The 46,983-nt window shown below is 61.1% G+C and carries 36 protein-coding genes; 17 read left to right on the top strand and 19 right to left on the bottom strand.

Annotated features, from left to right (window positions below; all coding sequences use genetic code 11):
• Window positions 1–136: 136 nt before the first annotated feature.
• From DVJ77_RS21040 to pilG, 9 genes are all read right to left on the bottom strand, one after another.
• Window positions 137–643 (bottom strand): hypothetical protein, encoded by a 507-nt coding sequence (locus DVJ77_RS21040; RefSeq protein WP_162791378.1) that lies wholly within the window; start codon window positions 641–643, stop codon window positions 137–139.
• 64 nt (window positions 644–707) lie between these two features.
• Complete coding sequence (locus tag DVJ77_RS05690; RefSeq protein WP_162791377.1) at window positions 708–5,399, bottom strand: RHS repeat-associated core domain-containing protein; 4,692 nt, start codon at window positions 5,397–5,399, stop codon at window positions 708–710.
• A gap of 674 nt (window positions 5,400–6,073) precedes the next feature.
• Window positions 6,074–6,550: a chemotaxis protein CheW gene (locus DVJ77_RS05685; RefSeq protein WP_114844500.1), complete on the bottom strand. Its 477-nt coding sequence runs from the start codon at window positions 6,548–6,550 to the stop codon at window positions 6,074–6,076.
• Complete coding sequence (locus tag DVJ77_RS05680) at window positions 6,547–8,364, bottom strand: chemotaxis protein CheB (protein WP_114844499.1); 1,818 nt, start codon at window positions 8,362–8,364, stop codon at window positions 6,547–6,549. The genes DVJ77_RS05685 and DVJ77_RS05680 overlap by 4 nt, the downstream gene beginning before the upstream one ends.
• On the bottom strand, window positions 8,361–14,717 hold the full coding sequence (locus DVJ77_RS05675; RefSeq protein ID WP_114844498.1) for an Hpt domain-containing protein: 6,357 nt from the start codon (window positions 14,715–14,717) through the stop codon (window positions 8,361–8,363). The genes DVJ77_RS05680 and DVJ77_RS05675 overlap by 4 nt, the downstream gene beginning before the upstream one ends.
• 73 nt (window positions 14,718–14,790) lie before the next feature.
• Entirely contained in the window at window positions 14,791–16,821 is a 2,031-nt protein-coding gene (locus tag DVJ77_RS05670) for a methyl-accepting chemotaxis protein (protein WP_114844497.1), read from the bottom strand.
• A gap of 176 nt (window positions 16,822–16,997) precedes the next feature.
• Complete coding sequence (locus DVJ77_RS05665; RefSeq protein WP_114844496.1) at window positions 16,998–17,537, bottom strand: chemotaxis protein CheW; 540 nt, start codon at window positions 17,535–17,537, stop codon at window positions 16,998–17,000.
• 7 nt (window positions 17,538–17,544) lie between these two features.
• The gene (locus DVJ77_RS05660) at window positions 17,545–17,916 is read right to left on the bottom strand and encodes a response regulator (protein ID WP_114844495.1); all 372 of its coding nucleotides are present in this window, start codon (window positions 17,914–17,916) and stop codon (window positions 17,545–17,547) included.
• A gap of 31 nt (window positions 17,917–17,947) precedes the next feature.
• Complete coding sequence (pilG, locus tag DVJ77_RS05655) at window positions 17,948–18,304, bottom strand: twitching motility response regulator PilG (protein ID WP_191983671.1); 357 nt, start codon at window positions 18,302–18,304, stop codon at window positions 17,948–17,950.
• 398 nt (window positions 18,305–18,702) lie between these two features.
• On the opposite strand from pilG, the gene gshB reads away from it, so the two are divergent.
• The 5 genes from gshB to DVJ77_RS05630 all read left to right on the top strand — a co-directional run bounded on the left by gshB (window position 18,703) and on the right by DVJ77_RS05630 (window position 22,690).
• A complete protein-coding gene (gene gshB, locus DVJ77_RS05650) occupies window positions 18,703–19,680 on the top strand; it encodes a glutathione synthase (protein WP_114844494.1) in 978 nt (325 codons plus the stop codon).
• Window positions 19,677–20,543, top strand: coding sequence for a TonB family protein (locus DVJ77_RS05645; RefSeq protein ID WP_114844493.1), 867 nt, complete (start codon window positions 19,677–19,679; stop codon window positions 20,541–20,543). Before gshB ends, DVJ77_RS05645 begins: the two co-directional genes overlap by 4 nt.
• Before the next feature lie 162 nt (window positions 20,544–20,705).
• Window positions 20,706–21,275, top strand: coding sequence for a YqgE/AlgH family protein (locus tag DVJ77_RS05640; RefSeq protein ID WP_114844492.1), 570 nt, complete (start codon window positions 20,706–20,708; stop codon window positions 21,273–21,275).
• Window positions 21,272–21,718, top strand: coding sequence for a Holliday junction resolvase RuvX (gene ruvX, locus DVJ77_RS05635; protein WP_114844491.1), 447 nt, complete (start codon window positions 21,272–21,274; stop codon window positions 21,716–21,718). Before DVJ77_RS05640 ends, ruvX begins: the two co-directional genes overlap by 4 nt.
• A gap of 45 nt (window positions 21,719–21,763) precedes the next feature.
• Window positions 21,764–22,690, top strand: a complete 927-nt coding sequence (locus DVJ77_RS05630; RefSeq protein WP_114844490.1) for an aspartate carbamoyltransferase catalytic subunit — start codon at window positions 21,764–21,766, stop codon at window positions 22,688–22,690.
• A 361-nt stretch (window positions 22,691–23,051) separates the two neighbouring features.
• On the opposite strand, the gene DVJ77_RS05625 is transcribed toward DVJ77_RS05630, so the two are convergent.
• A complete protein-coding gene (locus tag DVJ77_RS05625) occupies window positions 23,052–24,239 on the bottom strand; it encodes an acetyl-CoA C-acyltransferase (protein WP_114844489.1) in 1,188 nt (395 codons plus the stop codon).
• Between the two features lie 125 nt (window positions 24,240–24,364).
• On the opposite strand from DVJ77_RS05625, the gene DVJ77_RS05620 reads away from it, so the two are divergent.
• From DVJ77_RS05620 to DVJ77_RS05610, 3 genes are all read left to right on the top strand, one after another.
• On the top strand, window positions 24,365–24,943 hold the full coding sequence (locus tag DVJ77_RS05620) for a TetR/AcrR family transcriptional regulator (RefSeq protein ID WP_114844488.1): 579 nt from the start codon (window positions 24,365–24,367) through the stop codon (window positions 24,941–24,943).
• Window positions 24,944–25,033: 90 nt separating this feature from the next.
• Window positions 25,034–26,827 carry a hypothetical protein gene (locus DVJ77_RS05615; protein WP_114844487.1) on the top strand — a complete coding sequence of 598 codons (1,794 nt, stop codon included), beginning with the start codon at window positions 25,034–25,036 and terminating at the stop codon, window positions 26,825–26,827.
• Between the two features lie 153 nt (window positions 26,828–26,980).
• Window positions 26,981–27,310: a DHCW motif cupin fold protein gene (locus DVJ77_RS05610; RefSeq protein WP_114844486.1), complete on the top strand. Its 330-nt coding sequence runs from the start codon at window positions 26,981–26,983 to the stop codon at window positions 27,308–27,310.
• A 119-nt stretch (window positions 27,311–27,429) separates the two neighbouring features.
• Here the strand turns inward: DVJ77_RS05610 and DVJ77_RS05605 are convergent, their stop codons facing one another.
• The 3 genes from DVJ77_RS05605 to DVJ77_RS05595 all read right to left on the bottom strand — a co-directional run bounded on the left by DVJ77_RS05605 (window position 27,430) and on the right by DVJ77_RS05595 (window position 33,345).
• The gene (locus DVJ77_RS05605) at window positions 27,430–30,567 is read right to left on the bottom strand and encodes a TonB-dependent receptor (protein ID WP_225427835.1); all 3,138 of its coding nucleotides are present in this window, start codon (window positions 30,565–30,567) and stop codon (window positions 27,430–27,432) included.
• A 360-nt stretch (window positions 30,568–30,927) separates the two neighbouring features.
• On the bottom strand, window positions 30,928–32,094 hold the full coding sequence (locus DVJ77_RS05600) for a PilT/PilU family type 4a pilus ATPase (protein WP_114844484.1): 1,167 nt from the start codon (window positions 32,092–32,094) through the stop codon (window positions 30,928–30,930).
• A gap of 213 nt (window positions 32,095–32,307) precedes the next feature.
• A complete protein-coding gene (locus tag DVJ77_RS05595; RefSeq protein WP_114844483.1) occupies window positions 32,308–33,345 on the bottom strand; it encodes a type IV pilus twitching motility protein PilT in 1,038 nt (345 codons plus the stop codon).
• A gap of 373 nt (window positions 33,346–33,718) precedes the next feature.
• Between DVJ77_RS05595 and proC the strand changes: the two genes are divergently transcribed.
• Both proC and DVJ77_RS05585 read left to right on the top strand, forming a co-directional pair.
• A complete protein-coding gene (gene proC, locus DVJ77_RS05590) occupies window positions 33,719–34,540 on the top strand; it encodes a pyrroline-5-carboxylate reductase (protein ID WP_114844482.1) in 822 nt (273 codons plus the stop codon).
• Window positions 34,537–35,112, top strand: a complete 576-nt coding sequence (locus tag DVJ77_RS05585) for a YggT family protein (protein ID WP_114844481.1) — start codon at window positions 34,537–34,539, stop codon at window positions 35,110–35,112. The genes proC and DVJ77_RS05585 overlap by 4 nt, the downstream gene beginning before the upstream one ends.
• Before the next feature lie 82 nt (window positions 35,113–35,194).
• Here DVJ77_RS05585 and DVJ77_RS05580 read toward each other — a convergent pair whose 3' ends face one another.
• Both DVJ77_RS05580 and pdxH read right to left on the bottom strand, forming a co-directional pair.
• Entirely contained in the window at window positions 35,195–35,998 is an 804-nt protein-coding gene (locus tag DVJ77_RS05580; RefSeq protein ID WP_114844480.1) for a cobalamin-binding protein, read from the bottom strand.
• A gap of 19 nt (window positions 35,999–36,017) precedes the next feature.
• On the bottom strand, window positions 36,018–36,605 hold the full coding sequence (pdxH, locus tag DVJ77_RS05575) for a pyridoxamine 5'-phosphate oxidase (RefSeq protein WP_114844479.1): 588 nt from the start codon (window positions 36,603–36,605) through the stop codon (window positions 36,018–36,020).
• A 41-nt stretch (window positions 36,606–36,646) separates the two neighbouring features.
• Here pdxH and DVJ77_RS05570 point away from each other — a divergent pair, with 41 nt between their 5' ends.
• Entirely contained in the window at window positions 36,647–37,477 is an 831-nt protein-coding gene (locus tag DVJ77_RS05570; protein WP_114844742.1) for a kinase, read from the top strand.
• Window positions 37,478–37,528: 51 nt separating this feature from the next.
• Here the strand turns inward: DVJ77_RS05570 and DVJ77_RS05565 are convergent, their stop codons facing one another.
• The 4 genes from DVJ77_RS05565 to DVJ77_RS05550 all read right to left on the bottom strand — a co-directional run bounded on the left by DVJ77_RS05565 (window position 37,529) and on the right by DVJ77_RS05550 (window position 39,701).
• Window positions 37,529–37,732 carry a dodecin family protein gene (locus DVJ77_RS05565; protein ID WP_114844478.1) on the bottom strand — a complete coding sequence of 68 codons (204 nt, stop codon included), beginning with the start codon at window positions 37,730–37,732 and terminating at the stop codon, window positions 37,529–37,531.
• Between the two features lie 149 nt (window positions 37,733–37,881).
• Window positions 37,882–38,226 (bottom strand): YbjQ family protein, encoded by a 345-nt coding sequence (locus DVJ77_RS05560; RefSeq protein ID WP_114844477.1) that lies wholly within the window; start codon window positions 38,224–38,226, stop codon window positions 37,882–37,884.
• Between the two features lie 120 nt (window positions 38,227–38,346).
• Window positions 38,347–38,706, bottom strand: a complete 360-nt coding sequence (locus DVJ77_RS05555) for a putative signal transducing protein (protein WP_225427834.1) — start codon at window positions 38,704–38,706, stop codon at window positions 38,347–38,349.
• Window positions 38,707–38,873: 167 nt separating this feature from the next.
• Complete coding sequence (locus DVJ77_RS05550; RefSeq protein ID WP_225427868.1) at window positions 38,874–39,701, bottom strand: SDR family oxidoreductase; 828 nt, start codon at window positions 39,699–39,701, stop codon at window positions 38,874–38,876.
• A gap of 98 nt (window positions 39,702–39,799) precedes the next feature.
• Between DVJ77_RS05550 and DVJ77_RS05545 the strand changes: the two genes are divergently transcribed.
• The 6 genes from DVJ77_RS05545 to DVJ77_RS05520 all read left to right on the top strand — a co-directional run bounded on the left by DVJ77_RS05545 (window position 39,800) and on the right by DVJ77_RS05520 (window position 46,846).
• On the top strand, window positions 39,800–40,369 hold the full coding sequence (locus DVJ77_RS05545) for a shikimate kinase (RefSeq protein ID WP_114844475.1): 570 nt from the start codon (window positions 39,800–39,802) through the stop codon (window positions 40,367–40,369).
• On the top strand, window positions 40,353–41,450 hold the full coding sequence (aroB, locus tag DVJ77_RS05540; RefSeq protein ID WP_114844474.1) for a 3-dehydroquinate synthase: 1,098 nt from the start codon (window positions 40,353–40,355) through the stop codon (window positions 41,448–41,450). Before DVJ77_RS05545 ends, aroB begins: the two co-directional genes overlap by 17 nt.
• 118 nt (window positions 41,451–41,568) lie before the next feature.
• The gene (locus DVJ77_RS05535; protein ID WP_114844473.1) at window positions 41,569–41,829 is read left to right on the top strand and encodes a WGR domain-containing protein; all 261 of its coding nucleotides are present in this window, start codon (window positions 41,569–41,571) and stop codon (window positions 41,827–41,829) included.
• A gap of 1 nt (window position 41,830) precedes the next feature.
• On the top strand, window positions 41,831–42,922 hold the full coding sequence (gene hemE, locus DVJ77_RS05530; RefSeq protein WP_114844472.1) for a uroporphyrinogen decarboxylase: 1,092 nt from the start codon (window positions 41,831–41,833) through the stop codon (window positions 42,920–42,922).
• 141 nt (window positions 42,923–43,063) lie between these two features.
• Complete coding sequence (locus tag DVJ77_RS05525; protein WP_114844471.1) at window positions 43,064–43,834, top strand: DUF4328 domain-containing protein; 771 nt, start codon at window positions 43,064–43,066, stop codon at window positions 43,832–43,834.
• 180 nt (window positions 43,835–44,014) lie between these two features.
• Window positions 44,015–46,846 carry a valine--tRNA ligase gene (locus DVJ77_RS05520; RefSeq protein ID WP_114844470.1) on the top strand — a complete coding sequence of 944 codons (2,832 nt, stop codon included), beginning with the start codon at window positions 44,015–44,017 and terminating at the stop codon, window positions 46,844–46,846.
• The last annotated feature ends 137 nt before the right edge of the window (window positions 46,847–46,983 follow it).

Below are 46,983 nucleotides of genomic sequence, written 5' to 3'. Positions count from 1 at the left end.
TGCGCAGGCGAGGAGGGGGGATGACCGCGCGCGCCGGGGACTGACCGAAAAAAGCCCCGGATCTCTCCAGGGCGGCAATGAATTGGCGCACGACTCGCCACCACACAGGGAGCGCTCAGGTCATAGGCTCTGTCATCTACAACCCGCCTCGCTCACTGAACACGCTTACAGTGTGACGCGCATCCTCAAGAGAATCTGCGCTAATGTAGAATTTATCCCCATGGAACGGAGAATATAGCCTACTAGACAAAATCGCTCTGTCGCCTCCATAAATAATCATTTTTTGATTCGTCACAGATGCAGTGAGCTGCGCAATAGCTGCCGCATCTTGTGCATTCATCCGAATGATGACCATATACAAATCGGCGGCCTTATTATGCACCCATGAAACTGCTACCGGCCTTACATTGGAGGCTAGCTTTCTTTTATCTACACACTCCGTAGGATGAACATCCCCTAACGCCTGCGCAGAACGCGCAACCTCATAACGATCTACAGCAGAGGTTTTATCATTGCAAACAAACGCAAATGTCAAAGGAAAGAACCTCTCTTCCCCAGCATCAGAAGCATCAGCTAATGAGCTATGACTAAAAATGCATGAACACACAAATATAAGTACTGTAGTTAAGCGCAGTATAATCATGAAAAATCTCCAAATTTAAATAAGCTTTGAGCTTGAACTATAAATGATTTAAGTCGTAAAACCCTCATAATACAGGCTCAGCCTCAGCAGCCCTCGCCCTGTTCTCCCACATTCTAGCGGCCAGCTCCGCAGCATCCAACGGGCTCGCGTCAGGCCCCGCATCTGAATCAGACGTTACGAATGCCATGATTTGCGCGTCAGTTTTCCATTGATTGCATTTGCAAAATGGATTATCTCGCTTGAAATTAGCTGCAGTCGGAAACATCCCAGGAGGAAGCCCAATAAATTTTAGTTTTACCATCGTAAGCTGATTTTCACGACATGCCATTGGATCAGTTAAGCACATCGCCTTCACGCATCGAACAGTATCTAAACTTGGACGAACGAGGTTTGGCCAAGCGCCCGGCGTTTGCTCTGGACCCACAGGAACTTCAGGCAACGGCAAGCTCGGAACACCACGTCCGTAATTTCCACCTGGCCCAGGGGGTGGGCTATGTGCCGATGGCACTCTGGCGCCACCTATTGGCCATAACCCTGACGGATCGATATTCCCCAGCGGATTTGCATAGCCATAGGTATAAGTATTTAACCCACCACCGAGACCGACAGGATCAGATTGCGAGTATCCGCCTCTTGCCGATTCAAAGTATCGATAGCGATTGTTTTTTAGCCCTGACTCGGCATCGTGATACTGACCGGGAAAGCGCAAATTAAAGACGTAGCCACTGACAGAGGTCGGCTGCTGCTCACCAAACGGGTTGCCTGCATACGACCACTGCCACAGCGTGGTGCCGGCGCTATCAGTCACCGCACGTGGCGTACCCATATCATCAGCATGCACGTAATTTATCGCGCTCGTGGTGCCAGCCATATCGACTACCGCTACCGGCAAATCATTTAGCCAGATGTAGTCACGATTGGTGTTGCCGTATTCGCCAATCAAATGGCTATTTTCGTCGTAGACGTACCGCTGTACGACGGCTTGCGGCAAGGTAGCGATCTTACTGATGCGTTGACCAAAAGCGTTGTAAGCATAGGTACCAACGGTTTGACCGTTGCGCTGAACCACACTCATGCGATTACGACCGTTATAGCCGAAACCAAAGGTTTCGCCACCGATGGCGCTACCTGTGGTATTGCCGTTGGCATCATAGGCGCGTGCTGCACTGCCCGTACTCGAAAGCCGATGAGTACCGCTCACATAGCTATACACGCCGGTAGCCTGGCCGCTACCGATCTTACTCAAGCGATCGCCCGTCTTACTGTAGGTATAAGCCTCAATGGCCGCGCCGCTCGGGCCATTTACTGCAGTGACTCGATACAGAGGATCGTACTGGTAGGTCTCGGTGGAGGGGTTCGCACCCGCAACATTACCTAGGGCGGTGATATTGCCCATCGCATCACGGGCAAAATGCAGACTAAGCACCGGACTGGTGAGGTCGGTGAGTTGGTAATTGGCGTCGTAATTGCGGGTAATCGCTTGACCGTTGCCCAGGGTGTAACCAGCGATGGGACCGAATGGCAGGTAGCTGATAGCGCTCACCGCACTACCGACTTGCGCACCGGTGACACCAGGTGGCAGCACGGTCACGGCGTTGATGCGCCCGACGGCATCGCGGGTGTACTGCGTCGCCGTGTGGCTGGGGCTAGTAACGCTGCTCAGGCGATTTCCTAAAGTGTAGGTATAAAGCGTGGCATCCGTTTGCCCGGACTGGATTTGGCTCTTTTGAGTGAGGTTGCCGCGAGCGTCGTAACAAAACACGGTGCTGACAGCGCCCTCTACAACACGGGTCAAATGACCGACCGAACGAGAACCGCTGCAGCCGGTGGCGGTGTCTGGCTCGTCATAGCTATAGCTAATGTTAAGCGTAGTATCTGCGTAACTAACCGCGATGAGACGACTGAGCGCATCGTAGGCGAAGGCTCCTGTAACCCCTTTGGCATCAGTTTGGCTGATACGGTTACCGGCTGCATCGTAGGTGTAACTGGTGTTGCCGGTGTCAGGACTTTGCAGTGCTGTTGCATTGCTTAGACCGTCATAGTTATACGTCGTATTGAGACCATCCGGGTCGCTGATACCTTGGAGGTTGTCACGCGCGTCGTACGCGAACACGCTGGAGGTATTCTGCGTCGCCGTATCGGTGCCATTGTAGTTGTCGAGGGTGCTGACCAGACGACTCAGCCCGTCATAGCCTTGCTTGCGCTGCACACCTAAAGCATCAGCGGTATGGACAAGGTTACCGTTGGCGTCGTAGCTATCGCTGTAGCCCGCATTGAAGACGGTGCGATTGAGCGCATCGACGACGGCGGTGAGTTGACCCAAGGTGTTATAGCTACGCGACAGCGTGTGGCGCACGGTGCCGGTGCTGTCGTAGGTGTCTTCTTTGGTTTTATTGCCGGCGGCATCCAGGGTGTAATGGATGCGGTTGCCCAAGGCGTCGGTGATGTCGGTGAGGCGATGGGCGGGGTCGTAGGTGTAGCTGGTGAAAACGCCATCGGGGTCGGTGACCTTGGTGACGTTGCCCACCCCGTCGTAGGCCATCTGCGTCATCGCGTCCTGCGCCGAAGCGGAACCGTCAGCATTAGCACGCACCGTGCGGGTGAGCAGCCAGCCACGCGGGTGATATGTGAGGTCGGTGATGACACCGTTGGTATCGCGCTGACGAAGTATGCGACCGTTCTTGTCGTAAGCCACCGTGGTGGTGACTTGACCGAGGGCTTCGGTAACTTGGTAGAGGTCGCCAGCGCGATGGCAGGCACCGCCAGCCGTGCCGCAGCCGGATTCGTCGGTGCTGAGGTAATAGCGGTAGTTCGTGACGTCGCTGACGTCGGTGCGCGGACCCGCCGTACTTAGTACCAAACCAACGATGGGGCATTGGGTGCTGTCGATGGTGTCGCAATAGGTGGTCGTCCAGCGGCGCACGCCGGTGGGTGGGGTGCCGCTGGTGGCGCAGGTGTATGCCCCCGCCATGGCCGGATCGACCTCGCAGCGCGCCAGGACCTGACCCCGCGCGTTGTAAACCCAATCCATCTTAGTGATAAGCGTATTGCTGGCATTAAAGGTGCGGCGCTCGCTTGGCAGGCGGAATTGCGGATGCCAAGCGGTTTGAATCGTGCGCTTCGCCGACGGGGTGGCGGTATCGTTTGAGGCTTCAACGCGCTGCGTTTCCAAGCCGCGCGTATCGTCGTAGGTATAGAGGGTGGTGCTGCCGTTGAAGTCCGTCGCATTGGCCGGATAGCCCGCGCTGTCGTAGTTCTTGGACTGCATCGTGGCACCGCAGCTAACGCACGGTGCGGACACCGCAGTGAGATTTTGAACCCCATTGATGGTCGAGAACGAGAATGTTCGAGTCTTTCCGAGCGGATCAGTGACATCCATCGACCAATCGTAGTAATAGCCGAAACGGTTTAACTCGATCGTTCCATTGGCGATATCAGGTGCCAGAAAAGAGCTGGTGGCATGCCCCGCCCCATCGTAGGTCACCGTTTCATAACGGGAGCCATTCTCATCAAACACGCCAGTGATCGCGTTAATGAGATTTGCATTCTCGTAAACGTAACGCCGCGTCTTGCCGCCGGGATAATCCACACTCAGCAGATTGCTGAGTCGATCCAGCGTATAGACATATGACTCCCCGGCTGGGGTAGTCATCAGTACGACCTGAGTCAGGTCGTCGGCGATCTGGTATGTAAAGTTCAGGGATCGCCCGCGTGCATCAGTCACGCTCTGTAGCCGGTTGTTACTGTCGTAGCTCAACGTACGTAGCGCACCCGCCTTATCCCACAATGAGGTTAGACGCCCTTGAGCGTCATAAGTCTCGACCAGATCGGTGCCCGAGGTGAAGGTCCAGGAACCGTCCGCCTGAGGGACAAGGGTCTCGACGGGCGTGCCGGCAAAATGCGGAAATTCGCTACCGTCGGGGCGGAAATATTTGGTGCTGCCGTCGGCCCTCACCATGCTATGCGTCACATAGGTCGAGCCCGCGATGGCATACAGGTGGCTATCGTACGGTGTGCGCCATAGCCGCCCCAGGATGCCGTTTGTCGCAGCGATACTTACCGCGCCCACGGGCGCTTCATAACCGTGACTGTTGTAGTTGCGCGAGAAGGTCAGCGGCCCGATACCCGGCGTGTAGTCGGTTTCCACAAAGAGTTTGGCGCCACCGCCGGGTTGAATGGGGTGGCCCACGGTCAGGCAAGGGCACGGCTGCGGCGCGTCTTTTTTACAGACGCCAGTAGCACCATCGACCCGAGAGTAGCCTACGGGACAAACAATGGGCTCCTCTTTACCCATGCGGTAATCAACCGTGTTGACTTGTGATTGGCAAACGCCCGAGGTGTCGGTGTAGTGCTGCACATAGGCATAGCCATTGCACTCGAAATTGCTCAGCCCCCCTGATCCTCGACACGCATATTGAGGGTTGTACCCTGGTATGGCGCTATAAGTGGTCGGAATGAACGGCTTCATCGGATAGACCGAACCCGGTGCGCAAGGGCTCGATGCGCACTCTAACGAGTGCAGCATGAATTGGGCCGCAGCGGCCTCGCTGGTGAACGTGTAGGACGTGTCGTAAGGAGCGGGGGCGGCGTCACGATTCCCCTGGCAAGACGATAGGGTACCCGGCGTCGTATATCGAGGCGGCAACTGCTTGGCCATCGTACAAACCGCCGTGCCACCGTCTTGCACGCAAGCCTGTGCTTCAGCTCGTGTAGACCAGACATTGAGGCATAAGAAGATCAGCAGCAGTGCGGCCATAGGGCGCCACAGGGGGCGATAGTCCCTCGGGCTTTGCCATGAATGCTCGTGCATCGTTCGCGCAGCTGAAACGGACCTAAGTGGCGTGAAAGCCGCCACCATCGAATGCATCAAGCTCAAGCCCTACTCCCCTGTCGTGTAGCTACGTACACATGCCTTGCAACGCGATAAGCCGTGCCATGCAAGACATGGCACGGCTTATCAAAAAGTGGTTTTAAAACGAATCGTCCGTTGAGTCGATGCCAATAAGAGATATCGCGATATCGGCAGCACACGTCGGTGTGATCGATAGAGGTCATCCCTGTTCCTGGCACGCATCATAGGTCAACCGGGAGCCCGATCAAGGGCTGCATCACAGGTTGCACAGCATGGCTCACGCTCATTGGTTACTACCGGCGCAAATCCTGCCGAAGATGAATTCGCGAAGATGATCGTAGGTTGAGGTGAGCGCATGCGAACCCCAACAATTCGCAAGCCATGTTGTTGGGCATCACTTCGTTCAGCCCAACCTACCGCAAACAGTTGCCGAAGAATGAAGTGGGTTTTTTGATTGCAGTGCGCGTAGCTATGCTCCCTCCCCTGCGGGGTTGGGGAGGGTGAATGCTTACTACAAGATTGCCCCCCTCCCAACCTCCGCCTGCTAGCAGAATGAGGAATAAAAGAGCAAAAGCGAGTTAGCTCGCCAACTCCAACATCTCGGTCAACTGCTCTTCAATACCTTCCAGATCCGGAATCACCGCAACGTCATCACGCACCAACACTTCGGCGCGTACACCAGCCGGCATCGGCGTACCGTCATGCGTCGGGATGATGAGCTCGGCATTGAGCGTGGTCAGGCGTGGAAAGCCCTGTGTGATAACCGCGATAAACGGCAGCTTGGGATTGCCGCCGAGTGCTTTGAGTACGGCCACGCGCATGCTCAACCCAGTGTCGTCTTCAGTCGCACCCGCAAGCTTGGTGAATGAGAGCAGCGGCACACGCCAGCCGCGCCACGCAATGCGGCCTAGCAGCCACTCGGGTGCGCCCTCTACCGGCTCGGGAGTGGGCAGGGTGATGACTTCGGCAACGGTGGCATTGGGTAGCAGTAGACGCAGGTTGCCGACGGGTACCAATACGCAACGGATTTCACGCGGCAGCGGTTGCTCGCTCATCGGCGGCTCTCCAGATCAATGAGGCGTGCGGCCAGCTCGTGGGGTGTGCCGCTGAAATGAACCAGACGCTCGGCTTGCACGCCGTGCACCATATCGGCGAAATGTTCGTCGGGGGTGGATTCAACCCATACCTGGCCACCGCGATCGTGGATGGCCTGGGCGCCGGCGACGGCGTCGTTGGCGTTACCGGCGAAGACGATGGCGATGGCATCGCGGCCAAAGACGTTGGCGGCCATAGTGAAGCTGGCATCGATGGAGGGTGCTTGTGCCGAGCTCGGCTCGATTGTTTGCGATTCGATGCGGCCGTCGCGCAGCAGGCGGATCTGCTGATTGGCAGGTACCACCAGTACTTCGCCGACTTTGGCGCGCTGGCCTTTCGAGGCGACCCGGATGGGCAGCGAAGAGTGCGGGGTCAGTTTCGCGGTTAGCGCTTCGGGCGTCTGGCCGCCTAAATGCTGGGTATGCAGAATGGTCAGGCGCAGGTTTGCCGGCAAGGCCGCCAGAAAGGTACGCACGGAATCCACACTATCTACCGCAGCACCCATGACCAATACGCGGCCGAGGGCTGCGTCGAGTACGTTGAGCACCATTTCGTGATCGTAGTGCTGGGGGGCGATGGCATCTTCCAGCGAGACCAGCTCCAGGCTCAGACCAGGTTTGATGTCCATGCCATCGGCATCGCCGCCTTCAGGCGCGAGATAATCGGCGGCACTGAGTTTCTCGATGCCGAATTCGGTGGCGTGCGGTTTACCTGGGGCGGGTTTGCTCGGGGCATAGTCGCTCAGCGGCGCATCGTCATCGAGCAATGACCAACTGGCGGTTTGCTCCATCTCGATATCCGTAATGTCGATATCGGTCATGTCGAGATCGATCAGTCCATGGACAGACTCATGCTTGGCCATGGGGATCGAAGTAGCGGCGATCGGAAATACGTCGTCCAGCGGCGCCAGGCTGAGGTGATCGAGCTGGAAGGCCGGGCGCGCCGCCACGGTAGCGGCGGGTGCGGCGCGAGCCACGTCGGCATGCGCAGCTTCCATCGAGCCTGGCTTGATGTCTTCAGGCTCGGCCGCATGGGTTACGCCGAAATGACCATCGTGCAGTAGCTGATCGTCACCGGCGTTGTAGTTGAGGCCGCTGCCGAAATCGTCCTCATGCCCTTCGCCGGCGTGCTGCTGGTCGGCGGCGAGCAGGGCTTCGAGCTCGGCGGCAAGGCTTTCAGATTCATCCGTGCTGTGCTGAACCTCTGGCGCCGCGTGAACAGATAGCGGCTCGTCGGCGACATGTACATGCGCGACCGGCTCGGCTGGAGCGGGCTCATTGGCAGCGGGCTCGGCTACGAAGAGCTCGGCTACAGCAGCGACTTGCACTGCACCACTTGGCATAAGCGGCGCTTGCGCCGGCTCGGCCACAGGCACGCTGGACGGAGATACGAAGCCGGGCGCATCGTGCGGGCGTGGCGGGTCGAGGTCGCCGCCTTGCTTGAGCACCTTGGCCGCCAAGTGACGCGCCCAGCGGGCGCGATCCCAACCTTTCAGGCTACGGGTGGCTTGCGCGTCGTTGAAAACCACGCGCGGGTGGTCGCCGTCGATAAGGTCGTAGAGATGATTGAGTTCGTCGGCGGCATCGTCATCCAAATTGACCACGACGACTTCGACGCTGCGCAACATGTCTCGGCTCAATGCGGATAACGCACCTTCGTGGACAATATGCGCACCGCGCTCGCGCAAGGCCTCGCGCAGGTGGCCGCCTAGTTCGACGTCGTCAAACAGCAAGGCGACGGTGGTGGCTTGCTGGCTCGATACCCCATCGCTCATTCAGCACCCCCGTCGAGCTTGCTTTCATCAAACGCAGGCTCCATCGCGCGCTGCTCCAGCACTTCGGTAATCTGCATGAGCAACTCGGCCTCTTGGTAGGGCTTGCCGAGGTAGCGATCGACGCCGATATCGAAGGCGCGCTGGCGATGTTTGTCGCCACTGCGCGAGGTAATCATGATGATCGGCACGTTGCGCAGACGCTGATCGGCCTTCATATGGGTGGCTAACTCGTAGCCGTCCATACGCGGCATCTCGATATCGAGCAGCATGAGGTCGGGGACGCGGTCGTGCAGTTTCTCAACCGCATCGACGCCGTCTTTGGCGGTGCTGACCTCGTACTCGTGACGCTCCAGGATGCGGCCGGTGACTTTGCGCATGGTGATGGAATCGTCGACCACCATGATGAGCGGGCGCACGCGTACTTCGTCGACCACCGGCGTCTGCACCGCGCTGAGGCCTTCGCCCAGGCGCTGCTGACGACGCACGATGCCGTGACGCACCAGCGGGGCCAAATCGAGAATGACCAGCACCGAGCCGTCACCCATGATGGTGGCGCCGAGAATGCCGGGCACCGAGCTGATCTGCGGGCCGACGGACTTCACCACGATTTCGCGTGAGCCGATCACCGCGTCGATGCGAATCGCAGCGCGCAGATCGCCGGCACGGGTCAGCAGCAAGGGCAATTGAGTTTCTTCGCCCGGATGGCCGGGGACGACGCCCAACAATTCGGCCAGGTCGTGAATACCGTAGTGCTCGCCGCCATAGGGGAACGTGGGTTCGGCATCGGTCAAACGGGCGGCGAGCTCGTCCGGGCTGATGCGTGCCACACCTTGCACCGAGGTCATCGGAATGGCGAACGTCGCATCACCGATGCGTACCAGGATGGCCTGGGTCACCGCGAGGGTGAACGGCAAGCGCAGTACGAAACTGGTGCCCTGCCCTGCCTGTGATTCGATAGCCAGCGAGCCGCCGAGTTGCTTGATCTCGTTGGCGACCACGTCCATGCCGACGCCGCGGCCGGCTAGCTGGGTGACTTCGCTGGCGGTAGAGAAGCCGGGCTGGGTAATCAGCGCGAGCAACTGGTCGTCGCTGGGCTTGGCATCGGCACGCAGCAGGCCGCGAGCGATACCGCGCTTGCGCACAGCGTCGCGATCGAGGCCGCGGCCGTCGTCGGTGACGCGCACGACCACCTCGGTGGCTTCGCGCGCTACGCGGATGCGTACTGCGCCTTCAGCGGGTTTGCCGGCTTTGCGGCGTTCGGCCGGCGACTCGATACCGTGGGCAACGGCGTTGCGCAGCATGTGCTCGAACGGCGCCTTGATACGGTCGAGCAGGTTGCGATCCATTTCGCCGTGAGCACCTTCGACGAAGAGCTGGGCGCTTTTGCCCTGCTCTTGCGCGGCCTGGCGCAGGGTACGGCGCAGGTTGGGCACCATGGTGTCGAACGGCAGCATGCGCGTACGCAGCAAACCATCTTGCAGCTCGGAACTCACACGCGACTGCTGAATCAGCAGGGTTTCGGCCTGACGGGTCAGTTCGTCGAGCATGTTCTGGATTGACACCAAGTCGGAGACCGACTCGGCCAGCGCACGCGAGTACTGCTGCAACTGTGAGTAACGATCCAGCTCAAGCGGATCGAACACGGACAAGCCCGCTTCGCGATGCTCGCGCTGGAAGCGCGCGATGATCTGCGCTTCGGTTTCGATTTCCAGCATGCGTAGCTGACTGCGCAGACGGGCGACGGTTTGCTCCAGCTCGACCAGGTTGAAGCGGTAGCCGGCCACTTGCTGCTCTAGGCGCGAACGGTAGATCGCGACTTCACCGGCGTGGTTGACCAGGGTGTCGAGCAGGTCGGCGCGAACACGGATCTGTTCTTGCGAGGTACGCGCTTCGTCGTGCGTGTCAGGCAACAGCTCGGGCAGATCGAGCAAGGCCATGTGACGTGTGGGCTCGGCAACCACCACAGGTGCCGCGACAGGCTCGATCGTATCGGCGGCAACGGTGGTTTCGCCGGACATCGCCAGGAAGCGATCGATCATCGCCTGCGGGTAGTCCAGGCTGCGTCCTTGCGATACGCGCTGCACCAATTGATGAAGCTGATCGAAACCTGCTTCAAGCGCCGGAATCAAGTCGCCGATGTAGATCGAGCCAAGCTGAGCCGCATCGTGGCTGATCGGTTTTTCCAGCAGGGTTTCGATGGCATGGGTGAGATCGCCCATGGCGACCATGCCGGCAATGCGTGCGCCGCCCTTGAGGGTATGCAGATCGCGCTGCAAGCCACCGGCATGCTCCATCTGCGTCGGTTCGGCGCGCCATTGCGCGAGGACACCGTCGGCGTGATCGAGAATTTCACGGGCTTCCTCGATGAAAATTTCGAGCAAGTCGTGGTCGATCAACTCGTGCGGCTGCAACTCGTGCGGCTGCGAGCTGGCAACTTCGGCCAGCGGCTGGTGCGGCGCTTCTTCGACGGCGGCATGCGCCGGCTCAACAAAGGCGCTCTCGTCGTGCACGTTGTAATCGATTGCCGCGAAGGTGACGGCTTCGTGCAACACCGGCTCTTCAACATGCTCTATGGCAGCAGCCTCGACCACCGGGACCTCCACCGGCTCGATCGCATGATCGATGTGCGGGGTCGCCTCGATGATGCTTAAAGGATCGAGGCTGATGTGATCGAGATGGGTGTGGTCGAGATCGATGTGGTCGAGATCGATGCGATCTGGGCTGATGTGGTCTGGGCTGATGTGATCGACGCTGCCCTGCACGGCCACCGGCTCGTCGGCATGCACATGCTCGACAAGATGCATCGGCTCGACATGCTCCGGCGCTACATGCTCGATCACGGCAGGTTCGACCACAGCAGGTTCAATCACCGTGGGTTCGACAAATGCAGGCTCGATGAGCGCAGATTCGATAGCTTCCGGTTCGATAGCTTTCGGCGCCTCAACTGCGGGCGCCTCAACCTGGGCGACCGGCTCGTCGAGCAGGTCGGCGAAGATCTTCTCGAAGTCGTCGGCGTCGGTGGTATGCGTGTCGGTGGACGTTGGCTCGAAGGCCATCGCGTCGCGCACTCCATCGTGGCTCGCCAGCGGCGTAACCGACTCTTGTTCGAACGCATCGAGTGCCGCCAACAGCTCGGCCGTGTATTTATCGGCGGTGTGGTCGGCTGCATGGTCGTCGTGACCGCTCTCAACATGCAGTGCGGGCGTGACTTCGGCGTGTGGCTCCGCATCGTGTACCTGCGCGGGCGCCTCTACAGGCGCTACCGCCGCCGCGACATGCGCTTCGTGCAGCTCATGCTCGTGCGGCTCGAACACGACGTGGGCGATTTTCGGCTCGGGCTGGCCATCGCGCAGTTCGGTGATACGCGCGACCAAGCCGTCAATATTCGGCAGGTGCGGCACGGCGACATCGAACTGGCTCATCACATGTTCGGTGGCATCCGCGCTCTGATTGAGCAGGCTCACACCTTCGGCAGTCAGTGGCTCGCCGACGGCGCGCAGGCGTTTGAGCAGGCTTTCCAGCGGCGACAGCAATTGGGTTAGCTGCGGAATTTCGACCATGGCGATGGCACCGTGCAAGGTATGCACGGCACGCAGCAAACCGTCGTCTACAGGCAGCGCACCATCGGCGCGATGGATGGAGTCGCGGCTGGTCGATGTGCGAATGGTTTGCAGATATTGCGCCACTTCACTGCGCAAGATTTCCAGCAGCACCGGGTCGACCGGCGGCAGCTCGGGCACCGGCAAGGCGTCCGGATTGGCTGCAAAAGCATCCGCTTCGTGCGCAGCGACCGGTGTGTTCTCGATAGCGGCAAGGCTGGCCGATGGAACCGCATCGGCGGCGGCATCGAACCGCGGCACACGGCGACGGATGGTACGGCGCACGGTTTCCATCGCCACCGGGGCGATGTCTTCCAAACGGGCGCCTTCCTGACCGGCGGCAATCCGATCGGCGGTTTCCATGATCGCGCTCAGCGGCACGCTCGGCGTGGGGCCGCCCTTCAATGCGGTCAATAGCTGCGGCAACGCTTCGATGGCGTGATGTACCAGGGCTTGCACCCCCTCGTGCGGCTGGATCGACGCATCCAGCACACGGTTAAGCACATTCTCGATTTTCCACGCGTACTCGCCGAGCAAGCCGGCACCGACCAGGCGGCCAGAACCTTTCAGCGTATGGAAAGAGCGGCGGATCGACAGCAGCGAATCCTGCCGGGTGGGATCGACCAGCCAGGTTTGTTCGGCACTGCGCAGGCTGTCGATCTCTTCCTGCATTTCTTCGAGGAAAATCTCGCGGATGTCGTCGTCGATGCCTTCGGCCGTCAGCTCGAAGCTGGCGTTGTTGCTGCCCGCTACGTGGCCCACGGGCACTTGCTCGACGATCTCTTCCTCGATCTCGATCCACTCGTTCTCCCCGCCTTGCGCCATGGCGCTATGCGGAATGCCGTGCTCGGTATCGACCAGGCGCAGCCCGGTAAGCTCATGCGCCTCAGCCGTCGGCGCCTCGTGCTCGCCGAGAAACAGGTGCGTTGGATCTTGCCCGTCGACCAGGCTGACCGACTCGGACAGCTCGGGATGGGTGGCCATATCGGTGGCCATGCCCGAAGCGGGAGCCCCCGCGATGTCAGCGAAGGTCAACGCGCGCGCGGCCGGTGGCGGCCAGTAGCCGAGTCGGCCCAGGCTGTGTTCGGCGACGTCGAGAATGTGCTCCAGCCCGCCGCGATGTTCGCGCGCGGCTTCGAGGTAGTACTCCAACGCGGCCAGCGCGTCGGCCAGGTGATCCATTTGCGTGCTGGTGGGCACGCGGCGATCGCCGAGCAATTCGTTGCCGACAAAGCGGCCGATGCCATCGGCGAGTTCGGCCGGCCGCGGCGCGGATAGCATGCGCATGGCGCCGGCGACTTCGTCCATCAGCACGCCGACGTCGCGCAGTTGCTCGTGATGCCAGCCCGACTCGATATAGGCGACGATGGCCTCTTTCACCTTGCCGGTGTTGGCCGTGGCCTCGTGCATCAGGGTGGCGAGAATGTGCCGCGCTTCGCTGCGCGGCAAAGCTGCCGGGCCGGCATCGCCGGAACTGGTGTCGTCGGCGCCAAGGCTTTCGATGTGATCGTCGAGCGAGGCTTCGACGTAAAGCAGCGCGCCAGCCACGTCGAGCAATACTTCTTCGTCGGCGGCGCGCAGGCGCTGGGCGATTTCTTCCAGCACGCGGCGTTGTTCGTTGACCACGCGACGCGGCACGCCCAAGGCCAGCATGCCCAGGGTGTCGCCGACGCGTTCGAGAATTTCGCCCTGGCTGGACAGCTGGGCGGGATCAGCATCGGTTTGGCGCAAGAACAGGTCGAGCGCTTCTTTGACGCGCAGCAAATCGTCTTTCAGTGCACGCGATACCGAGTCGAGCAAGGCACGGTTGTGACCGGACATCGAGCCGCGCGCGTGTTCTACCTCGTTGGCATCGGGCAGCAATGCGTCGAGATTGTAGGTTTTTGCCAGCACAGCCATATGCGGCGTGCGCTGCTTGGCCTGGGCCACCGCGTAGAGCAGCTTGCGCGCCAACTCGTCGGAGTCGCCGCGAACCAGGCTGTCTTCACCGTGTTCGATCAATTGGCGGATATTGCGATCGACCTTGCCGATTAGCTGACGCACTTCGGCAGCATGGTTTTTCAGCGCCCCCTGCTGCAGGCCTTCGAGCACGCCGGCGGCGATCCACCACAAACGACGACCCGGCACGCTGTAGCAGCGCGCGGCAATGCCGTTGAGGGTATTGCGCATACCGGCCAATTGTTGCTCGGCGCCCTGGCCGCGGAACCAGGCCAACAACTGTTGCTGGAAACGCAGGCGCAGTTCGGCGATTTCGCCGCGCATGCGCTCGGCCTCGCCTTCGTTCATGGCGGCCGGAGCATCGTCGGGCAACGGCATGTCGAGATTCGGACTGAACAGCGCCGACTCGTGCAGCGGCTCTTGGCCACGGCTGGCGCGCAGCTCGTTCAACAACGGCAGCAGCACCACCGGCACGTCGCGATGGCCGCTGGACAGGCGTTCGAGATAGTCGGGTAGCTGCATCAAGCCGCGCATCAAGGCGGCATAGGCATCTTCACGCTGGGTAACGTGGCCCTCGAACAAGGCGATAGCCAGCGTCTCCATCTCTTCGGCAACCATGGCGGTGCCGTAGAGCTCGACCATGCGCAAGGTGCCACGCACCTGGTGCAGGCTTTCCGCGCACGAGCGCATGACATCGCGGTTGCCCGGATTGTCGACGTAGGATTCCAGCGCCTCGCGGGCTATCGCCAGAGTCTCGTCGAGCTCTGGCTTGACCCATTGCAGGGTGGTGAAATCGATGTGGTCTTGAAGTCTCATGCGTCCATCTCAACGGCCGCGTTACTGCGTGACGCAACCATCGAGGTTGCCCCCTGAAAAGTACGTTTAATCGTCAACCCGGCAACTTAAAGTGCGCCACCGAACGCCGCAGATCGCTTGCCAACTGCGCTAGATAACCGATGGAGTCGGCGGTCTGGCTGGCACCTTGCGAGGTCTGCGAGGTAATTTCTTGAATCGCGTTCATCGACTGTGAAATGTCGGTGGCCGCTGCGGACTGCTCACGCGCCGCGGTAGAGATGTTCTGAATCAGTGCGGACAAATCGTGCGACACGCGCTCGATGTCACCCAGCGCACTGCCGGCGTCTTCGGCCAGACGTGCACCGGCGACCACCTCGGCGGTGGTCTGCTCCATCGAGTTCACTGCCTCGTTGGTGTCCGACTGAATGGTTTGCACCAGGGTTTCGATACGTTTCGTGGCGCTGGCGGAGCGTTCGGCCAGTCGCTGCACTTCGTCCGCCACCACCGCGAAACCACGGCCCGCCTCACCGGCCGAGGCCGCCTGGATGGCCGCATTGAGCGCGAGGATGTTGGTCTGCTCGGCAATGTCGTTAATCAGTTCCACGATGGAGCCGATTTCCTGCGAGGACTCGCCCAGCCGCTTAATGCGCTTGGAGGTCTCTTGGATCTGGTCGCGGATCGAGTCCATGCCGGAAATCGTTTCGCGCACCACTTCGGCGCCGTGCGAAGCGATTTTCACCGAGCGCTCGGCCACGTCGGCGGATTCGGCCGAGTTTTTCGACACGTTATCCATCGAGCTGGCGATCTGGTTGATCGCCGTGGTCGCGGTGCTGATGCGCTGCGCCTGATGCTCGGCCGATTCGGCCAGATGACGCGCGGTGGTCTGCGTTTCCTGCGCCGACGACGACACCTGCTCTGAGGTCTCGTTGATGGTGGTTACCAGGGTGCGCAGCTCGTCGATGGCGTAGTTCACCGAGTCGGCGATAGCGCCGGTGATGTCCTCGGTGACTGTCGTTTTTACGGTGAGGTCACCTTCGGCCAGCGAGCCCATTTCGTCCAGCAGGCGCATGATCGCCTCCTGGTTACGTTGGTTGAGCTCGGTACTGTCGCGGAAGCGGCGGCGCTGATCGCCGACCTGCTGCACGACCAGCAACAGTGCGAAAGCCACCGCGCCGAGCGCGCCCAGCACGCCCCACCACACATTGGGGAACAGCCGGCGCAAGGGCAATTTGCCGATCTGGTCGGCCAGCTCGTTGGCGCGCAGCAGCACGTTTTGCGAGTTCAACGAACCCTGGTTGCCGGCGCGTTTGACGTCGTTGAGGGTACCGGCCGCACCGATCAGTTTGTTGACCGGATCTTGCACGCCCTCCCACTTGCCCTGCATGTCAGTGAGAATCTTGCGCGAGTTGGCGTCGCCCATGGCCTTGACGCCGACTTCGGCGTTACCGGCCAGCAGGCCTTTGAGCACGCTGCCGTAGAGCTGGCCGTCACGGGCCAGGCCATCGGCGGCGGGCTGCGAGGCGTCGCCGCCCTGCAACACCTCTTGCACGCGGCGGATCATACGGTCGGCCAGCAACATCTGACGTGCGGAGGTGTAGGTCTGCTCGGCGCTGCCGCCGTGCTGCTGCAGAATGTTCACCACCTGCTCCATGCTCGAATTGAGCAAGGGCAGTTCGCGCGAAAGGGTCGAGGCGCGTTGGGCGGAGTCGAGCACCAGTGCCTTATTGGAGAGGATCTTGCCGATGTCGCCATCGAGCTGCCCCCAGGCATTGGTCAAGGCCGATACCGCACGGCCGGCCGGCGAAGCATTGCTGTCCGCGTAGGCCTGCATACCGCCTTTGGTATCGCCCTTGTTGAGCCGCTGCACCGCCGAATCGATGGCGTTGCGGTTGCTCTCCAATTCTTTGAACGAATCGACGTTGCCGTCGGCCGCTTCGAGGGCGTATTTCGCCGTCTGCTGCGACAACACCTGGATTTGCGTGGTTAGCGCAATCGCCTGGCGGTCCTCGCCGTTCTTGAAAGTGAGTAGAACAAAATCCAATACCGCAAAGCCGATTGCGACCAGCAGCAAGACGATGAGGCCAGATTGGCCTCTTTCCTTGCCGACGCCCCCTGTAGTGCTCATGTGCTTTACCTCGCCCGTCTACACCTCGCCAGCGAAGCCGCTGACGATGACTGGGACATTGCCCCTGTAACCCACTATTCCCGGCCTCGATCCGGCGCCGGCCCTACCAAGCAGCTTGCAGCTCAACCACTCACTCAAATGCAGCATTTCAATTCGTAACTCGTGACATTTCAACGTCAGGCCGCGGCCTGACGAAAATCCGGTGCGCGTACCAGCCGGTTCATACTGAACAAGGCCAGCCGCTGCTCTCCCACACGATCTTCGACAAAACGCGAAAGCCGTGCGTCGTCTTCAGGCTCGGCGTCGCGACGTTGCTCCGCGTCCACCGTGCGCTGACCAAATACCTCGTCGACCAGCAGCGCCACGCTGCCGCCGCCCTGGCGTACCACCAGCAGGCGGCTGCGCTCGGTTTGCAGGGTGCGTTCGCCAAACAGAAAGCGCGCCAGGTCGATCACCGGCACCAAGTTACCGCGCACGTTCGCGATGCCCAGCAGCCAGGGCTGGGTGCCCGGTACCGAGGTCAATGGCGGCGGCGCCAGCAATTCGTTGATTTCTTCGATGCCGCTGACAAACAAGCGGCTACCGGCGCGATAGCCAATACCGCGCCACAAGCCGGGCGCCTCAAGCTTTTCAGGCGTTTCCGAAGCATGCACCAGCGAAAGCCGCTCGTAGCGAGCGAGTATTTCGAAGGGGGTGAGCGTGGTCGCTTGACTCATCGTTACCTCACACCTTGCTCGGCAGGAGTTCGTTGATACAGGCCAGCAGTTCTTTTTCGTTGACCGGCTTGGTGATGAAGGCTTTGGCGCCCTGACGCATGCCCCACACCCGGTCGGTTTCCATCGACTTGGTAGTAATCATCACGATCGGCACGTGTTTGGTTGCCTCATCGCGAGTGAGCGTGCGGGTCGCCTGAAAGCCGTTCATGCCCGGCATGACCACGTCCATGATGACTAAATCGGGCTGATCGGCGCGCACACGCTCGATGCCTTCCTCGGCATTGCTGACAGAACCGACTTCATGCCCCGCGCGCTCGAGCAAAGTGACAAGCACATGCACGTCCGTCGGCGAATCGTCGATGATGAAAATATGGGCCACAGCTCCCCCTTAAGATGCTGCAGTCGCAGGTTTAAACCGTGCTGACATGTCGATGAATGGCGCCAAGCAGTTCGTCTCGCGTGAACGGCTTGGTTAAGTACTGCTCCGCGCCGACGATGCGGCCGCGAGCTTTGTCAAACAGACCATCCTTCGAGCTGAGCATGATTACCGGCGTGGCGCGGAACTGTGGATTGTTTTTAATTAACGCACACGTCTGATAACCATCCAGGCGCGGCATCATGATGTCGACGAAGATGATCGCAGGTCGCTGATCGGAGATCTTGGCCAAGGCCTCGAACCCGTCGACGGCGGTAAGCACGTCGCAACCTTCCTTGCTCAGCAATGTCTCCGCCGTACGGCGGATGGTCTTTGAGTCGTCGATTACCATGACCTTGAGACCAACAAGGTCACTGCCATTCACGTTCAAGTTCACTCAACCCCCCTGTGGCCCGCCCCGGCTCAGGTAAAACACAAAGCCGTCAGCCTATGGCCGCCGGCTCAAGATGGACGAAAAAGAATTCTGCAAGAATTTTTACGACCGGACCACTCTTCATGAGACGGGCCGCTTGTGCGTTGCTGTTTACCGCCTGGCTGGCAGGACGTCAAGCTGAATTCGTTAATGACTAGATACATACGGTGGATTCTGCAAGTTTCTGATGACAGATGTCGTGCGCCAAGTTGGCGATTTGCGCCTTGCCCCATACAGACCGCCTCGGCGAACATCACGGTTCTGTGAAGCACAGTAACCACCCCTTCCCCCTTTCCATACCCCCAGGAGTAATGACCATGGCCCTCTCGGTCGCCGTGCTGATGGACCCCATCGGCGCCATCAAGGTCGCCAAGGACACCAGTTTCGCCATGTTGCTGGAGGCCCAGCGGCGCGGCCATCGGCTGTATTACTTCGAGCAAGGCGACCTGGCGGTACGCGACGGCACCCCCTGGGCGCGGCTGGCGCCGCTGCGGGTCAAGGACGACCCGTCGGGCTGGTTCACCCTGGGCGAGGCACAATGGCGCGATCTGCGCGAGCTGGACGTGGTCTTGATGCGCAAAGACCCACCGGTCGACCCGCAATTCGTCTACGACACCATGGTGCTGGAGCTGGCCCAGCGCAGTGGAGTGAAGGTCATTAACGACCCGCAGGCGCTACGCGATTGCAACGAAAAACTTTATGCCCTGAATTTCCCCCAGTGCATCGTACCGACCCTGGTCTCGCGCGACGCCGGCGAGCTGCGCCGCTTTGCCGCCGAACATGGCGAGGTAGTGCTGAAGCCGCTCGACGGCATGGGCGGACGCGGCATTTTTCGAGTCAAGGCGGGCGACAGCAACTTGAATTCGATGCTGGAAACGCTGCTTGCCGGGGGGCCGCACGGCGAGGGCCGGCAGTTCACGATTGCGCAGAAGTACATTCCCGAGATCACGTCGGGCGACAAGCGCATTCTGCTGATCGACGGCGAACCGGTGCCGTATGCGCTGGCGCGCATTCCGCAGGGCAACGAGTTTCGCGGCAATCTCGCCGCCGGCGGCCGTGGCGTGGGGGTACCGCTGTCTGAACGCGATCGCTGGATCGCGGCCCAGATTGCCCCGGAGCTGCGGCGGCGCGGGCTGTTATTCGTCGGATTGGACGTCATCGGCGACTACCTCACCGAGATCAACGTCACATCGCCGACATGTGTCCGCGAACTGGATGCACAGTTCGGGCTTAATATCGCCGGCCAGCTGTTCGACGTCATCGAAAGCGTCACCACCGGAACCTGCACTGCGTGAATGCTCCATCCCGCACCACCAGCGCCGACCTGATCGGCGCCACCTTGCTGTTTTCACTGCTATTGCACGGCGTGCTGGTGCTGGGCATCACCTTCGACTACATCAAGGCCAAACCCAGCCTGCCGACGCTGGACGTCACCCTGGTCGATGTAGCGAACCGCGAAGTGCCGGCCAAGGCCGATTTTCTGGCCCAGGCGAATAACCAGGGCGGCGGCGAAAGCGATCACGCGGCGCGGCCGTCGCAGCAGTTCTCCGGCCTGCTGCCCACACCCAGCACCGGAGTAGCGCCACAGCCGACCGAGGCCAGCGCGCCACGGCCCGAGCAAGCCACCGACGCCAAATTGCTGACCACCACGGGTAACAGCCACTACAGCGTCGACACCGACACTGCCAAGCACGAGCAGTTGCCGCAAAACCTGCCCGAGGCCAGCGAAGATGTGCAGCGGCAGCAGGAAATGGCCCAGCTCGCCGCCGAACTGCGCGACCGCAACGAGGCCTATGCCAAGCGCCCGAAGAAAAAATTCATCTCCGCCAACACCAAAGAGTTCGCCTACGCGGCCTATATGCGTAGCTGGGTCGACCGGGTGGAGCGCACCGGCAACCTGAATTACCCCGACGAGGCACGCCGCCGCGAGCTGTATGGCGAGCTGGTACTGACCGTGGGGCTTAACCACGACGGCAGCATCAAGAGCATCGACGTCATCAAGAGCTCAGGCCACGACCTGCTGGACGCTGCGGCGCAGCGTATCGTGCGACTGGCTGCCCCCTTCCCCGTCCTGCCCTCGGACAAGGAGCGGGTCGACGAGCTGTATATCACCCGTACCTGGCAGTTTTTGCCGGGTAATGTGCTGCGCAATCGCTGACAGAGTCCTCCTCCCCCTGCGCGTAGGGGGAGGCCGGGAGGGGGGCAACCTTGCCACCGAGCTTAACCCCTCCCCTACCCTCCCCTACTAGCAGGGGAGGAAGCCTATCTGAGGCGCGTTGCAAACCAGCCGCAAGGGCGGTCAAGCGCATACAATGCGGGCATGACAGCCCCGCAACTGCAAACCCTCGCCGGTTACTTTCTGATCGCCATGCCGAGCTTGGCCGAGCCGCCTTTTTCGCGAGGGGTGGCTTTTGTTTGTCAGCACGACGAAGACGGCGCGATGGGGCTCTTGGTCACGCAGCTATCCGAGTATCGGTTTGGCGATGTGCTGGCGCAGATGAAACTTAGCTGCCACGACCCCGAACTGGCCGACGCGCCGGTATTGATCGGCGGCCCGGTGCAACAGGAACGAGGCTTTGTGCTGCATCGCGAACACGGTCATTGGGAGTCGAGTTACCGCATCAATGAGCATTGGACGGTAACCACCTCGCGCGACATTCTGGTTGCGATGGCCGCCGGCGAAGGTCCACGGCAAGCCATGATGGCGCTGGGCTATGCCGGCTGGAGCGCCGGACAATTAGAGCAAGAGTTGATGGACAACGCCTGGCTCACCGTAGAGGCCAACGAGCGGGTGGTTTTCGATACGCCTCTGGATGAGCGCTGGAGCGCTGCTGCCGGACTGGTCGGGGTGGATCCGCTGCAACTGACCAATTACGTGGGACACGCATGAGCTGTGCCCTCGGTTTCGACTACGGCAGCCGACTTATCGGCGTCGCCGTCGGCAACCGTTTGACCGCCAGTGCCCGAGCGCTCGCCACCATCGCGGTACGCGATGGCGAACCGGACTGGCAGCAATTGGACAAACTACGCCAAGAATGGCTGCCCGACACCCTGGTCGTCGGCCTGCCGCTGACCTTGGACGGCGCCGAGCAACCGACCAGTGTCGCCGCCCGCCGCTTTGCCGAGCGGCTGCGCCAGCGCTATGCCACCGCGGTGGTTCTCGTCGACGAGCGACACAGCTCGCAAGAGGCCGCGCGCCGCTTTGCCGACGCCCGCGCCGCCGGACTCAAGCGTCGGCGCGATGCCGCGCACATCGATGCCGAGGCCGCCGCGGTAATCCTTGAACACTGGCTTAGTAGCGCTGCCGATCCGCCGCCTCTTGCAACGACTTAGCACCCAGCCGCCTTACTTCTCTGCTTTCACCAAGAAGACTCCGCCATGAGCCCACGCCTGCGCCACCTGACCTCCTTGGAACACTTGCCGCGCGCCACCATCGAGCGCCTGCTCGACCGCGCCGAAGCCATGCGCGACGCTTGCGCCCACGGCACCCGCAAACTCGATTTGCTGACCGGCCGCACCGTGCTGAATTTGTTCTTCGAGCCATCCACGCGCACGCGCACTTCGTTTGAATTGGCGGCGCGCCGACTCGGTGCCGACGTCATTAATTTCGACCTTGGCTTGTCCTCTACCAGTAAGGGCGAGGCGATGTTCGACACCTTGCACACGCTGGAGGCCATGCACCTGGACGCCATCATCGTGCGCCATAAAGTGTCAGGCACACCCGATGAATTAGTACGCCATGCGATGAGCGGCGTATCGGTGATTAACGCCGGCGACGGCAATCGCGCACACCCCACGCAAGGCTTGCTCGATGCACTGACGATTCGCCAGCATCGGCCCGATTTTCATCAACTCGTCGTCACCATTTGCGGCGACGTGAAGCACTCACGCGTGGCACGTTCGGACGTCCATGCGCTAAGCGCGCTAGGCGCCAAAGAGATCCGCCTGTGCGCCCCTTCGGGGCTGATGCCGGCGCAAACCGATTTTCCGCATTGCCGCTTGTTCGACAACTTCGACAGCGCCATCGAAGGTGCCGACGCCGTCATCATGCTGCGCCTGCAGAAAGAGCGCATGACCGCCACCGACCTGCCCGACGAAGCCGCCTATTTCCAGCACTACGGCCTGGACAAACGCCGCCTCGCTCTCGCCGCCAAGGGCTGCCTGGTGATGCACCCAGGGCCGATCAATCGCGGTATCGAGATTGCCTCGGATGTTGCCGACGGCGCGCAGTCGCGCATTCTTGAGCAGGTCGGAAATGGGGTGTTTGTGCGGATGGCGGTGCTTAATGAGGTGCTGGGGCGTTAAATCACTAAAGCCTCGGTTCTATGATCGCGAACTGGATCGCCTGCGGCGGGCTTTCGGCCACCTGCCGGTGGTCGAGTCACTTTCTCTTGATGGTGTAACCAACGGAGAAGGCCACCCCGATGCGTCGCCCTTCGGGTGCGTGAGGGTCGGCCGGGCTTTTCGACAGTGCATCCGTGCACTGGCGAAAAGGACTCGGCATCCATGCCGAGTCCCCTGCGGGCCTGATCGTCCGACCCTCACCGACGCACAGGGGCCCCAAGGTCAAGAGCAACAGCAACGTCAAAAGCAGCGAACGCTGCGCTTTTGCCCCTGCGCGCAGGAGGAGGCTGGGAGGGGGTGGGGTTTGAACCTCGAACAGGCCCTACACCCGCTCAATCGCAATCGCCGTAGCCTCACCCCCACCGTTACAAAGCGCCGCCACACCACGACGCAAATCGTAACGAACCAACGCATGCAACAAAGTCACCACAATGCGCGCACCAGTCGCGCCAATCGGGTGACCGAGTGCACAAGCGCCGCCGTGTATGTTCAATCGCTCATGATCTATCGATAAATCACGCATGGCAGCCATCGCCACCACCGCGAAGGCTTCATTGATCTCGAACAAATCAACCTCAGCCATGCTCCAACCCACCTTGTCCAATAGCTTGCGGATCGCGGGCGCCGGTGCGGTCGTGAACCAGGCCGGGTCCTGGCTGTGCGTGGCCAGGCCACGGATCTGCGCCAGCATGGGCAAGCCTTCGCGCTCGGCGATCGAACGGCGGGTGAGCAGCAAGGCCGCTGCGCCATCGGCATTGGCCGAGGAGCTGGCCGCGGTAATGCTGCCGTCCTGGCGAAATGCCGCGCGTAGCGCAGGCACTTTATGGGGGCTGACTTTGCGTGGGTGTTCGTCCGTATCGATGGTCATCGAGCCACCTTTGACCGGAACATCGAGCGGCTCGATTTCGGTGGCGAAAGCACCACTCGCTTGAGCGGCGCGTGCACGGCGCAGTGTTTCCATCGCGTAGGCATCCTGGGCCTGGCGATCAAAGCCATAGGCGGTGGCAGTGGCTTCACCGAAATCGCCCATTGAACGGCCGCCTTCGTAGGCGTCCTCCAAGCCATCGAGCAGCATGTGGTCGAGCACACGCTGATGACCACTGCGATAACCCTCGCGCGCACCGGCCAGCAAATAGGGCGCACGCGACATGCTCTCCATGCCGCCGGCGAGTACGCGCTGCGCCGAACCGGCAACGATCGCGTCATGGGCCAACATGATCGCTTTCAAACCCGAGCTGCAGACTTTGTTCACGGTCGTCGCACCCACCGCATCGGGAATGACGGCCGCCCGTTGCGCCTGCCGCGCTGGCGCCTGCCCTTGCCCCGCGCTCAAGACACAGCCTAGCAACAGCTCGTCTAACCGCTCTGCCGCCAGCCCGGCGCGGGTCAGCGCCGCACGCAACACACTCGCGCCTAGAGCCGGCGCAGCTAATGGCGCCAATTCGCCGCCAAAGCGCCCTAACGGGGTGCGCACTGCCGCCGCGATAACAACCGGATCGTGTACTTGCATAGTGAAGCCTCGTTGTCAGTGTCGCCAAGCCGATGGCCGGGCAATGAAATGACGATCATCATATTAGATGATCGTCATCATGCAACAAGCTAGGATTCACCTACTTCCGCCAGACCCATCACGCCATGCGCTACGCCAAAGGCCATAAAGAAAGCACCCGCGAACGGATCGTGCAGGCCGCCTCGCGCCGATTCCGCCAGGATGGCGCCGAAGGGGTCGGGGTCGCCGCACTCATGGCCGAAGCCGGCCTGACCCATGGCGGCTTCTACAGCCACTTCGACTCGAAAGAGGCCTTGCTGCGGGCCGCCGTCGAAGACTCGATGACCCAGACCCTGGACGAATTGACCCGGCTCGCCAAACGCTACGGTGACGATGTAACGGCCCTGGCCCGCGGCTATCTGCACCACCAGCACCGCGATCACCCGGAAAGCGGCTGTGCCGCCGCCGCATTGGCGCCCGAGCTGGCTCGTCATGCACCAGACACCCGCGCGGTCTTTACCGTGCGCCTGCAGGCGCTGTTCAAACTGATCGAGGCGCGCCTGCCGCCGACCCTGCCGGCAGCCCAACGGCGCGAGCGCTCGATGGCGATCTTTGCCGCACTGATGGGCTCATTGCAGCTAGCTCGGGCGGTAGACGATGCCGCCCTGTCGGAGCGCATTCTGCAAGGCGGCATTCACGCAGCGACGATCCTGGCCCTCAAATGAGGCTATAAGCACACAATTGTTCAGTGCTGCAAGCGCAAAAGCGGGCATAATGCGCCGCGCTACATCATCTTCATACAGGGAATAAAAAAGATGCGATTGACGACGCGATACCTCGCTTTAGGCATCGCCGGCGTACTGCTGGCAGCCTGCGGACATAAAGATAAGGACGCCCCGTTGGCATTCGTACCGGCGGATACGCCGTACGTGCTGGCCAACCTCGATGTACTGGATGACAGCACCCGCTCGGCCATGCTTGCTCAAGCCAACGCGCAGTTGCCTGCCCAAGTGGCGCAGCTCAAAGCCGCCGCTGACAACATGACGACCAAAGATGCCGACAGCGCCCGTTTGCTGCACGCCTTTGTCGCCGAGCTGGATGGCAAAACCGTTGAAGCTTTCGCGCAAAACGCCGGTCTCAATATCAAGGGCCGTTCAGCCATTTATGGCCTGGGCCTGGCACCGGTGGCACGTTTCGAGCTGACCGACGACAAAGCGTTCGACGCTTTTGTCACCCGTATGGAAACCGCTTACGGCAAGAAATTCGACACCGCCACGGTGGACGGCCAGAACTACCGCAAGCACGTCTCGACCCAGTCGGGCACGCAGGTCATTCTCGCAGTCGTCGGCAAACAGGCCGTCGCCGCGTTGCTGCCGGCCGATGCGCCGCAGCCGATGCTGCGTGAGGCACTGGGCCTCGATCGCCCGGCCAAGAACCTTCAAGACGACGGTCGCCTCGAAAAGCTGGCCAAGGACAAGGGCTACCAGCCCTGGGCCGTCGGCCAGTTCGATCTCGCGCGCGCGTTGCCGTTGGCCGCCAGCGGCAAAGATCCGTTCTTCAATGCCATGCACAAGGCGCATGCCGAAGCCGAATCGTCCAAGACTGGCGAGCCGGTGGCCAACCAGTTGCAGATTCCGCCCAGTTGCGAAGCCGATGCCACCCGCATCGCCGCCCGCGTCCCGAACGTAAGCTTTGGCTATACCAAGCTCGACGCCAAGCACCAGGACATCCGCATGGATGTGGCACTGGCGCAAGACATCACCAAGGCTTTCTCGGGCATCAAAGTCGAGCTTCCGGGCCTGGGCGATGCCGGTACGGCCCCATTCGACGTAAGCCTGGCGCTACCGATGACACAGCTACGCGCGTTCTGGGAAGCACAGGCAAGCGCCGTCGCCGCTCAGCCGTTTAGCTGTCCAGCCGTGGTCGACCTCAACGAAGGCTTTACCAAGCTGGGCGATCTGGCGCAGAAAGCGGCGATCCCGCCGTTCGGCGACCTCAGTGGCCTGCGCATCGCGCTCGACAGCTTCGAAGCCGGCGGTGAAGCCAGCATGCCGAAGTTCAGCGGTCGCGTGATGATCGGCACCGCCAACCCCGACGCGCTGCTGGCCATGGGCTCGATGGTTTCGCCGGCCATGGCTCAGCTCAAGCTCACCAAAGACGGTAAGCCGGTAGCGTTGCCGGCCGAGCTGTCCGCCCCGCTCGGCGGCCAGCCCGCATGGCTCGCCATGGGTGAAAAGGCCCTGGCCATTGCCATCGGCCAAGGTGAAGACGGCAAGCTCAGCGAGATGCTGAAGTCACCCGGCGGTGACGCCGGCCGCATGGCACGGATGCGCCTCGATGGCCCGATGTACCAGGCCTGGGTGAAGGCGATGGGCGACAAGGCCGAGCAGTACGCCGCCATTTCCGCCAGCACCGACCATGATGCCGCCGACGAAGATGCCGCCAAGGACGAAGCCGAGGTCGCCAAGACCAAGGCCGCCGCGGTGGCCCGCTCGAAGGCTCAGTTTGAATCCATGCGTGCTCAAGCCGAACGCGTCAAGCAAGTCAGCTCCGAAGCGCACGTGGAAGACAGTGGCCTGGTCATCAGCAGCCAGACCGAACTGAAGTAATCGCTTGAAGTAAGCGAACACTCGCTTACCGCACAGCATCGACGGGGCGCTTCGGCGCCCCGTTTTTTTGGCTGCGACTTGACGCTCCGGCGAAGGTTTATCGAAAGCCGCCCTTCGTATACACGTGTCCATCTATAGCGACGAGAACCGTTCATGCATATGTCTGGCATTCCGTTCGGCATCACCGACTGGTCACAGATCGAGAGAACCGAACACCAAGGCGAAACCGGCCTTGCCTATTGGCACACGCAGCACTTCGGCGACCTCCGCGTGCGCATGATCGAGTACACGCCCGGCTATCGCGCCGATCATTGGTGCAGCAAGGGTCATATCCTGCTGTGCACCGAAGGAGAACTTCATACGGAGCTTGAAGACGGCCGCATATTTACGCTCAAACCCGGCATGAGTTATCAAGTTGCAGATCGCGCCGAACCACACCGCTCGTATACGGAAACCGGGGCCAAACTGTTCGTCGTCGACTAACGACTCGTCTCCATAAAAAAAGCCGCTGGCAGACCAGCGGCTAAAGGGGAGACCCAGCACCTCAGCGCCATCAGAGCGCCGGAAGCTGGCTGTTGTTTCGCGCTTAGTAAAACAAGTTCTTAGAAGTCGTAACGTGCGGTAAGCCGCACGTAGCGTGGATCGGTGTAGTTCAACTCACGCAGGTACAACGGGTTAGGCGTATTGCGGCTGCCCGTCTCGTAGCGATAGTTGTACCCGGTCGCCACCTGACGATTAAGTACATTGATGATGTCCATCTGGAAGGTCAGCTTGCGCTCCATCCAGCCCGGTGTGTAGGCCACATTGAGATTCAGTTGATAGCTCCACGGTGCGCTGCCGTGCGAACCGCGCGGCGAGAATGCGTAGTCAGCCGCAGGCGCCGCGTAACCGGCCGTACCCGGCGCCGTACCCGAACCGGACAGGCCGCAGAACCAGTACGTCGAACCGCTGTACAAGCCTTTGTCGGCGGTGGGGTAATGGCTGGTGCAGTTTTTCGGCCGGCCTGATGCGAGCAACAGGCTGGCGCCGAAACGCCAATCGTCATTCATCTGGAAATAACCGAAGGCCTTGATCTGGTGCTTGCGATGGTTGGGCAGCAGGCCATTGGAGCCCACCATCAACTGCGGCAGATCCCAATCCTGCGTGGTGGAGACATCCGCCTGGCCGCCGGCGCCGGTATCGAGATCCGAAGCGAGCTGCCCCTCGGTATTGCCGTAGTTGCGCGAGAAGGTGTAGTCCACGCGGCCGTACCACTTGTCGCCAAACGGATGCTCCACGAACAGATCCACCGCGTAGTACTTACGCTTCAACTGCGGCATGCCGAGCTGGGCATTGCTGTAGGTCACCGGCTTATAGCTACCGTCGGCCTGCTGTTCGAGGAACGTGTTGGCCTGGCCCGGATTGAACAGGAAGCAACGTCCGCCCAGCACCTGGGTGCAGGTGTCGTCGATCGCGCTGCGCAGGCTACGGTAGGTCAGCTTGGCGCCCCAATTGAAATGGGAGTTGATCCGCTGCTCCATACCGGCGATGTATTCGTCCTGGAAATGCGACTTCAGCCCTTGCGCCGCCACCGTACGCGGGTCGGGCGCCGTACCGCACTCCAGGTTGCTGGAGATCGCATGGGTGCCGTTGCAGGTATAGCCCTTGCTGGCATCCACCGCGACCGGCTTGAGGCCGGTCGGCGCGCCGGTTGTCGCATCGACGCCGGTATAGGTGAAGTACTCATTGGTTATCAGCGAACCGGATGCGCCGCGCACCGCAACATTGTTGGGCATGGCCAGGTGATAACGGCCGGCATTGGCGAACACTTTCAGCGAGGCATCGCCAAACACGTCCCAGGCTGCGCCGATGCGTGGCGCAAGCTGGTTGCGTTGCCGCGCATACGGCTGGCCCGCGCCGTTGTAGTTGGTGAACTGCTCATTGCGCAGACCCAGCGAGAGCAACCAGCGATCGCTGATCTGCCAGCGATCCTCGATGAACTGTGCCGATTGCTCAGTCTTCACCTGAGCGCGCTGCGTGTTATAGGCACGCGAAACAAAGTAACCCTTACTGCCCAGGCCGCCTGCCGAGGCCGGCGAACCCACGCCATGACTGGCGTCAATGCCGACATTGGCATTTTTCTGCCACCCATAGGCCCAGGAAAACTCACCGGGGAATTGCGAGCCGGTCAGTGATTCGGCCGTCTGATTGTCCATGCCGAGGCGAATGTCGTGATCGCCCAGACGGTATTCGATATCGAGCCGCCAGCCGTGGGTTTTGTCCTTGGAGCCCGGCAATAGCAACGAGTTGCTGGTGGACGTCTGGCAGCCGCCGTAGACGAGGCCCGGCGCCTGGCTCTGTGCGGTTGACGTGATGTAGGGACATTTGGGGTCGTAGCCCCATGGTGTCTGTATGTGTTCGAGCTTCTGCGTGCCGTAAAGCGCCGATACGGTCAGGCTGTCGGTGACGTAGCCGGTGTATTTGGCGATGTACAGGTCGCCACCGTTCTTGGTGTACGAGCCGCCGTTCTGCGCATTGCCATGCGTGGAGTCGCTGTAGTTGAAGTTGTAGCTGGACGCGTCGTATTGAACCTTGTCCGAGACACCGGTGAATTCAAGGATATTGTTATCGGTGATATTCCAGTCGACCTTCGCCGTCCAGCGCGGAATCTTGTAGGTGTAGTCGTTCCAGCCGATCTTGCCCACCGAAGAGGACGAATTGGAAAACGAGCTCACACTTTTGCCGTCTTGCTTGTTCATCTCGCCTTCGAGATAGAAGAACAAGCGATCCTTGATTAGCGGCCCGCTGACATAGGCACCGTAGGTCGTATACGTGTATTGGTTTTTGTTGCGGTACTGATACAGCGTGCCGTCGGTCGGTGCTTTGCCGTCGGGGGTGGTCTGCGAATAGAAGCCCGTGTTCGGGAAATAACCATTGCGTGGATTGGCGCGCAATGCCTCCGGCCGCCAGATGGCGTAAACGCCGCCCTTCCACTGATTGCTGCCGCGCTTGGTGACGATATTAATCACGCCGCCGGTAGAGCGACCGAACTCAGCGCCGTAGCCCCCGGTGAGTACCTGCTCCTGGTCGATCGCGTTGAACGGCAAGGTGCTGGCGCCAAGCGACGTCAGCGGATTGGTCACCGCAAAACCGTTGATGTAATACGCGTTCTCCGATGAGGCCGCGCCACCGAAGCTGGGAATATTGCCAAAACCATTGGTGCTGTAGCTGGTGTTTTCCACCACACCCGGCGCCAGCAATGCCGCCGCACCGACACCGCGAGCGATCGGCAGTTTGTTGAGCTGCTCGGAGGTAAGCACGGTACGTGTATCGACTGACGAAACGTCGATCGACGGCAACACCGAAGCGACCACCGACAAGCCTTCGAGATTCTTGGCGCTGGTTGCATTGCCGCCGGCGAAGGAAACCTCGGTACCGCTGGCGATAGTCACCTCGACGTTGTCGCGCGAGCTGACTTCCTTGCCATCGCTTTGCAAGCTCACTTTGTAGCGACCTGGCTGCAGCGTGGTGAAGCGGTAGCGTCCCGAGCTATCGACTGGAAGCGAGCGGGAAAACCCCGTGTCCACGCTCTGAATGACCACCGTCGTAGTACCGGGCTGACTGGCCACCTGGCCAAAAATGCTGCCGGTGACATTGGACTGCGCCATAACTCCCGTACTGGCCAAGCCCAACCCCAAGGCGAGCGCAAGCACCGAGTGACGCAACGGCCGCATGGCCGTCGTTGTAGTAGATACACGCATTGAAAAACTCTCCCCAAAATAAGTATTCAGGCGGAAATAGCTCTCAACTCCACGCAGCAGCCCCGCTCTCAGCCCTGCTCTCAGTCATGGCTAAGCCAAATGCGGACAAGCCTCTCCCCTCCGAGCTAAAACCTCGGAATTAACTGCTACGCGTGATTTCCCCTCAGGCCAGACCCCTCTGACCTGCCCTTTGTTTTATCGAAATATCTTTCGCCGTTCTATAGGAAAAATTCGCAAGATATCGCCAGGGCGATATGCGAAAAGAGCGGACACAGGCGCGCGCCTCCCTCGCTGGTCAGCGAGGGAGGCGCGGGATTCTTTCAGAGGTATCCAGGCTACTGGGAGCCTTTGGATAGGCCTTTAGCGTTGCAGTAGGCCGCCGCCGAAGCCTTGGGTGTCGCGGGTCTCTTCCAGCTCGACCCCATCCAACCCCTGCGACAGGGTGTGCGCATCGCCACCCAGGGCCAGCTTGATGCGCAGGCGTACTTCGTTGGAGCTGTCGGCGTGGCGCAGGGCGTCTTCGTAAGAAATCTCACCGGCATGGTAAAGCTCGACCAGGCTCTGATCGAAAGTTTTCATGCCGAGGTTGGTCGATTCCTTCATCACTTCCTTGATCTTGTGGATCTCGCCCTGGCGGATGTAATCCTGCACCAGCGGCGTGCCGAGCAAGATCTCCACCGCGACGCGGCGTGCCTTGCCGTCAGGCGTCGGGATCAACTGCTGCGCAACGACACCTTTGAGGTTCAGCGACAAATCCATAAACAATTGCTGGCGACGATCCTCGGGGAAGAAATGCAGGATGCGGTCAATCGCCTGATTGGCGTTATTGGCGTGCAGCGTGCACAGGCACAAGTGGCCTGTTTCGGAGAAGTTGATCGCGTATTCCATGGTTTCGCGCGTGCGCACCTCGCCGATCATGATGACGTCGGGCGCCTGGCGCAGGGTGTTCTTCAGCGCGTTCTCCCAGCTATCGGTATCGATGCCGAGTTCGCGCTGGGTGATGATGCAGCCCTCGTGCTTGTGCACGTATTCGATCGGATCTTCGATGCTGATGATATGGCCGGTCGAATTCTGGTTGCGATAGCCGATCATCGCCGCCATCGAGGTCGACTTACCGGTACCGGTGCCGCCGACAAAAATGATGATGCCGCGCTTGGTCATCGCCAATTGCTTGACCACCGGCGGCAAATTCAGCTCTTCGAAGGTAGGGATCGACGATTCGATGCGGCGCAAGACCATGCCCACGCAGTTGCGCTGGTAGAAGCACGACACACGGAAACGGCCGACGCCTTGGGCGGCAATCGCGAACTGACACTCGTGGGTCTTTTCAAACTCTTCGCGCTGCGAAGGCGTCATCACGTTGAGCACCATGTCGCGCGCCTGCTGCGCCGAAAGCGGGCTCTGCGTGATTGGCACAATGCGCCCCTGCACCTTCATCGAAGGCGCCACACCGGCCGTAATAAACAGGTCCGATGCCTTCTTGTGCACCATCAGTTTCAGAAACGAGGTGAAATCGAATTCGCTCATGGGGTGGCTCCTTTAGAGCCGGGGAACGGGGAAAGGGGAACAGGGAACGGGGGTTAGCCGTGAGGGGATGACAACGGTCATCCACCCTCTTGCCAGTCGCTCTATAAAATCAAAATCGCGCATAACTTGCCTCCTCTAGAGGCGATGGTCGGGCAGGAGGCGGGAACTACAGCAACCATCAAGTTCCCCGTTCCCCGTTCCCCGTTCCCCGCCTTACTTGAATATGTCTTTGTTCTTGGCGTAGCCAGCCGCTTGCTGACGGGTTACCAGGCCGCGCTTGACCAGATCCTGCATATTCTGATCGAGCGTTTGCATGCCGTACTGCTGGCCGGTCTGGATCGACGAGTACATCTGCGCCACTTTGTCTTCGCGAATCAGGTTACGGATCGCCGGGATGCCGACCATGATTTCGTGCGCCGCCATACGCCCGCCGCCGACCTTTTTCAGCAATGACTGCGAAATCACCGCGCGCAGGCTTTCGGACAGCATTGAACGCACCATCGGCTTTTCGCCGGCCGGGAACACGTCAATGATGCGGTCGACGGTCTTGGCCGCCGAACTGGTATGCAAGGTGCCGAACACCAAGTGACCGGTTTCCGCGGCGGTCAGCGCCAAACGAATGGTTTCCAGATCGCGCAACTCGCCGACCAGGATGTAGTCGGGATCCTCGCGCAGCGCCGAGCGCAAGGCTTCGTTGAAGCCATGCGTATCGCGATGCACTTCGCGCTGGTTGACCAGGCATTTTTGCGAGGTGTGCACGAATTCGATCGGGTCCTCGATGGTGAGAAGGTGACCGTATTCGTTCTTGTTGATGTGATCGACCATCGCCGCCAGCGTAGTCGATTTACCGGAGCCGGTTGGCCCGGTGACCAGGATCAAACCCTGCGGCTGTTCGATCAACTCGCGGAAAATCGGCGGGCAGCCAAGATCTTCCAGCGTAAGCACTTCGGACGGAATGGTACGGAAGACCGCGCCCGCGCCACGATTCTGGTTGAACGCATTGACACGAAAGCGCGCCAGACCGGGGATCTCGAACGAGAAGTCAGTCTCGAAGAATTCTTCGTAATCGCGGCGTTGCTTATCCGACATGATGTCGTAGATCAGCGAATGCACTTGTTTGTGTTCCAGCGCCGGGATGTTGATGCGGCGCACGTCACCGTCTACGCGGATCATCGGCGGCAGGCCGGCGGACAGGTGCAAGTCCGAAGCCTTGTTCTTCACCGAGAAAGCGAGCAGTTCGGCAATATCCATCAGGTTCCCCTCAACCAATCGTGTATGCAATAGCTTGGGCAGTAGCCACTTTAGGCAGAGGCGATCTACGGACGCATAGCGACCGCTCATCCGATGAACCGATCCCCCTTTCTTCTACAGCGCGTGCAGCGCGCCGATACTACTCGCCGCAAGGCCCACGCGACCAGAGCATCTATGAAACCCAAGGCGAAAGTGCGGACGCAGTTTGCAGAAGCGAGGTTTGGAGCGGGCGGACTGGCCGCGCACGTGGAGTCATCCTTGAACAGGCTCTTACCCACTCGCATCTGTGATAAGCATCGCAAACGCTCATCGCCTGGGTCACCTCCGGTAAGGTATGCGACCTGGCCTGGCTTGGCTTGGTAAAGGAACCCGCATGACACGTATCGCTTTCATCGGCGGCGGCAACATGGCCCGCAGCCTGATTGGCGGCCTGCTGAAAACTGGCCTGTCCGCCTCGGCCATCACGGTGGCCGAACCGCGTGCCGACGCCCGCCAAGAGCTGGGCCGTGAATTCGGTGTCGCCTGCTACGCCGAAAACCGCCTGGCTGCGGCCGAGGCCGAGGTGCTGCTGCTGGCGGTGAAGCCGCAAATCATGCCGGCTATCCATATGGAGCTGCGCGACACCTTGCAGCGCAACCGGCCGATGCTGATCTCGATTGCCGCCGGCGTGCGCATCGATCAGCTCGAGCGCTGGTTTGGCGCCATGGCCATCGTACGCTGCATGCCGAATACCCCGGCACTGATCGGCGCCGGGGCCACTGGCCTATGCGCAAACCACCGGGTCAGCCCGCCGCAACGCGCGCAGGCGCAGCGCATCATGGACGCGGTGGGCCTGACCCGTTGGATCGACGACGAGCGGCTGATGGATACCGTCACCGCGCTGTCCGGTTCCGGTCCGGCGTATTTCTTTGCCTTGGTCGAAGCCCTTGAAGACGCCGCCGTGGCACAAGGGATGTCGCGCGAGAGCGCCCGTGCGCTGGCCGCACAAACCTGCCTGGGTGCCGGCCGCATGCTGGTCGAAAGCGGCGAGGACCCAGGCGAATTGCGCAAACGCGTGACCTCGCCCAACGGCACCACCCAAGCCGCACTGGAAAGTTTCCAGGCCGATGGCTTGCAGCGTACCGTCGCCCGCGCCGTGGCCGCCGCTACCCGTCGCGGTGAAGAGCTGGCCGCCAGCCTGGATCAGGCAACATGAGTTATTTGCTTAGCGCCCTCTCCTTTCTGCTTGAGCTGGCATTCAGCGCACTCGCCACACTGTTCGTGCTGCGCCTGCTGGCCGAGGCGTGCCGGGCCGATTTCAACAATCCACTAAGCCAGTTCGTCTATCGCTATACCAACCCGGTATTGGCTCCGGCGAGGCGGGTGCTGCCGAACTGGCGGCGGATCAACCTGGCGGCGCTGCTGGTGGCATGGCTATTGATGCTGCTCAAGCGCGCCATGCTGTTCGCCCTGCTCGGCATTCTTCCCGGCGTGGCCGGCTTGCTGCTGTTGTCGCTGGCCGACCTGCTCGATTTCGTGCTGGTGTTCTACCTGGTGCTGATCTTCGCCTGGTCGCTGATGAGCATGTTCCAGGTCGATCGCCGCCAACCGGTACTGCGACTGATGGGCAGCCTGGTTGAACCCCTGCTGCGCCCGCTGCGCGGCAAGCTGGTCATCGGCGGCCTGGATTTCTCGCCCTGGGCGGTAATGATTGTGCTGATGCTGCTGCGCCTGCTGGTGGTAGCGCCCTTGACCCATGTTGGTACGGCGCTGGCGCTCGGAATGTAGGAGTGCGCCTTGTGCGCGATGGCGCCATGCCGTCAACGCTGCTCTAGCTTTTCGCCCGCGTGGTGGCCGCCGACAAGAACCATCAGGGTTGCCGTGCCGCCCATGCGGTAATCACTGCGTGAATCGCATCGAGCCCATCGAACAACGCCGCCGGCCCCGGCTGCAGGATCAGCGGCGACTTGATCTCATAGAGATCGCCGTTGCGCACCGCCGGAATCGTCTCCCAACCGGGTCGCGCGGCCACCCGCTCGGGACGAAAGCGCTTGCCGCACCACGAGCCGAAGATAATGTCCGGCGCCTGGCGTATCACTTCGTCGCCGTTGGGCAGAATGCGATGTTTCGCCAGCGGCTCCAGTGCCTGCGCGGGGAAAATATCATCGCCACCGGCGATGCCGACTAGCTCGGCGACCCAGCGAATGCCAGTGATGAATGGATCGTCCCATTCTTCGAAATACACCTTGGGCCGACGCGGCAAACGCGCGGCGGCGGCACGCACCTCGGCAATATGCCGCTCGGCTTGCTGCGCATAAGCATCGGCCTTGTCGGCAGCACCGACCATGGCGCCGAGACGGCGCATATAGGCAAGAATGCCGTCGACGCTGCGGTGATTGCTGATCCACACCTCGACACCGGCCTTGATAAGGTCACGTGCGATGTCGGCCTGGATGTCGGAAAAACCAATCGCCAGGTCGGGCTGCAGCTTGAGGATCTCGGCGATCTTCGCACTGGTAAACGCAGAGACCTTGGGCTTTTCCTTACGCGCCCGCGCCGGCCGCACAGTGAAGCCCGAAATGCCGACGATGCGATCTTCCTCGCCGAGTGCGTATAGCGTCTCGGTCGGCTCTTCGGTCATACAGACAATGCGTTGCGGGTAGTGGTCGCTCATACGGCACCGACAAGATTAATCACGGGTAGAGCAGCCGATGGGTCCAGGTCTGCCCGTGCCGACTCCAGCGCACGCGCTCGTGCAAGCGATGTTCGGCGCCGTACCAGAACTCCAGGGTATCGGGCTCCACGACATAACCACCCCAATGCGGCGGCCGCGCCACGTCGCGGCCGGCAAATTCCTTTTCGTAATGCGCGACGCGCTGCTCGAAGGTCTCGCGATCGGGCAAGGTCTGCGACTGCAACGAAGCCCAGGCGCCGATCCGGGCTTGCCGGGGGCGGCTGGCGAAATAAGTGTCCGACTCCTCGGCCAGCAGCTTGCGTGCCACGCCCTCCACCCGTACCTGTACGCCATCCCGTAGCGGCTTCCAGTGGAAGCACAAGGCCACTTGCGGGTGCGCGTCGAGCTGGGCGCCCTTGTCGCTCTCGTAATTGGTGAAAAAACGAAAGCCGCGCTCATCGACCCCCTTCAGCAGTACGATGCGCGAACTCACGCGGCCGTCGCTACCCACGGTAGACAGGTTCATCGCGGTAGGTTCAAGGTCGCCGCCTGCGCGGGCCTCGTCAAGCAATTGCAAAAAGGTCTGGAGGATCTCGTGGTTCAACATAAACTCTTGAATCGTGGTCGTCGCGCGCCATCATGGCGAGCATGAACAACGATGCTAGCACGCAGCATTCGGCTCTGGCCGAACACCTGCTCGACCAGTACGCCGGACGCATTGCCCGTACCAAACGCCCCTATGTCCTGGGCCTGTCCGGGCTGCAAGGCAGCGGCAAGAGCACGCTGGCACGGGAGATGAAGGCTCAGGCCGAGGCCCGCGGCTGGCCCACCGAAGTGCTTTCACTGGATGACTTCTACTACGCCCGCAGCGAACGCGAGACCCTGGCCCAGCAGATCCACCCTTTGCTGCGCACCCGTGGCGTGCCGGGCACGCATGAAATCGAGCTGTTGCTATCGGTGCTGGCGGCATTGCCGCACGCATCGGACAAGCTGCCCGTGAGCTATCCGCGCTTCGATAAAGGTCGCGATACACGCATCCCGCCTTCGCGCTGGCCACGAATCACCCGGCCGCCGCAACTGGTGATTCTGGAAGGCTGGGCGTTAGGCATCCGGCCGCAATTGCAGGCGGCACTACTGGCGCCCGTCAACGAACTAGAACGTATCGAAGACCCTGACGGCAGTTGGCGTCATTGGGTCAATAAGCAATTGCGCGGTTATCAACCACTATGGCGCAAGCTGGACGCACTGATCGTGCTGCAAGCGCCCAACTGGGGCATCGTGCGGCAATGGCGCAGCCAGCAAGAGGAAGAATTGCTCGCCCGGCACGCGCCACTGGCAATGGATGCCGCCAGCATGCTGCGCTTTCTCGCTCATTTCGAACGCCTGAGCAAGCATGCTTTGGCCACCCTGCCCGCCCTGGCCGATAGCTGCGTGGAGTACGACACCCAGCGCCATGTAACCGGGATCAGCCACGCTTAAGAGCCTGTTCAAAGCCTCCCCCCGCAAGCGGGGGGAGGGGCAAGAACCCATCTACTTCACTACAAAGCTGATGCGCATCCCCACGCGCCATTCCGTGATCGTGCCATCGTCGTTCGTGGCGACTTTGATGTCGCGGACCCAGGCACCCTTGATGTTCTTGACGGACTCGGCGGTCTTGCTGAGGCCTTTCTTGACGGCATCGTCGATGCTCTTGCTAGACGATGCGGTGATCTCAATAACCTTGGCTACCGACATGACGCAACCCTCTGCAATGACCGCGCGAGCGGCGCGGCGCGCTTCCCTCTGAAGCGCGCAGTCTGAGCCTGCTTTCCCCCCACATACAAGCCGCGTTGCGGCATGCCGGGGCTCGATCAGGGGCGTGCCTGGCGAAAGTCGCCAATGGGTCAGCGGATGGGCTCGACCTGCACGGCAGTACCGTAAGCGAGCACCTCGGTGACACCTTCGGCCACGTCGTTGGCGTCGTAGCGCATCGCCACTACCGCATTGGCGCCGTGTTCGGCAGCGTGTTGCAGCATCAGCTCGAAGGCCTCTTCGCGAGCCTTCTCGCACAGCTCGGTATAAATCGAAATATTGCCGCCTACCAGGGTCTGTAGCGCCGCACCGATATTGCCGATGACACTGCGCGAACGCACCGTGATGCCACGCACGATGCCCATCGGCCGCACGATGCGATAGCCGGGGATCTCATTGCTGGTGCTGACCAAGTGAGCTTGAATACCCATAGCCATGATGCAACTCCACGCGATCGTAAAGGGATGAAGATCCTCCCACAGTGACTGCGCCCGGACATCTGCCATGCGTCGTGGTCGAGACGGCTTGAGTTAAACCCGGCAATCCCCAGAGGAGTACTACGCCGGCTCATCCTCGGCCAAGGCAAAATCGCCCCGCTGAAATGTCTGGAGAATCTCTCTGGCCCGAACCAGATCGACCTCGTGTATGAGCACCCGAACGCCCCCTATAGCCTGGGTCCAGAGCCAATTCGCCTGCAGTAGATTCGCATCCCCCGCGACGGTCGCAATACCCTCCGCAGCCAGCCTTGCACAAAGAATATGCGCCTCGGTCGGCGTCGAGAACCGGGTCAGGCAAATCACTCTGCCCCGGCTTTGTGCCGGCGTGGTATCGGCCACCGGGGTTTCCACAAGCGAGGGTACTGGCACATCGCGCGAGATCAACTCATCGCGTGCGATCTGCATGGCTATTTCGGTCATGTCGCCGGATGCATACCGTCGAAGCAACTCGCCATCGGCCATCTGATGAAATCTCTGTTGCAACCTCGCTCGCTCAGTCGTCATGGCATCCCCGCCTTTGGTCGTCTGCGCGGAGTATGCAGACAAGCACGGCAAACAACGATCCATGCTCGTGGGTATCGCTGCTTTCAGATACTCGATGCAAGCAACGCGGCGTAGCCTTCACGCGCGTCCGGCCAGCGCGATACGAATCCACTAGCGCGCAGGCGCTCGTTGCTCAATCGTTTGCTGCCCACCCCGGCAGGCGCTGGCCCCTCCATCGGAGCAGGTGCGCCTAACAAACCGGCTAGATAGTCGTACAGCACATCCAGGGGCAACGGTGTGTCATCGACACCCAGGTACAGCGGCAACGGTGCGGCTATATCGAGCAGATGCACGATGGCTGCCGCGGCATCGTCGATGTGTATCCGATTGGCCCAATGCGGGGTACCTCGCGGTACGCCGGCCCGACCGGCACGCAAGCGTTCGATCAACTGCAGCCGTCCAGGGCCGTAAAGTCCAGCCAGACGCAAGGCCACCGACGCTACCGGCTGCTCCGCCAACCAACGCTCGGCCTCAAGCAATACGGCGCCATTGAACCCCGGTGGGTCCGGCGGCGTGCTCTCATCGACCCAATCACCGCCGTGTTCGCCATAGACCGCACTGGAAGAAACAAACAGCACCCGCTGCAAGGTTGCTTGATCGAGTGCGCTTAGCAAGTGGCGTAAGCCGTCGATAAAGACCGCGCGATAGGCCGCCTCATCGCGCGCATCCGGCGTCGGCAAATACACCAGTGATGTGAAACCGACGCGAAGATCGCGCAAGGTTTCCGGCCGGGTCAGATCTCCTTGCAACCAGCGGATGCCGCTATCGTCCGCAGCGGGCGGATGCCGGCGCAAAGCCCACACGGCATCGCCGCGCGCCAGCAATTGCCGCGCTACCCGCTGCCCCAGATCACCGCAGCCTGCCAGCAGCACTGACTCGGTGCGATTTTTTACGGATTGATTTTTTACGGCCTGATCCTTTTGAGTCCGATCTTTTTTAGCCTGATCTTTTCTGCTGCTAAAGTTCACCTATGAATCCCTCGTGCAACCTGTTCATCGTCGGCTCGACCGGTGCCGGCAAGACGTCGATAGGTCGACGGCTCGCCGCGCATTATGGTCTGTGCTTTGTCGATCTCGACCAGGAAATCGAACAACACTGCGGCGTCAGTGTGACCACGGTATTCGAGATCGAAGGTGAAGCCGGCTTTCGCCAACGCGAGAGCGCCTTGTTAGACGAGTGCAGCCGGCGCCAGGGCGTCGTGCTCGCTACCGGCGCCGGCGCTGTGCTCGATCCACGCAACCGTCAATGCCTGACCGAGCGCGGCTACGTCATCTGGCTGCAAGCGAGTATCGAGCAGCAACTCGAACGCCTGGCCCACGATACCCGCCGACCGTTGCTGGCCGGAGAGGATAGACGCGCCAAACTCGAGGCCATGGCTCAAGCCCGCGCACCGCTTTATCGCGAACTCGCCGACCTGGCCATTCCCGGCGAACATGAAGGCGTCAGCACCGCCAGCACCCGCAGCATCGCCCTGATCGATCAACACTGGCAGCGCCAGCACGTCGCCGCCTCGGAACTGACGCATGACCATCGTGACTGATACCCGCCCCTGCAGCATCGACGTCGTACTTGGCGCGCGCAGCTATCCGGTTTCCATCGGCCAGGGCCTGCTCAGTGATTCGCGGCATTGGCGTCATGCATTGCGCGGACGACACGTGCTGGTCATCAGCAACCACACGGTTGCACCGCTGTATTTGGACCGGGTACTGGCCGGGCTGGAAGGTCTGCAGGCATCCTCGTTTTTGCTCGACGACGGCGAGGCCCACAAGACCTTCGCCAATGTCGGTAACGCGCTCAATGCGCTGGCGCAACTGGGCGCCACTCGCGATGCCTGCATCATCGCGCTTGGCGGCGGCGTGGTCGGCGACCTGGCCGGTTTTACCGCGGCATGCTGGATGCGCGGCATCGACTTCATCCAGATGCCGACGACCTTGCTCGCCATGGTCGACTCTTCTGTCGGCGGCAAAACCGGGGTCAACCTGCCGGCCGGCAAAAACCTGGTCGGCGCATTTCATCAACCGCGCGCCGTCATCGCCGACATTGACACCCTCGCCACCCTGCCCCAACGCGAATACTGCGCCGGCCTGGCCGAAGTGGTGAAAGGCGCGGCGATCGGCGATGTCGAATTCTTTAGCTGGCTGGAGCAACACGCCGATGCGCTGGCCGCGCGCGACACCGCGCTGCTGATTGAAGCGATCGCCCGCAAGGTGCGCTACAAGGCCGGCGTCGTCGCGCGCGACGAAACCGAACAAGGCGAGCGTGCCCTGCTCAACCTTGGCCATAGCTTTGGCCATGCATTGGAAACCGCCGGCAAATACACCGCCTTGTTGCATGGCGAAGGTGTCGCCATTGGCATGCTGCTGGCCGCCCGATTGTCCGAGCGTTTAGGCATGAGTGCCGCTGCCGATACCGCGCGTCTGCAACGGCTGCTGGAACGACTCGCCCTGCCCACGGCGATCCCGCCGGGTATGCAACCGCAAGCCTTGCTGGCATTGATGCGCCTGGATAAGAAAAACCTGGCCGGCACGCTGCGATTGATTCTTTGGCGTGGCATTGGCCGCGCCGAGATTGTCAGCGGCGTGAACGAGGCCGATGTATTGGCTGTCTTGGAGCCTGCCTGAAAGGCGCTGATTTTCGCCCCTGCGGCGCCAACGACAGCCACTAACCCTCGCTAGCACGCCGCCAGCCTTCTAGAATGGCGTGTTCGCAGCACCTTGTGCCGCCCCAAAACCCGAGTTCATGCGCATCTACTTGCAAACCGTGCCTGGCGCTGCCGAAGCGCCGCGTTATGTCCAGATCGTGCTTGAGCAGGATCTGCTCGGCGGCTGGACGCTTTACCGTGAATCAGGTGTCCAAGGGGGCCGCGCCACGCTCAAGCGCGACCAATACCTGGAGCGCGACGACGCCATCGCCGCGTTCGAGAAAGCACGCGACGCACAAATCAAGCGCGGCTTTCGCGTGATGTTTAGCCAGGGCATGGATAGCCCTTACGGACGTTGATATGACTGATTCAAGCAAACCCGACGCACTGAAAAACGATCGTTTTCTACGCGCCCTGCGCCGCGAGCCCACCGACACCACGCCGATCTGGGTGATGCGCCAGGCCGGCCGTTACCTACCGGAATATCGCGCCACCCGCGAACGCGCCGGTAACTTCATGGCGTTGGCGCAAAACCCGCAGTTGGCTTGCGAGGTCACCTTGCAGCCGCTGGAGCGCTTCGATCTCGATGCGGCGATTTTGTTCTCCGACATTCTCACTATCCCCGATGCCATGGGTCTGGGGCTGTCTTTCGCCCAGGGCGAAGGCCCACAGTTCGCCAGGCCCGTGCGCAGCAAGGCGGATATCGACCGCCTCGGCGTACCCGATATGGAAGGCGAGTTGCGCTATGTGATGGATGCCGTGCGCCTGATTCGCCAAGAACTACACGGCCGGGTACCGCTGATCGGTTTCTCCGGCAGCCCATGGACGCTGGCCTGCTACATGGTCGAGGGCCAGGGTTCACGCGACTTCGCCACCCTCAAGGCGATGTGCTGGAACGAGCCGGCGCTCGCCCACACATTGCTGGACACTCTGGCGCGCTCGGTGGCGACTTATCTCATTGCCCAGGCCTCGGCGGGTGCCCAAACCTTGATGGTGTTCGACACCTGGGGCGGCTTGCTCGGCCCGGCCTCGTTCCGCGAATTCTCCCTGCGTTATATGGCGCAAGTCGTCGACTTGCTCAAAGCCGACGCGCATAGCCGCGAACTGCCGATCATCCTGTTCTCCAAGGGCGCCCACCGTCAGCTCGCCGCGCTTGCCGACACCGGCTGCACCGGCCTGGGCGTGGATTGGACCATTGACCTCCAGGATGCCCGCGAAGCGGTCGGTGGCCGCGTTGCCTTGCAGGGCAACCTCGACCCCTCCGTGCTGCGCGCCAACCCCGAGGTCATCCGCCGCGAAGCCCGCGCCGTACTCGACAGCTATGGCAACCACCCCGGTCACGTATTCAACCTCGGTCACGGCATTACGCCGGAAGTCGATCCCGAGCATGTAAAAGTGCTGGTGGATGAAGTGCATGCGTATGGGCGACAACTGCGAGCCGCTTCCCGCTAGCGATACGGTGCTTCTCTAGACCCGGTTCTTTAGAGCCTGCTCAAAGTCTCCCAGTGGCCCGGGGAGACTTTGAGCAGGCTCTTACCGCATGATGCACCGGCCCGGCACTCGCGCCGGACGATATCGGACAGGGGGCTATCCGTGGCAAATCAGGAAAATCCATACAGCGCGCCGGCCAGCGCCTTGAGCGGCAATGGCGTCTTGGAACGAGAGCGCGCATACAGTTATCAATCGCTTGATTCGCTTACCCGCCCTCTACGCGGTTTGATTATCGCCACCATCGCGATGATTGGCGTCACCCTGGTCACACTGGCCTACCAATGGTGGACCTTGCAGCGCACTGCCGACCATCAGTTCGCGTCGGACCAGACCATGATGAATGCCGCCCACCTCAGCGACCAGCTATTTGCCGCGGCATCCGGGTTTCTCGCCCTGGTTCACTTCGCCACCTACATCTTTGGCGGCATGTGGATTTATCGGGCGGCATGCAACGTGCGTGCACTTGGCGCCCAAGGTCTGGACGACTCGCCCGGCTGGGCGGTGGGCTGGTATTTCATTCCATTCGCGAGTTTGGCCATGCCCTTCCGCGCCATGCAGCAAATCTGGCAAAGCAGCCTGGCGCCCCGGCAATGGAAAAAGCTGTCCACGCCGGGGTTACTGCGCTGGTGGTGGGGCATGTGGCTCTGTATCAATGTCTTCGGCATGGTCGTGGGTATTGTCGTAGCTCGCTCGAAACTGCAAAGCTCGAACATTCCGGGCCTGATCCAGGCCGTGCAGATCACCATGCTGAATTATCTAGTGAGCATTACTGCCTGCACGCTGTTTCTCATGGTCGTGATGCGCATTGCCCAGATGCAGGCCAAGCAGCATCTTTCCATGACACCGCCAGCCCTGCCGCCTGTGACCCTCTGAAGCAGCCCCGCAGCGCGAAGCAAGCCAAACGGGCCATAACGGGCCAAACCTGCCCCAAGCCCTCTCCGTTCACGGAGAGGGCTTGGCTTTAGCGATAACCGCCCTTTTGGCAGCCCGCGCCTCGCCCCCGTACAATTGCTCCCTTTACGCCGCTTTCAGCGCGCAACCGCGAGCCCCCTGATGGATAAGAGTTTCGAGCCCCGCCAAATCGAGTCGAAGTGGTATGCGCGCTGGGAAGCCAGCGGCGACTTCCGGCCGACGGGGCATGGCGTGCCTTACAGCATCCTGTTGCCGCCGCCAAACGTCACCGGCACCTTGCATATGGGGCATGCGTTCCAGCAGACCGTAATGGACATGCTGATCCGCTATCACCGCATGCGTGGGTTCAACACGCTATGGCAGGTGGGCACCGATCACGCCGGCATCGCCACCCAGAAAATCGTCGAGAACCAGCTCGCGCTCGAAGACAAGACGCGCCATGACCTTGGCCGCGAACCGTTTGTCGAGCGTGTCTGGCAGTGGAAAGAAGAGTCCGGCTCCACCATCACCAACCAGATGCGCCGCCTCGGCGTCGCAGCCGACTGGTCGCGCGAGCGCTTCACGATGGACGAAGGGCTCTCGTCTGCGGTGCGCAAAGTGTTTATCGACTGGTATCGCGCCGGTCTGATCTACCGCGGCAACCGCCTGGTGAACTGGGACCCGGTGCTGGGTACGGCAGTGTCGGACCTGGAAGTGAACAACGTCGAGCGCGATGGCCATATGTGGTCGATCCGTTATTTGACCGCCGATGGCAGCGACAGCGTGGTGGTCGCCACCACCCGCCCGGAAACCATGCTCGGCGACGTCGCCGTGGCGGTGCATCCCGAGGACGAACGCTACCGGCACCTGATCGGCAAACAGTTGCACCTGCCGCTGACCGGACGGGAAATCCCCGTGATTGCCGACGATTACGTCGACAAGGATTTCGGCACCGGCTGCGTCAAGATCACCCCGGCGCACGATTTCAACGACTACGCTATCGGCCAACGCCATGGCCTGACGCCGATCGAGATCTTCACCCTCGCCGCCAAGGTCAACGACAATGCGCCGGAGAAATATCGCGGCCTTGACCGCTACGAGGCCCGCAAGGTCGTACTGGCCGACCTGGAAGCCTCCGGCCTGCTGGTCGAAACCAAGCCGCATAAATTGCAGGTGCCGGTGAGTCAGCGCTCCGATGCGGTGATCGAGCCGATGCTTACCGACCAGTGGTTCGTCGACCTCACCTCCGACACCCAGAAAGATGGACGTCCAGGCGGCCGCAAAGCCATCACCGAACCGGCGCTGGATGCCGTGCGCTCGGGCGACATCAAATTCGTGCCGGAAAACTGGAGTACGACTTACACGCAGTGGCTGGACAATATCCAGGACTGGTGCATCAGCCGCCAGTTGTGGTGGGGCCATCGCATCCCGGCGTGGTACGACGAGGCCGGCAACATCTTCGTCGGCGAAGACGAAGCCGATGCGCGCACACACGCCACCACCACGCCGGTCGGCGCCTTGCGCCAAGACGATGACGTGCTCGACACCTGGTTCAGCTCGGCGCTGTGGCCGTTCTCCACCATGGGTTGGCCGGCGAACGGCCCGGTGAAAAACGAGCGTGGCGAGATCGTCGCCAACTGGGAAAACGACAAGATTTTTCTACCCAGTGCGGTGCTGGTCACCGGTTTCGACATCATCTTCTTCTGGGTCGCCCGCATGGTGATGGCGACCAAATACTTCACCGGCCAGGTGCCGTTTCGCGAGGTGTACATCAATGCCATCGTGCGCGACGCCGAAGGCCAGAAGATGTCCAAATCCAAGGGCAATACGCTCGACCCGCTGGATTTGATCGACGGCATCGAACGCGAGCCGCTGGTGGAGAAATCCACCAAGTCCCTGTTGATTCCGCAAGTGCGCGAGAAAGTCGAAAAGCGTATCCGCAAAGACTATCCCGATGGCATCCCAGCCATCGGCACCGACGCACTACGCTTCACTTTTGCGGCACTCGCCAGCTATAGCCGCACGATCAACTTCGATATCAAACGCGCCGAAGGCTACAAGGCGTTCTGCAACAAACTATGGAACGCAGCGCGCTTTGTGCTGATGAATCTGCCTGAAGGCGAAATCCCGGCACCGGCCGGCGCACCCGTCACCGAGGCCGAACGCTGGATTCTCACCCGCCTCAAACAGACACTGGCCGAGGTTGAACAGCACTTCGTCAGCTACCGCTTCGACCTGCTTGCACAGACGCTTTACGAGTTCACCTGGAACGAATACTGCGACTGGTTCCTGGAGCTATCCAAGCCGGCGCTAAGCAGCGATGACGCCGCCGCCGTGGCCTCTACCCGACACACTCTGCTGGTTGTGCTGGAGACCGTGCTGCGCGCGCTGCATCCGCTGATTCCCTTCATCACCGAAGAAATCTGGCAAGCGGTGGGGCCGAAGCTCGGCATGTCCAGCGAGAGCAACTTACTGCAACGCCCATGGCCGGATGCGGCAGCCATCCCCACCGATGACGCCGCCAGCGCCGAAGTCGAATGGTTCAAAAACGTGCTGAGCGGCATCCGCCGCATCCGCGCCGAAATGAATATCGCCCCCGGCAAGACGATTCCCCTGCTATTGGCCGACGGCGACGCCAACGATCGCCTGCGCACCGCCAAGTTCGCTACGCAGATCAGCTTCCTCGCTCGTGTCGAAGCACCGCAATGGATCGAGTCCAGCGCGAATGAGCCCGCCGCTGCCGCCGCTGTCGTCGGCTCGCTGCGTGTGCTGATTCCGCTGGCTGGGTTGATCGATCTGGGGGCCGAGAAGGCGCGCCTGGGGAAGGAAATTGGTCGGATTGAAACGGAGATCAAGAAGTGCGAAGGCAAGCTTGGCAACGCCAATTTTGTCGCTAATGCTCCGGCGGAAGTGGTGATGCAGGAGCGTCAGCGTATTGCTGATTGGAATGTGCAGTTGGGGGCGCTACGCGAGCAGGCGCAGAAGTTGGGTTGATTGGGTTGGTGTTGTCGCTAGGTTGTTCGCCTGCGGCGGGCTTTCGACCTCCTGCCGGAGGCCGAGTCACTTTCTCTTGAGTGGCCAAGAGAAAGTAACCAAAGAGAAGGCCACCCCGCGCGTCGCCCTTCGGGTGC

The organism is Dyella tabacisoli (assembly GCF_003350925.1).
Lineage (GTDB): Bacteria > Pseudomonadota > Gammaproteobacteria > Xanthomonadales > Rhodanobacteraceae > Dyella_C > Dyella_C tabacisoli.
This window is presented reverse-complemented; position numbering and strand designations above follow the sequence as displayed.

Excerpts from the sequence above, each read along its gene's own strand:
- DVJ77_RS05545 (WP_114844475.1), top strand. The coding sequence starts at position 39,800 with ATGAATCCCTCGTGCAACCTGTTCATCGTCGGCTCGACCGGTGCCGGC.
- DVJ77_RS05580 (WP_114844480.1), bottom strand. The coding sequence starts at position 35,998 with ATGAGCGACCACTACCCGCAACGCATTGTCTGTATGACCGAAGAGCCG.
- gshB (WP_114844494.1), top strand. The coding sequence starts at position 18,703 with ATGGCCCTCTCGGTCGCCGTGCTGATGGACCCCATCGGCGCCATCAAG.
- DVJ77_RS05675 (WP_114844498.1), bottom strand. The coding sequence starts at position 14,717 with ATGAGACTTCAAGACCACATCGATTTCACCACCCTGCAATGGGTCAAG.
- DVJ77_RS05615 (WP_114844487.1), top strand. The coding sequence starts at position 25,034 with ATGCGATTGACGACGCGATACCTCGCTTTAGGCATCGCCGGCGTACTG.
- DVJ77_RS05595 (WP_114844483.1), bottom strand. The coding sequence starts at position 33,345 with ATGGATATTGCCGAACTGCTCGCTTTCTCGGTGAAGAACAAGGCTTCG.
- DVJ77_RS05560 (WP_114844477.1), bottom strand. The coding sequence starts at position 38,226 with ATGGCTATGGGTATTCAAGCTCACTTGGTCAGCACCAGCAATGAGATC.
- DVJ77_RS05620 (WP_114844488.1), top strand. The coding sequence starts at position 24,365 with ATGCGCTACGCCAAAGGCCATAAAGAAAGCACCCGCGAACGGATCGTG.
- ruvX (WP_114844491.1), top strand. The coding sequence starts at position 21,272 with ATGAGCTGTGCCCTCGGTTTCGACTACGGCAGCCGACTTATCGGCGTC.
- DVJ77_RS05630 (WP_114844490.1), top strand. The coding sequence starts at position 21,764 with ATGAGCCCACGCCTGCGCCACCTGACCTCCTTGGAACACTTGCCGCGC.
- DVJ77_RS05640 (WP_114844492.1), top strand. The coding sequence starts at position 20,706 with ATGACAGCCCCGCAACTGCAAACCCTCGCCGGTTACTTTCTGATCGCC.
- DVJ77_RS05625 (WP_114844489.1), bottom strand. The coding sequence starts at position 24,239 with ATGCAAGTACACGATCCGGTTGTTATCGCGGCGGCAGTGCGCACCCCG.
- DVJ77_RS05555 (WP_225427834.1), bottom strand. The coding sequence starts at position 38,706 with ATGACCGAAATAGCCATGCAGATCGCACGCGATGAGTTGATCTCGCGC.
- proC (WP_114844482.1), top strand. The coding sequence starts at position 33,719 with ATGACACGTATCGCTTTCATCGGCGGCGGCAACATGGCCCGCAGCCTG.
- DVJ77_RS05535 (WP_114844473.1), top strand. The coding sequence starts at position 41,569 with ATGCGCATCTACTTGCAAACCGTGCCTGGCGCTGCCGAAGCGCCGCGT.
- DVJ77_RS05680 (WP_114844499.1), bottom strand. The coding sequence starts at position 8,364 with ATGAGCGATGGGGTATCGAGCCAGCAAGCCACCACCGTCGCCTTGCTG.
- DVJ77_RS05520 (WP_114844470.1), top strand. The coding sequence starts at position 44,015 with ATGGATAAGAGTTTCGAGCCCCGCCAAATCGAGTCGAAGTGGTATGCG.
- hemE (WP_114844472.1), top strand. The coding sequence starts at position 41,831 with ATGACTGATTCAAGCAAACCCGACGCACTGAAAAACGATCGTTTTCTA.
- DVJ77_RS05600 (WP_114844484.1), bottom strand. The coding sequence starts at position 32,094 with ATGAGCGAATTCGATTTCACCTCGTTTCTGAAACTGATGGTGCACAAG.
- DVJ77_RS05690 (WP_162791377.1), bottom strand. The coding sequence starts at position 5,399 with ATGGCCGCACTGCTGCTGATCTTCTTATGCCTCAATGTCTGGTCTACA.
- DVJ77_RS05610 (WP_114844486.1), top strand. The coding sequence starts at position 26,981 with ATGCATATGTCTGGCATTCCGTTCGGCATCACCGACTGGTCACAGATC.
- DVJ77_RS05670 (WP_114844497.1), bottom strand. The coding sequence starts at position 16,821 with ATGAGCACTACAGGGGGCGTCGGCAAGGAAAGAGGCCAATCTGGCCTC.
- DVJ77_RS05565 (WP_114844478.1), bottom strand. The coding sequence starts at position 37,732 with ATGTCGGTAGCCAAGGTTATTGAGATCACCGCATCGTCTAGCAAGAGC.
- DVJ77_RS05605 (WP_225427835.1), bottom strand. The coding sequence starts at position 30,567 with ATGCGTGTATCTACTACAACGACGGCCATGCGGCCGTTGCGTCACTCG.
- DVJ77_RS05685 (WP_114844500.1), bottom strand. The coding sequence starts at position 6,550 with ATGAGCGAGCAACCGCTGCCGCGTGAAATCCGTTGCGTATTGGTACCC.
- DVJ77_RS05665 (WP_114844496.1), bottom strand. The coding sequence starts at position 17,537 with ATGAGTCAAGCGACCACGCTCACCCCCTTCGAAATACTCGCTCGCTAC.
- DVJ77_RS05585 (WP_114844481.1), top strand. The coding sequence starts at position 34,537 with ATGAGTTATTTGCTTAGCGCCCTCTCCTTTCTGCTTGAGCTGGCATTC.
- pdxH (WP_114844479.1), bottom strand. The coding sequence starts at position 36,605 with ATGTTGAACCACGAGATCCTCCAGACCTTTTTGCAATTGCTTGACGAG.
- DVJ77_RS21040 (WP_162791378.1), bottom strand. The coding sequence starts at position 643 with ATGATTATACTGCGCTTAACTACAGTACTTATATTTGTGTGTTCATGC.
- pilG (WP_191983671.1), bottom strand. The coding sequence starts at position 18,304 with ATGGTAATCGACGACTCAAAGACCATCCGCCGTACGGCGGAGACATTG.
- DVJ77_RS05570 (WP_114844742.1), top strand. The coding sequence starts at position 36,647 with ATGAACAACGATGCTAGCACGCAGCATTCGGCTCTGGCCGAACACCTG.
- aroB (WP_114844474.1), top strand. The coding sequence starts at position 40,353 with ATGACCATCGTGACTGATACCCGCCCCTGCAGCATCGACGTCGTACTT.